This window comes from Acinetobacter sp. FY731 (genome assembly GCF_059515905.1).
In genome coordinates, this window is the sequence record NZ_JCAKNB010000001.1 from 114,397 (window position 1) to 172,067 (window position 57,671).

A 57,671-nucleotide genomic window follows, 5' to 3' on the forward strand; every position below is an offset into this window, starting at 1 on the left:
GTTAGCATCATCACGAGCCATGACACGTTCCGCTTCAATTTCAATTGCTGTTTCTAAATACAGTACAAAGAAATAAACACCTTCAATTTTCATTTCACCGTCTTCATCTTCTAAGTAATCACTCAAAATTTGATATTGTGCATTTTCCAAATCAAATGGAACATCTATATATATATCGCCTAAATAGCTATCAATTAAGCCTTCTTCTTCAAACCCCATACACGGAGTATATTCAATATTATTTTGCTCTAACCAATTGAGTACATTTTGACGCTGTGAATCTAGATTTTGATCATTTTCTTCATAATTTTCAAAATGTACAAAAAGTACATCACGATTTTTTTCGCGTGCAATCGCATCAATATGTTGCATCAATTGCGGCATGATGTATTCCATTTCAAAATAAAGATGTATCTATTATAGAGCGTGACAAGCATTTAATGTCAGATCAATTTTATTTAAACGTCAAAGCTTGTCGTAAATCGATACTTTTTCATGCGAAACACTTGGTTTTAAACCCTATTCACCGCTATGCTGTTCAATAATTTCGAACAATAATTTTCTTCATTATGGCAAAAGCGAAAAGTGTTTATCGTTGTGAGCAATGTGGTACAGATCATCCTAAATGGGCGGGTCAATGTTCAGACTGTGGAGAATGGAATTGCTTAACTGAAGTAAGCATTGCACCTGCTGTTACGCATCGAGCTCAAGCTAAAATGGGTGGCGGTTATGCTGGTCAGGCAGCAAATGTTACTACATTAAATCAAATTACGGTTTCTCATGAATCACGTTTAGCCACAGGTATTAGCGAATTTGACCGAGTATTAGGTGGTGGTTTAGTCACAGGCTCTGTCGTTTTGATTGGTGGTGACCCTGGTATTGGTAAATCGACCATTCTTTTACAAACTGCAACCTATATGGCAGCAGCAAAAAATTCAGCTTTATATGTCACAGGTGAAGAATCTTTATCTCAAGTCGCTTTACGTGCAAATCGTTTAGACTTACCAACAGATAGACTTCGCGTTATGGCTGAAACCTGTGTTGAACGTATTTGTGATGTTTTAGCACATGAACGCCCTGCTGTTGCCATTCTAGATTCTATTCAAACACTATATACAGAAACCTTACAATCTGCTCCAGGCGGTGTATCTCAAATTCGTGAGTCTGCGGCAATTTTAACGCGCTTTGCAAAAAACAGTGGTACAGCCTTATTTATTGTGGGTCATGTAACCAAAGAAGGCTCACTTGCAGGACCTCGTGTTTTGGAACACATGGTCGATTGCGTTTTATATTTTGAAGGTCAGTCGGATTCTCGTTACCGTATGATTCGTGCTGTGAAAAACCGTTTTGGAGCCGTAAACGAACTTGGTGTTTTTGGCATGACAGACAAAGGGCTTAAAGAGGTTGCAAATCCTTCTGCTATTTTCTTAAGTCGTTATGATGAAGCCATTCCAGGGTCTATTGTCATGATTAGCCGTGAAGGTACTCGCCCTCTTTTGGTTGAAGTTCAAGCCTTAGTTGATGATGCTCACGGTCAACCAAGACGAGTTGCCCTCGGTCTAGAACAAAACCGTCTTAATATGCTACTTGCAGTGATGCACCGCCATGGCGGTGTGCAAACCTCAGGACAAGATGTTTATGTAAACGTGGTTGGTGGTTTAAAAATTACCGAAACAGGCTCGGACTTAGCCGTTTTATTGGCATGTGCATCAAGCTTGCGAGGAAAAGCACTACCTCAACAACTGGCTGTATTTGGTGAAGTTGGATTATCGGGTGAAATCAGACCCGTACCAAATGGACAAGAGCGCTTAAAAGAAGCAGTAAAACATGGCTTCAAATATATTATTTTACCAAGAGGTAATGCACCACAAAAACCAATTCCCGGTGTACAAGTTATCTCGGTTGCACGCTTACATGAAGCACTTACCGAAGCGATCAATTTAAACGATGAGTAAAACCCACATTGATTAAATTACAAACAATCTAAAAATTATTCGATTTTAGTTGTTGAAAAACATCTAAAATGACTGCATAAATAGAGATGTATTACTTATTATTTTATTAGGAAACTTTAATGGAAGTTCGACAGCGTGGTTTGATTGCTGGTTTTTTAACAGCAGCTTTATTGGTAGCACCTTTAGCAGCAGAAGCAAAACGTGCAGGTGGCGGTAAAAGTCATGGCATGAGCCGCCAAGCAGCACCTTCTCAGTCTTACCAACAACCTCGTCAAGCGACTCCTGCTCAACAGCCTGCTGCTCCAGCGACTGCTCCTGCTAAATCAGGCCCAGGTGTTGGTGGCATGGTTGCAGCGGGTGTTGCTGGTGCTGCAATTGGTGCAGTTGCTGCAAATGCTTTAGCAGATGATAAAGCACCTGCTGCCTCTGAAGCTCAAGTAGCTCCTCAACAAGAAGAGGAAAAAGGTGGCATTCCAAGTTGGATTTGGATCCTACTTGCTGCAGCTGCTGCCTTCTTCGTTTTCCGTAAGATGGGCGCAAAAAAAAAATTAACAACTAACAACCCGTATGCACCAAATAGCGGTGCAAACAACGCACCGTTTGGTCAAGCACCATCTACTGGTCGTCCATCAAATGACAACAGCAATATTTTTGGTCAAAACGTAGGTGGTTCTGCGCCAACAAATAATGCTCCATTTGGGTCAGCGCCTGTAAACAATGCTCCATTTGGTGCTGCGTATACAAATAGTGGTAGTCAATTGCCTGATGGTACAGAACCTGCAACATTCTTACGTGTTGCTCGTCAGCGTTTTAACCATATTCAGTCAATGAATACAGCAAGCAATATCGCAGAAATTCAACGCTACTTAACACCTGATCTTTACCAGTCTATGTATAACGACATTATGGCAAACCAAGATCAAGATGTAGCTGAGTTCTCTAACTTAAATGCAATGGTGGCAGATTCTGCAACTGAAAATGGACAACATGTTGTAAGTGTTCGTTTTACAGGTACTGTAAGCGAAGATTTAAATAGCTTGCCACAACCATTTGCTGAAGTTTGGCATTTTGTAAAACCTGCTGGTTCAACTGAAGAATGGTTGGTTGCAGGCATTCAACAAGAAAGTTAATTAATAAAATTAACTTCTGAAAAGCGAGCTTTAGGGCTCGCTTTTTTATTTACTATTTATCATGAAATCTACTATTGTATTGACATGTATTTCTGTTGAATCAAAAAGAGGTACAGATACATCATCGTTTGACAACAACATGCCAATTTCAGTACAACCTAAAACAACACCCTGCACCCCATCTTCAATAAAGTCATTAATAATTGAAATATATTGTTGTTTCGATTCTTCCAATATTCGACCTAGACATAACTCATCATAAATAATTGAATGTACTATTTCTTGCTGATGTAAATGAGGTACGACAACATCAATCCCCTTTAAGCTCAGCATATTTTTATAAAAATCTTTTTGCATTGTAAATTTAGTACCAAGCAATAAAACCTTATTTTTACCCACACTATTAATTTGATCTGCTACAGCATCGGCAATATGTAAAAATGGAATAGAAATATTATTCGATATTTCACTGGCAACCAAATGCATTGTATTTGTACATAAAGCAATTGCATCCACATCTATATATTCTAATTTTTGAGCAATTTTCTTTAAGTAATCTCCCGCTTTCTCCCATTGATCTTGTGATTGCATACATTCAATTTCTTGAAAATTCACACTATATAAAATTAAGTGTGTCGAATTTAAACCACCTAACCGATCATTCACCAATCTGTTTATTTTTTGACAATACAAGTCTGATGATTCCCAACTCATACCACCAATCAATCCAATTTTTCGCATTACCTAATCCTTCTTATTTTGTTCTGCACTTTTAATAAAAAAGCTCCCTTAGGAGCTTTTTAAAAATTCAAATATAGAGATTTAAAACATTTACTGTTTTGGAAGTGGAATAAACTGCTTATCTTTACTATTTTGTGATTTACGCTCACCAATCACGACAGATAAAGTTATATTTTCCCCTCCACGTTGCACAACTACTGAAACCGTACTAGCTGGATCTTGAAGAGCAACATAATTAATTAAATGCGAAGGTGTTGTTATTGCTTCATCATTCACACTCATAATGATATCACCACGTTTTAATCCAGCTCTCGCCGCCGGTCCATCTCTTAAAACATCGGCAACAACAACACCTTTTTGCTCAGAGACCAAAATATCGTCTGGCTGAGATGGTAGTAAACTAATACCCAACCAACCACGAACCACACGACCATCTTTTAGAATTGAGTTTAAAATTTGTTGGCAAATTTTCGCGGGAATAGAAAAACCAATCCCCATAGAACCACCAGATTGCGAAAAAATTGCAGTATTTACACCAATTAAATTACCCGCCACATCAATTAAAGCACCACCTGAATTACCAGGGTTAATTGCTGCATCGGTTTGAATAAAATCTTCATAAGTATTAATACCCAAATCTGAACGACCTGTCGCAGAAATAATACCTTGGGTCACGGTTTGCCCTACACCAAACGGATTACCAATAGCGAGAACAACATCGCCCACTTCGTTACCACTTAATTTAAATGGCAATACAGGTAAATCATCTAGTTCAATTTTAATGACTGCTAAATCTGTTTCAGGATCTGTTCCAATGACTTTAGCAATTGCACGGCGACCATCATGTAATGCAACAACTATTTGATCAGCCTGAGATATCACATGATTATTCGTTAAAATATAACCATCTTTACGAACAATAACGCCCGATCCTAAACTGTTTTCATTAGAACCTTCTTTAAGTTGATCGGGTAATTCATTACCAAAAAATTCACGAAATGCAGGATCATCTAATAATGGATGATTGATCTGTTTCACTTTCTGTGTTGTAAAAATATTTACAACTGCAGGTGCAGCAACTTTCACTGCCGCATTATATGAAACCACACCACCCGTACGTGTTGTATTAATCAGTGGTTCTACTTTTTCTGCCGGCATTTTTACCCCATCAGCAGCGACAGGTGCTTTTGGTTTTTGCATAATCTGCCAACCCAAAAAGCCCAAAATGACAACAACAAGTAACACCCATGGTAACCAAGTAAAGGTACGGCGCACGATTTTGTCCTCTTAAATATTTTAATTCGTTGATGACTAAAGTAATTTATGCCCTATTGTAAGACGAAACACAATTAGATACATAAAAAAGCCCAATAGTTTTGTCTTGCTTTAGTTACAATTTAAAATGTATGTTGAACATTATGTATTTTTAAGGCGTTATAAACTTATGGCAAAGCTGAATGACATTATTGAGTGGTGCAATAACACCTTAAAATCTTCTGAGTTTAAAGATTACGCACCAAACGGCCTTCAAATTGAAGGAGCTCAAGAAGTAAAGAAAATTTTATGTGCAGTAACTGCATCTCAAGATGCAATTGATGCTGCAATTGCTCAAAAAGCCGATTTGCTTTTAGTACATCATGGCTATTTTTGGAAAGGTGAAGCTTATCCAATTACAGGAATGCGCGGCAATCGTATTCGTAGTTTAATTAAAAATGATATTTCTTTAGTTGGCTATCATCTACCTTTAGATTCACACCCGACTTTAGGAAATAATGCAGCTATTGCAGAAATTCTTGAACTAGAAAATATTGAACAACTTGATCCTAGCGAACGCCATCCTATAGGTAATATTGGCTACTTACAGCAAGCAATGACACCTGAAGGCTTTAAAAACTTTTTAACAGAGCGTTTAGGGTTCGATACTATTCATCTAAATGCGGAACGAAATACCATCCAAAAAGTGAGTTTCTGTACAGGTGCTGCACAAGACTATATTACTAAAGCTTATGAACAAGGCTGCGATGCATTCATTTCTGGTGAAGTGAGTGAGCGTACTTTTTATGAAGCAAAAGAGTTAAATGTCCATTACTATGCTTGCGGACATCACGCTACAGAGCGCTATGGTGTTCAACGTTTAGGAAAGGCAATTTCAGATCAATTTGATATCGAATTTAGCTATTTTGAATTGAATAACCCAATTTAGTAAGCACGATTATCAAATAATTTTACAAGCCCCCGATCCTTATTCAAATATATTTATGCTTTATTCGCTATTGTTATTAGTACTCAATGCGCAATTTTAGCTAAGAATCTATTACAATAAGACCACTAACTGTCAAAACCCAGCAAAATGCAAGGAATTGAAAAATGACTACGATTACTTTACCAGCATTACCTTATGGTTACGAAGATCTTGCTCCTCATATCAGCAAAGAAACTTTAGAATTCCATCATGACAAACACCACAATACTTATGTTGTTAACTTAAACAACTTAGTTAAAGGTACTGACCTTGAAGGTAAGTCTTTAGAAGAAATCATCACTGCTACTGCTGGCGATGCTTCTAAAGCAGGTGTTTTCAACAATGCTGCTCAAGTTTGGAACCACACGTTCTACTGGAACTGTATGGCTAAAAATGGCGGTGGTGCTGCAACTGGCGCTTTAGCTGCTAAAATTGATGAAGCTTTCGGTTCATACGAAAAATTTGCTGAAGAGTTTACTGCTGCTGCAACAACTCAATTCGGTTCAGGTTGGGCTTGGTTAGTTGCTGACGAAGTAAACGGCAACCTTTCTATTCTTAAAACTTCAAATGCGGATACTCCACTTGCTCACGGTAAAGTTGCTGTATTAACAATTGACGTTTGGGAACATGCTTACTACATCGATTTTCGTAACGCACGTCCTGTTTACATCAAAACTTTCTTAGAAAGCCTTGTAAACTGGGATTATGCAAACGCTAAATATGCAGGTCTTGCTGCTGGCGTTGAAAAATAAGATTTAAATATTTCTTATTTTTAGTATAAAAAATCACCCAATTTGGGTGATTTTTTATTTTTTAAGCAATAAACGAATACTTATAAAGCAAACAATTCATTTCTTTACATTATCAGGTTGACGACTTGTCATTTCATCTCTAAAATCCGCATCAGATTCTCCAATAGCTCAGTCGGTAGAGCGACGGACTGTTAATCCGCAGGTCCCTGGTTCGAGCCCAGGTTGGAGAGCCATCTATTCTTCCATAGCTCAGTCGGTAGAGCGACGGACTGTTAATCCGCAGGTCCCTGGTTCGAGCCCAGGTGGAAGAGCCAAGATTCTAAAAAGCCCAAGCATGATGACTTGGGCTTTTTTTATATCTCTATATTTAGGTACTTTTCTCACAACAACTCTGTATATTGTTCATTTCATGTTTTTTCGCTATCTTAAAAATAATGAATAAAATGAATGATTAAAATTTATGGACACACCTTGGTTAAAATCTCTTATTTTATGGTCAATTGTAATTACGGTTATTTTTGCAATTTTTCAATGCTCTCAAAAAACTGAAAATAATAAGCAAGCCTCTGCCCTAATGTATGAACGCCTTTACCAATGCACACGTGATTTAAAAACTGAGCATAAAGTGCTACTAACTTCTATTCAGCAAAAATTAACATCGAATTTAAACCAACAAGACATGGTAAAACTCATTAATGAATGTAGAACAGTAAATCCAACCAAACCACGCGAGTATTACATTCAGGCTATTAAATCGAGTTAAAATTTCTCAGATATATGAAACATGGATAATAAAAAAGTACGATCGGAAATGCTTTGGATTTTTAATACACAATAACTTTATGATTTATACAAAAATACAAAAGCATTTCGTCTAACGTCTATTATGTTGATTTTAGGAAAATTAAATAATTCAGAGTATTCTAATGACTAGAAATGAACTTATTAAATGACTAGAACATCCAGGAATTCATCACAGCAGTTACTTTTTTGATGAAATTAAGAAATCTGAATGTTTTAGTATTTTAAAACATAAAACTGATTGGTGTATTTATTACACCGCAAGGGATAAACCGAAACTAATATTTTCTTCGAAAAAAGAAAGTGATGCTTATGATTTCATAGCTAATGAGTTTAAAAGATGGGGTTCATAGCAACCTATTTGACATAATGGCAATTAAACAACCCTAATTATCCAAATAAAACAAAAATTATTTTCCATATTGAGTCTCCTCTCAAATAAGAATTCGCACTCACATATCTACAATATGCCTATTTTTAAAACATTCAATTGAAAAACAGCATGTTTTTTATAATTCATGCTTGACCTAATAGCATTTGCCCCATAGAATTCGTTTCAGATTCTCCAATAGCTCAGTCGGTAGAGCGACGGACTGTTAATCCGCAGGTCCCTGGTTCGAGCCCAGGTTGGAGAGCCAAATTCTAAAAACCCACTCATTACGAAGTGGGTTTTTTATTGCGTAAAGATCCTGCCGTGTTCGAATCAATTCAATTTACTTTCTTCCTTATAGGATGTATCGCCTCTTTGGCTTTATTTATCCTCATTGTTCAGCGTTATGTAAAACCAACGCAAAAGTATTACCCTCGCCCAGTCATTACCAACTTTGAAAGTAAGATGTTTAATCGACTCAATCAAAGCTTTCCTGAATATCATATTCTTGCACAAGTCGCATTTAGTGCGCTAATCACCCATCAAAATATAAAAGTTCGTGCCAAGTTCAATCGAAAAGTAACCGACTTTGTAATTTTAGATAAGAAAATGCAAGTCATTGCAATTATTGAACTAGATGACCCAACACATATAGGTAAAGAAAAAGAAGATGCTGAACGCGATGAAATGCTGTTACAAGCAGGTTATCAAGTATATCGCTATACAGATATTCCAAGCCCACAAAGCTTAAGACGTGATATTTTAAATCACACTTAATATTTAAAAATAAAAAAGCGACATATATGTCACTTTTTAAATATAAATCTACATTTTATAAAATTAAGGATTTGTCTTTGTTGCTAAAGCTTCAGAAGCTGCACGCTCTCTAGCTTCCCTTTCTTGCACTTTTTTCATAATTTCTTCACGTTGCTGTTTATACTTTTCTTGATTCTTTGCATCACTATTAGCCGCAAGAAATGCCATTGAAACTAAAAATATAGGAATAATTAATCCTAAACTTGCTAAAAATAAAATTTTTTTAGAAATTGGCTTCTTTGTAGATTGCGTCATTTAAAATCCAGTATGCAAGGAACAAAAGGTCATTCAATATACTTGAAACAAAATAGGATTCAATAAAAAAGCACCCTGTTTAGAATGCTTTTATTTTAAAAATGGTACTTATACAATGCTTACAGTAAAGTGATAGCAATACCAATAAAGATTATCAACCCGACCCATCTATTATGTCTAAATGCCCAAAAGCAGAGTTGTGGATTTCTATCTTTAGTTTTAGACCATTGGTAAATAAAATCGGCAGCTACGCATAGTAAAGCAATCAGACCAAATGGAATAAGTAAGTTTTCAATATATAAAGCTGCGCCAATTAAAACAATGCTGAGTAACTGAAGCAGTGAAATAATTTCAATATCGTATTTACCAAATAAAATTGCGGTAGATTTCACCCCAATTTTTAAATCGTATTCACGGTCTGTAATGGCATATTGCGTGTCATAAGCCACTGTCCAAGCTAAATTACCAAAATAAAGCAACCAACAGGTTAAACCTAATTCAGCCCCTACAGCCGTATATGCCATAGGAATAGACCACGAAAATGCAGCCCCTAAAAAGACTTGTGGCAAATGTGTATAGCGCTTCATAAATGGATAAATAAAGGCTAAGAACAATGCGCCAAATGAGCAATAGAATGTTTCTATAGGCAAGAAAAACAACATACATGCACTTGCAGCAACCAAAAACAAGAACACATAAATTGCTTCTTTTGCGCTAATAATACCTGTTGCCAATGGACGTGTTTTTGTTCGTTCTACATGAGCATCAACTTTTCGGTCAGCAAAATCGTTAATAGCACATCCTGCTGCACGCATAAAAATAGTGCCCAAAATCATTGGAATTAAAATACCAATACTTGGCATTCCTTGATTGGCTATCCATAAAGCCCACATGGTGGGCCAAAACACCAATTCTGTACCAATTGGTTTATCAAAACGGCACAAATAATAATAGGCTTCTAAGCGCTCACGCCAAATGATCTGTTGCGCGACAGACATAAATATCCCTTAACCTTGCTTTATATACTGCTCAAAGGCAGGTAAAAAAGTTTCTTGAACTATAAATTTACAATCATGCCAAGTATAACAACTTTGACGCGTCCATCCTTCATCTAACAAAATAACTCGTCTTTCACATTTAGGATTTGTTCGATCAAATAAAAACATTCCGATTGGTTTACGACCAATATGTTGAAAAATTCGCGCTTTCTTTTGTAGGCTTAAAATAGGAAAGATACTTTTTGCTTTTACCCATGGTTGTTCTTCTGAGCCAAATAATAGGCTTTCACGCACCCATGATGTATGTTGATGTGGCATATCCATCCACTTTGCATCCAAACGTGTCATACGTACAAAACTTTCTTGTGTTGGTTCTACACGAAACTGACCATTTGCTAAATCGGTGAGCTGCTGGGTCAGTGAACCCGATGCATACAACCATTTTTTTAACTCAGGATTAGTTTTTGAATCCTGTATATTAAATTCATGATTGTTTCGCATATTTCCACTGCCTTCTTATATTAAAACCCATCTAAAAAATCATTATATGATTCTATTGATATACATAGTAGAACATATTCTGTCTTTCAAAAGATAAGACTACTTTTTTACACGCTTTTCATCTATTCAAATGCGATATGATCAATAAAATATCTTAGATAGCTTGATATGCGCTTATTACCTTGTGCTTTTCTATTTTTACTTTCAATTGCAAGTGTACCTAGCAGGTAAAAAACGCATTGCGCACAAGAAATATCAAGGGTATTTAATTGGAAAGCACAGCAACGCTTAAATAAAATCAAAAACCTAAAAAGATTTAATCTTGAAGAATAAATCCTTATGATTAAATCTTAGTTTTAAAAGCCACATTTAAGCATTATCTGACTTAGCAATAACTTCATATTGACCATTCTGACCTTTTTGCAGAATAAATCCCTCTGCACTCAAATAGAATGTTTCAGGGTAATTGTATGCAAGTGCTAATTTTGGATTTCTAAGCTCAACAAATTGCGCTTGCTTATATCCCTCTACGGTTCTACCCACTTCCAAATAAGTCACTTCAGAAAAATTTAATTTAAAACCTTGCTCATGATCTTTAGGATCGTTCCAAGGAAAAAAACCTGTATGCTTTTTACGTGGCTTCGCCATAACAATAACTCAATTCTCTTTTGCTTATATTAACTCAATATAGAAAAAACCCGCGACAAGCGCGGGTTTTTTTACAGTGAAATTCGAGAACGAATTACAAGCTGTAGTACATATCAAATTCAACTGGGTGAGTAGTCGTGTTCAAACGACGAACTTCTTCAGTCTTAAGTTCGATATATGCATCAAGCATTTCTTTAGTGAATACGCCACCTTTAAGAAGGTAATCGTGATCCGCTTGAAGTGCTTCAAGTGCCATATCAAGGCTGTGTGCAACTGTAGGGATTTTCGCTTCTTCTTCAGGAGGAAGATCGTACAAGTTTTTGTCAGCAGCTTCACCTGGGTGAATCTTGTTTTGAATACCGTCAAGACCAGCCATTAACAATGCAGCAAAACCTAAGTACGGGTTCATCATTGGATCTGGGAAACGAGCTTCAATACGTTTGCCTTTAGGGCTAGAAACGTAAGGAATACGGATAGAAGCAGAACGGTTACGTGCTGAGTAAGCAAGCATAATTGGTGCTTCATAATGCGGAACTAAACGCTTGTACGAGTTTGTAGAAGGGTTAGTAATTGCATTCAATGAACGAGCGTGTTTAATCACACCACCAATGAAGTACAACGCCATTTCTGACAAGCCTGCATATTCATCACCAGCAAACAAGTTCTTGCCATCTTTAGAGATAGACATGTGAACATGCATACCAGAACCGTTATCGCCAACCATTGGTTTAGGCATAAACGTAGCTGTTTTAGCGTATTGGTGTGCAACGTTCCAAACAGCATATTTAAACTGTTGAACTTCGTCCGCTTTACGAACCATAGTGTTGAAGCTCACACCAATTTCTAATTGGCAAGATGCAACTTCATGGTGATGCACTTCTACACGACCAGGACCCATGATGTCTTCAATTTTTGCACACATATCTGCACGCATGTCATGTGAAGAATCTACTGGAGGAACTGGGAAGTAACCACCTTTAACACGTGGACGGTGACCAGAGTTACCAGCTTCATAGTCTTTACCTGTAGACCAAGCAGCTTCTTCAGCGATTAATGTATGGCGCGCGCCAGACATATCAATATCCCATTTCACTTCGTCAAATACGAAGAATTCTGGTTCTGGACCAAAGAATGCAGTATCACCAATACCTGTAGATTTTAAATATTCTTCTGCACGGCGAGCAATCGAACGTGGATCACGGTCATAACCTTGACCAGTTGAAGGCTCAATTACATCACAAGTCACAACTACTGTTGGCTCTGCGAAGAATGGATCGATAAAACATGTTTCAGCGTCTGGACGTAAAATCATGTCTGATGCTTCGATACCTTTCCAACCAGCAATTGAAGAGCCGTCAAACATTTTGCCGTCTTCAAATGTGTCTTCGTCAATTGTATCTGCTGGGTAAGTTACGTGTTGCTCTTTACCCTTAGTATCAGTAAAGCGAAAATCGACCCATTTTGCGCCACTTTCTTGGATGAGTTGAAGGACCTTGTTCGCCATGCTCATTTTGCTCCGATGTTTTTTGTTGCACTTCTGAAGTGCGTGTTAGTAGTTGACTAGTATTAAGCAATTACCGTACCAACTTTTAAAACCAATGCCAAAATCCAGAATTCCTTAGCAGAAAACATGCAATATGGGCTTGGCTTAGCGCCTATTATACTGTCTGAAAATGGAAATGCACCATATTCACCCACACTTCATCACATTTGTTTGAAAAGATTTTTTGATAGCACTGATTTGGTGCGCTGATTGCTTTAATTTCACAATAACTGATGGATTTTTGAGTATTTTTTATATTTTCATCTAAAACACTTAAGGTAAATTAAAAAATCTTACTTGCCTATCAACGAATAATTAAACACTTATCGAAATATTTTATTGCATCATTTTGGGTCGTTTTCTTTATTTTGAAAGTACCTCCACCTCCCTTAAATTGCACTCACTATTTAGTCAATTCAAATCATAAGCTTTAACAAAGATTGTTATATAAATAAGTCAGCAGGAAATGATTATTTTTTGCTATGATGTTCGGCACTTTCTCTGCTAAATCAAAAATTTGTTATTTAAAGTTTTTTACAAATTACCATTATGCATAGAAAGGTATTTTCCGAATATAAAAGCACAAAATGTGCGTTAATTTCAATAGGTTAAGCTCATGCTCTTAATGATCGACAACTATGACTCTTTTACTTACAACATCGTTCAATATTTTGGCGAATTGAATCAAGAAGTAAAAGTAGTACGTAATGATGCCGTGACATTGGAGGATATTGAGCGATGGCAACCCAAATACTTAGTTATTGGTCCTGGTCCTTGCTCACCATCTGAAGCAGGTATTTCAATTCCTGCGATACAGCATTTTGCTGGCAAAATTCCATTACTTGGTGTGTGTTTAGGACATCAAAGTATTGGACAAGCTTTCGGTGGTGATGTTGTACGTGCAAAACGTGTTATGCATGGTCGTTTATCTGACATGTATCACAGCGATACAGGCATTTTTAGCAACTTACCCTCTCCTTTTTCTGCAACGCGCTATCACTCACTTGTGATTGATCAAGCAACATTGCCAGACTGTTTGGAAGTAACTTGCTGGACCAATGAAGAAGATGGTTCTATGGAAGAAATTATGGGTGTTAAACATAAGACACTACCTGTTGAAGGTGTGCAGTTCCATCCTGAATCTATTCTGAGTGAACATGGTCATCAAATCTTTAAAAACTTCTTAGAAATTTATGCATAATTGAGTTTTATATACATGGATATTCAACAAGCTTTAAGCCATATCACAAAAAACATTCACCTCACTCAACCGCAAATGGAAGATGTGATGCGCACTATCATGAATGGTGAGGCTTCAGATGCACAAATTGGTGCTTTAATGATGGGCTTACGTCTAAAAGGCGAAAGCATTGACGAAATGACAGCTGCTGCACGTGTAATGCGTGAGTTTGCGACTAAAATTGATGTCAGCGACCTGCCTTACCTTGTCGACATTGTGGGTACAGGTGGTGACGGTCAAAACTTATTTAACGTTTCAACTGCATCTGCATTTGTTGTTGCGGCAGCAGGTGCAAATATTGCAAAACATGGCGGTCGTGGTGTTTCAGGTAAATCAGGTTCTTCTGACTTACTCGAGCAAGCAGGAATTAGCCTTGCCCTAAACATGGAACAAACTGAACGCTGTATCCGCGATATTGGTGTTGGCTTCTTATTTGCCCCAAACCATCATAAAGCAATGAAATATGCGGCAGCTCCTCGTAAGGAACTTGGTTTCCGCTCTATTTTTAACTTACTCGGTCCGCTTACGAATCCGGCTGGTGTAAAACGCTTTGTGATTGGCGTATTTTCAAATGAACTTTGCCGCCCAATGGCTGAAGTTTTAAAGCAACTTGGTGCTGAACATGTCATGGTTGTTCACTCTAAAGATGGTTTAGATGAAATTAGCCTAGCATCTCAAACTTATGTTGCAGAACTTAAAGATGGCGAAGTTACCGAATGGATGATTACTCCTGAAGAAGTTGACATTGAATCTCAAACATTAACAGGCTTAACAATTGATAGTCCTGCTGAAAGCTTAGCTTTAATTAAAGCAGCTTTAAGTAAAAAGAAAACTGAAATTGGTGACAAAGCTGCCAATATGATTGCTTTAAATGCTGGGGCTGGTATTTATGTTTCGGGTTTAACAAGCTCTTATAAACAAGGTGTCGCATTAGCACATGACATTATTTATGGTGGGCAAGCACTCGAAAAAATGGAAATCTTGTCAGAATTTACTAAAACGCTCAAACAATACGAAGCTTAAGACGGGAGATAAATCATCATGGTTGATATTGCAAATACCATCTTAGGAAAAATTGTTGATCGCAAAAAAGAAGAATTTGCCTTACGCCTTAAACAGCATAGCTATAAAGATGTTGAAGAGCTGGCACAAGCCGCAACACCTGTCCGTGGCTTTGCTCAATCTTTACTAAGTAAACACCCAGGTGTCATTGCTGAAATTAAAAAAGCATCGCCATCTAAAGGGATTATTCGTGAAAACTTCAATCCTGCTGAAATTGCACAACAATATGAAGATGCAGGCGCTGCATGTTTATCTGTACTAACCGATGTAGACTTTTTCCAAGGTGCAGATGAAAACATTCAAATTGCACGCTCAAATTGCGCTTTACCCGCACTACGTAAAGATTTTTTAATTGACCCTTACGGTGTGATTGAAGCACGTGCTTTACATGCAGATTGTATTTTGTTGATTGTGGCATGCTTGTCCGATCAACAGCTTGAAGAAATGTCTAAAACTGCATTTGAATACAATTTAGATGTTCTAGTAGAAGTACATGATGAACATGAACTTGAACGTGCTTTACGCCTGTCAAATCGTTGTTTATTAGGTGTAAATAACCGCAACCTTAAAACATTTGATGTCGATTTAAATACATCTTTACGTTTAAAAGCTTTACTTGAACCATCACGTTTATTGGTCACTGAAAGTGGTATCGCAACCCCTACTGACGTTGCAATGATGCAAGAAAATGACATTCACGCCTTCTTAGTTGGTGAAAGTTTTATGAAGCAAGCTCGTCCTGATCATGCTTTTAAAGAGTTGTTTGGTATACCGACTTCTATATAAAACAAAAAGCTCGGAATGTTAGCATTCCGAGCTTGCATTATTTTTAAACATTTCTAATAAATCTCTCTGCGTTACATTTAAAGATATATACATTTTTTAACAAAATATTCCATAAAAACAAGATAATTTATTTAAAAATATGGACATTAATAATAGATATCACCATGGTAAATCAACATAACCCTGCATGGGCTCTTTATATTCCTTGGCTAAGTTTAGCTGTACTTGCTTTAAGTTTAGTTTCGCCTCAATTTTTCGGTATTGTTGCCCTACTTTCTATTGGTCTAATCGCAAGTGTTATTTGTGCAGTACATCATGCTGAAGTGATTGCACATAAAGTCGGAGAGCCTTTTGGCACACTCGTTCTTGCTTTATCTGTCACTATTATTGAAGTAGCGCTCATTGTTTCTATGATGCTATCAGGCGGTGAAGAAGCAATGGGGCTAGCTCGCGATACCATTTTTGCCGCAGTTATGATCATTCTTAATGGCATTATTGGTTTAAGCTTAATTGTGGGTGGTCGAAAACATTTAGTTCAAGGTTTTAATCTTGAAGGTGTTACAGCTGCAATTGGCACAATGACTGTCATTATCGTATTTTCTTTAATTTTACCCAACTATGTGACTAGCACAGGTATTGAGGGTATTTACACCCACAAGCAGTTACTCTTTGTCTCTTTCATTACTTTAGCTCTCTTTACCGCATTTACATTGTTTCAAACTATTGGGCATCGCGAATATTTTTTACCTGTTATTGATCCCTCTAAGCCAGAACCAATCACAAAAGATAATAGTCATAAACCAAGTTTAAAAGCGACATATATCAGCTTATTCTCACTCATTGTTTCTTTAATTGCGGTTGTACTTAGTGCAAAAGCAATTTCACCTTCTTTAGAGGCCTTCTTAGGGAAAGCGGGTGCCCCTCTTGCAACTTTAGGTATTCTCATTGCTGCAATTGTTCTTTTACCTGAATTTGGTGCAGCTATGCGTGCTGCAAAAGCCAATCGATTACAATCGAGTTTAAATCTTGCAATCGGTTCAGCTATTGCAAGTATTGGTTTAACTATTCCTGCTGTTGCTATTTTGGCTGTTTATATGGATTGGCCAATTGAACTTGGTTTGGATGCAAAATCTATTGTTCTACTTATACTTTCATTATTTGTTGTTTCGAATTCTTTACGCACAGGAAGCACGACAATATTGCCAGGTATTATTCATGTATTAATCTTTATTACTTATTTATTTATGAGCTTTGTGCCGTAGAAAATTAAAAAAAGATAACTCGTAGCTCAGGATGTAAGCATCCTGACGAGTAAATTATTACCTTATTTTTTACTAGATATCACAAAAATCATAATTCTCTAGCGCATCTGCCCAAATTTTATATTTATTCAATGTTATAAGTTTTAACACAAAATATTTAATTTTTTCCTGATCTAATACGTCTTTTGTCATTTCTTCAACAAATTTAGCTGAAAGATTTTCATCTAAAGAATTACCACTATCAAGGTTACAACAACCATAAGAATCAAATGAAATCCTAGTTAAAAATACTCTTTTATTTATTAAGTCAAAATCTAGAAAAACACAACTATCTATACAACCCAAATAAAAATCAGCTTTTCTTGATGTTGGCATTGATGCTTTAAAAAAATTAAATTTATTATCCATATTTACCCTTGCCTATTACACATTCAATTCTTATTAAATCAAATTATACTTAACCCTTATAATCCCAATTTTATAAAAATACTAATATTAATAAGCAAAATTATCTTTAGTTCAAATCCCTACAAATAACGACTATAATCTTCTAACTTTCGGCTAATCTGCTTATTTCCTAATACTATGAGTAAAAATGATTCCTCCCTTTCTAAAGACCAATTCAACCTACTGAAAGCCTTTAAAAAGCAAATCACCAATCCTCATTCAACAGCAATTAAAAAAGCTGCTGAGGAAAAAGCGCAAGTTCAACCCGAGCCTGAAGACGATATCGAATTATTTCGCAAACAAATGCAAGGTGTCCAAAAAATGGATACGAGCAATATTGCGAAAATTGAAAAATCAAAAACAAAAAAGCCAAACGCTCAAATACTTGCAAAACGTGCTGCTGCTGAAGGCGGTTTAGAAACTAACGACGCTGAACTTTCAGATACTCATGCCATGCTCAACCCAGTTGCTAGCCAAGCAACACTGAGCTATCGCATTGCAACATTACAACATAAAGTTTTTGAAGATTTAAAAGCTGGCAATATACGTTGGTTTGAAGCAGTCGACTTACATGGTTGTACCATTGAAGAAGCACGTATTGCTGTTCTGCAAATTATTCAAATTGCAAAAGATGAAAACCAAAATGTGATTAAAATTGTTCATGGTAAAGGTCCTGAAGCAATTTTGAAAAGTCATGTAAATAGTTGGCTCCGTCAACACAGAGATGTTCTTGCTTTTGTGAGTGCACCTGAAAAACAAGGGGGGACAGGCGCTGTTTTAGTTTTGCTTAAACGTGCTGAAAAGAACCCAAAGTTTAAACAATAATCTGATTTTCCCCTAAAATAAGGCATTGCTATAGTTTTCTGCTACAATGCCGACCTTGTTCAACATCATGTCAAAGTGAACACGTTTATGACTATGCAGCAAAACTACGCAAATATCCTAACCTCTATTGGCGAAGACTTAGATCGCCCCGGTCTAAAAGATACGCCTGCGCGTGCTGCTAAAGCTTTTTCATACTTAACATCTGGCTATCAAAAAACTCTAGAAGAAGTAACCAATAATGCGGTTTTTCCATCAGATAACCGTGACATGGTGCTTGTAAAAAATATCGAATTCTATTCTTTATGTGAACATCACTTATTACCATTTCATGGTCGTGTTCATATTGCCTATTTACCTGAAGGTAATGTTTTAGGCTTATCTAAGTTTGCACGTATTACAGAAATGTTCGCACGCCGCTTACAAATTCAAGAAAACCTAACACAACAAATTGCTGAAGCAGTTCAAGAAGTTACTGGTGCACGTGGTGTTGCCGTTGTTATTGACTCTGCTCACATGTGTATGATGATGCGCGGTGTAGGCAAACAAGAATCTACAACTCGTACGGTTTCTTTCTTAGGTGATTTCAAAACCAATAAAGAAGATCGCCGCGAATTCTTAAGTGCTGTACCTGAAAGTTATTAAGATTTAAATGCCTCACATGTTGAGGCATTTTTTTTGCTAAAATTTTACGATCACTCAATGAATGATCTAAGGATCAAATGCAATGCCTTCAATATTCTTAGCAGGACAAGGTTTAACTCAAAATGAAATCACGGTTGACTATCCACGTCCCGACCGTCTTGTTCAAGGCAACCCTAAACGCTTAACCACTGAATTATACAATCATCCAAATATGAACTGTGGAATTTGGGAATGTGAAGTAGGTGCTTGGAATATCGTATTTTCAGCAAACAAACAAGAGTTCTTTCAAATCATTAAAGGCGTTGTTCGTTTGCATGATGCTGAAACGGGTCAATATGTAGAAATTACCGTTGGCGATGCTGGAGTTATTCCACCATCGTTCAAAGGTATTTTTGAAGTCGTTGAAAAAGTTAAAAAGTACTATGTGGTGGTTGAGGCATAAGTCCCAACATTAACAAAGCTCGTTAAGTTCAACCTGCGATACAAAAACTCGATTACGACCTAAGTTTTTCGCTGCATACAGACTATGGTCTGCAGCATCTAAAAATTTCTGATAATCTAAATGTCCTGCATAAGGCTGTATCCCGATACTGACAGTGAAGGTAAAGGGCACATTATCTGCTGCATATAAAACAGATGCTTCAATACTTTGGCGAATACTTTCCGCAATTACCTTAGAGCGCGTTATATCTGTATCTACAAGTAATACTAAAAACTCCTCTCCGCCAACTCTAAATGCGTAATCACTTCCTTTACTGTATTTCATTAATGTGTCGGCAATATATTTCAGGGCGGTATCACCTGCTGTATGACCAAAGCGATCATTCACCAATTTGAAATAATCAGCATCAATTGCCAACAAACATAATGGAGTATGGTTTTTACGCGCAAGCTCAATTTCTCGAGAAACAACGGTATCTAAATAGCGACGATTCAACAACTTCGTCAATGAATCATTACCCATTTCAATATAATCAGAAACTTGAAAAAGCTGATCTAACAAATGCTGAATTTCTCGGTTTTTTTGACGAATATCTTGAATATATTGATAAATACTGGCTTTATCTTCAGAGTTTCTAATATCTTCAACCAACTCATCAATCTCACTAATAATATTGATGATGACTTTAACTTGCTCTGAACCTGTAAAGGCATAAGATGCTTTATGAACAAACCACAAACCAAATTCAGATTTTGACAAAAGCGAATGAAAGATATTTTCAGGCAGTGAAAATGCTTTAAAAATTAACTCATTTTCCCAATCCAACAAGCTACTACGTTGCTTATCCTTCTGAACAGAAACATCTTGCATGGCAGAAAATAACCGATAACTATGCTTAGCCTCCTGATGAACTTCTGTTTTTTCTTCATAAGAGCGACACATAATTTCTGTTGAAAAGCTCAATAGCTCCACAATATAACCAATCAATGATAAAGCATTATCTTTGGTATATTGTTTTGAAGCTATTTCAAAAATTTTCTTTTCAATTTCACGCACACCACGAATAATCAACCAAGATGGAATACCCACACGTGCATGTACATGCCCAACAAGCTTCTGCTTTTCAACAGCTTCTTTATAGTTTTGATTGATTGCAACACCAAAGCTTTCCAATAACCATTGGTGCAAAGTGTTTTGTAATCGTTGCTGAATTAAATCATCAGAAAAAAATTCTGCCGATTCTTTTTCATCCAGCATTTTTTTATAAAACTCATAAACTAAGGTTGAAGCATGCTGTTGTATAAAATGAAATGCGTCTAATACATCTGATGCATCATAGCTTTTACATAAACTTTTCCACTGTACAGTCAAGTCATTTAAAATTTCGCTATTCATTGACCGTTACCCCAGATCAAAAAAATTAATAAATACGGCGAATTATTCGCTCAACTTTAGAATATCTTTTGCTTTTCATTACCCCATGAAAAACAAAAAAATAATAAATTTTCTTTACTTTCAGATCTTAATTTAACTTCCATAAACCATTTGGTTTACGTTGCCCCAAAATTCCCAACACAAGTACCAAACTTAATAGAAGTAATAAATACCAAGAACCCAATTTACCCCATCCAACCATATGCCAAGCATCAACCTGACTTGGATACAGCCAAATTTTATAAAAAGTACTAATATTTTCAGCAATCCAAATAACAAATGCTAAAAGTACTAATACTGGAAGCATTGGCAGTTTAAATTGGCGATTTTGAAGCATAAAACCCACTTTTGTATTCCAAAAAATTACGATGCTCCATACAAATAAGAAATATCTAATATCAGGAATAAAGAATTTGGTCATGAAGTTTGCATAAGACAAAATAGCCAGCGCCATCATATTCGAAAAACTAGGTAAATACTGAAAATGTACTTGATATAAGCGCAAAGAACGTGCAAAGAAACTGCCTACAGCGGAATACATGAATCCTGCAAACAAAGGAACAGTAAGTATTTTAAAAACAGCGGGTTGTGGATATTGCCATGATGCAATATAAGGACTGGTTAGAAAAATCTCCATCACCATTGCCAAAACATGAAATAAGGCAATCACTTTAGCTTCTGCCCAAGACTCAAGTTTTAAATACAACAAACACACCTGAATGATTAAGGCATAAAACAACAAATAATCGTATCTAAAATATCCAAAATATTCGTGGCTTCCCATACTGGCTGTTAAAGCAAAAGCAACCAATAATAAGATACCAAATAAGGCAGCCGAAGCTGCCTTACATGAAAATTGGATCAACAAACCCAAATTTTGAATCACAGAAAATCCTTATAAATATTTCGCGCTGTATTCATGTACCGTATCAATAAACACTTTTGGTTTTTCAGGATCAACCCATTGCGTAATTCCATGACCTAAGTTTGCGATATAACCCGTTTTTTCACCATTTGCATAAGCATCATCAAGCATTGCTTTCGTTGCTTTTGCGATATTTTCAGGTGTGCCATATAGCGTTGCAGGGTCTAAATTACCTTGTAATGCTGCACGACCATTTACAGTTTGACGCGCCACATTTAACGGCGTTGTCCAATCTAGACCAAATGCATCTGCACCTGTTGCAATCATTGGCTCTAACCACTGCCCGCCACCTTTAGTAAACAAAATGACAGGAATTTTGCGACCATCTTTTTCACGTTGTAAGCCTGCAACAATTTTTTGCATGTATTTCAATGAAAATTCAAGATATTCACGATGTGCTAATGCACCGCCCCAACTATCAAAAATTTGTACAGCTTGTGCACCTGCATCAATTTGAGCATTTAAATAGTCAATAACCGCATCTGCTAAACGATCTAACAAAGCATGTAAAACTTCAGGCTGTGCATACATCATATTTTTAGTAAAACGGAAATCCTTACTTGAACCACCTTCTACCATATATGTTGCAAGTGTCCACGGACTACCTGAAAAGCCAATAAGTGGAACTTGTCCACCTAACGCAGAACGAATAGTAGACACTGCATTCATCACATAATCTAAATCAGATTTTGCATTGAATTTTGGAAGATTCGCAACATCTTGTTCTGTACGTACTGTTTTATGAAACTTAGGGCCTTCACCTGCCTCAAAGTACAAACCCAAACCTAAAGCATCAGGTACAGTTAAAATATCTGAAAATAAAATTGCCGCATCAAGTTCATAGCGACGCAAAGGCTGAAGCGTAACTTCGCAAGCAAACTCTGTGTTTTTACATAAAGAAAGGAAATCACCTGCCTTAGCACGTGTTTCACGATATTCTGGTAAATAACGGCCCGCTTGTCGCATCATCCATACTGGTGTTGTATCTACAGGTTCACGCAATAAAGCACGTAGAAAACGATCATTTTTTAAGGTCGTCATTTACTTTCCTAATTGATTTTTAATCTTCCAAGCATCATAACAAAAAGGTCTAAGATTTAATAATCTGTCTGTATGTTAAAATTCGATTGTTATAAATGATAAAACTGATATTTAGTCAAAACATTTACTGCAACACCTGTTTTTTTCTGTAATACTTGTGTTGTTTTTTCACAATGTTAATGAATTATTCTTAAGGTTGAATTACATGTTCGTTCGCTCAATACTTGCAATGAGTTTAAGCTGCATATTTGCTGGTTCTGCAATTGCGGCATCAACTGCTGAACAAGCATTAAATCCTCAAAAGATTAAAGATATTGCTATTGAAGATCCTATCGATCCTTTAGCAATAAGCAAGTCAGCAGAGCAAGCATCTTCGGAAGCAAAAATAACCCCACAAGAACAACAAGATTTAAATCAAGCCTCTGAAACACTTGATAATCTTCAAAACACTGAAGACGATTCAGCTGCTATCGGCACTGCACCATCTTCACCAACAAAGTCTGTTCCTGCTAGCACAACATATAAAGGTCCTTGGTCTTTAGACAGCCTAAATAATGCTAAATGGGAAGACTTAGGCCGTGGTCAATTCCCAATGTACGCACGTGCACATGTCATGTTAAACAATGCACATGCTTCACCTGGCGCAATTGATGGCTCAAGTGGTAAAAATACTCTAAAAGCAATTGCTTCTTTCCAACAAATGAATGGTTTGAAAGCAACAGGAATTCTGACTCAAGAAACTTGGGATGCTTTAGTTAAAAATCAAGGTTCTAAACCTACATACGTGGAATACACCATTACTGCTGCTGACCTTAAAGGGCCATACGCAAAATCTATTCCGAGTGACTATGCACTTCAAGCAAAAATGCCTGGTTTGTACTACACACGCGTAACAGAAATGTTAGGTGAAAAATTCCATATGGATGAAGAATTCTTGAAAAAGATCAATCCAAATGCGAATTTTAATAAAGTTGGCGAAAAAATTATTGTTTCAAGTGTACGTAATCAATTACCTGAAGATATTCATTTAATTGTTGCGCATAAAGGTGCAAAACAACTTTATTTATTCAACAGCAAAAATAAGATGATTGCATCTTTCCCTGCAACCATTGGTAGCTCAGATACACCTTCTCCAACAGGCACGTATAAAGTAACTGGCGTAGCACCAAACCCTTGGTATAGCTACTCACCAAGTAACTTTGTACAAGGTAAAAACTTAAAACCACTTTCTTTACCACCTGGTCCTAATGGTCCTGTAGGTAATATTTGGATTGGTTTAAGCAAAAAATCATTTGGTATTCATGGAACACCAAATCCTTCTGCTATCTCTAAAACAGCTTCACATGGTTGCATTCGCTTAACCAACTGGGATGCTAACGACTTAGGCAAAAAAGTTCGCTCAGGCGTAACAGTAAAGTTCTTAGAATAATGAAATAGTGATATAAAAAAGCCTGCTCTTATGCAGGCTTTTTTATATTCATACACTATCATTCTAGAAATAGAACAATATGTCGCTTTTTATCAATATAAAAGAACAATCTAAAGCCTTAAAATAACTTCAAGTTCAAATAATAATGGGGTATTCACATGAATGCTTATTTACATCGTAGTGAAGATCGTGGGCATGTCAAAATGGCTTGGTTAGACACCAAGCACAGTTTTTCATTTGGTAGTTGGCACAACCCTAAATATATGGGTGTAAGTGCATTACGTGTCATTAATGATGACACTATTGATGCCCATCGAGGTTTTGGCACGCACCCCCATGACAATATGGAAATTTTAACTTGTGTCTTAGACGGTACAATTTCGCATAAAGACAGCATGGGCAATGCTGGAGGAATTTCCGCAGGCGAATGGCAATTAATGAGTGCTGGCACAGGTGTTCAGCATAGTGAAATGAATGATGGTGATCATCCTGTTCATCTACTCCAAATTTGGATTCATCCAGATGTTCGTAACGCTGAGCCTACCTATCAACAAATTAAATTAGATCCTAAAGATCAGCCGAACCAATGGCATTTAATTGTTGGACCAAACGACAATGCGCCTATGCATATTCGTCAGCAAGCCGAAGTTAAAACGGCTGTGCTAGAACAAGGCTTATCTTTAGAAATAAAGGCAACTCAAGTTTTGAATTATATTCATGTGATTCGTGGTGAAGTTCAAATTGAAGAGCATATTGTAAAAGCTGGTGATGCTTTACTTTTCCGAGATAATGCAAAAATTACAGCAAACGAAGAAAGTCAGTTTATTTGGTTTGATTTACCAGAAAAATAAAATCTCTAAAGATTTTAAAAGGCTCCTAGGAGCCTTTTTTACATTCCACATTGGAATGCAAATATACAATTTAAACATCCACGTTAAGTTAGCTTTCACACTATTATCTTTGTATTTATCTGAAATTAATCCGCTATATCCTAATGAAGCAGATACATTATTTTTTAATTTAATTTCTTAAATTAAAAATTGCACCATTAGGTGAAAACGGCACAGCATTTACCTCAAAAGAATTCCCTCCACTAAAGAATGCTAAATTCGCATCATTATTTCAATTTCCATAATAGTGTTGCCAACCCAATATTCCTTTTACTATCATTGTATTTGTATCACCAAGTTTTATTTGACTAGCGAAATGAATCCCTAGCGTAGACGTACTCAAATCTGTATTTTGTTTTTTATTTCTAACGCTGCCGCCCCACCACTCGCTCTTGCTCTTTTGGAATCAAAGTTCACATAACTTAAGTTAATAAATAGCTCAATTAATCCTAAACAAAATCTTATGATTACAACACATGGCTTTCGCTCTACATTCAGAGATTGATCTTCTGATATAACAGATTACCTTCATGAAATATGTGAACACGCCTTAGCTCATAAACCACCTGATGATGTTGAAGCTGCTTATTTACGTGGTGCATATCTCTTTAAAAGTGTAAAAACCTGATAGCAGATTAAGCTAACTAAATATTGTAGCTAATATTATGTTAACCCCTTTTAGGTAGATAAGCCGAGTTTTGAATCATTATTTTTCATTAGATCCTATTTACTTTGCAACACAGTGGTTTGAAAGACAAATTGTTCCTCATTAAACCGCTGAACACCACCTATTTTAAATTCTTCAGGATATCGTTTGCTACTGCTCATAAACACCTCTTCAATTAGCTATTTTATCTAACTAAAGAGTGTCTACAAAATCGAAGGCTATTCAGTTTGGACTTGGATTCCACTCTGTCGTCGCACACGTTAAGTTGTTGCTTATGTGTAGTCAGCGCAACATAAAACATGTACAGATTTACGCTGTCGAATTCCTTCAAACTATTTTAATTTAGCAACATGTAGTGATTATTAGTCAAGTTATGTGAGGTATTTGCCCCTACTACCCACTGCTCTATTGGTAAACATACAAGCTTAACCAACCATATTGAGCGATTCAATTCGACATTAAGAAGTTGTTTAGGACGTTTTATCAGGAAAAATTTAAGCTCTTCGAAGAAGAAAGAAAATCATGAGTCTGTATTGCATATATTTTTATTGAAATACTATCCAGACATAAAAGATAAGTGGGTAGCACGTCAGACTTGAGAACTACCAACAAATTTATTGACTTAGGTCGACCTTACACTAGAAACTTCACTTAAATTTTAAATATTTAGAATAAATCTATCTAAAAGACTATATACAATAAAGTTCCTTTCAAACCATTGCATGCAATCAAGTCACATCACCCTTGCTGTTTGCAATATTCAAATAACGCCAACGCATTGGGCTATAACCCGTCCAACTTTTAAATGCACGATTAAATGAAGTTTGCTCCTTGTATCCTAAAAAAGTAGAAATTTCTATAATAGAGGTGTCTTTTTTAATCAAATATTGTTTTGCTAATGTTAAACGCACTTTGTTTAATAAGTCTTGAAAACTCATCCCTTGATCTTTTAAAGCCATCTGAAAAGTACGTGTACTCATATTTAAATATCCAGCAACAACACTAACTTTAGGATCTTGAGCATTAATAGACTTTATAATTGCCTTATTTACATTTTCTAGAAGATTTGTGTCATTAGTCATTTTATTATACATTTGGGTTGCTGTTTTTTCCAAAAAATATAACAACACGGGATCTTCCGTAGTTAATGGAATATCACACAGATTCAATGGTATTTTTAACAATGTCCGATCGGCATCAAAACTTACTGGGCAATTAAAATAATTCTCATATAATTTAGTGTTTTTAGGTTTTGAAATAGCTAACTCAACTTTCTTTAAAAGTTGATAATTAGAGCCTAAAAGAGCTAGCAATAGTTGATAGATTGTTGCAACTTGTAATTCTTCTGAAATAGCTGTTTCCCTAAGATATAAACCAGCACTGTAATATGCAGGTTTTTCCCAAGAAATAAGAACCTCATTATCAACAATCCTTATATCCTTCTGTGTATAGTCACACCATGCGAAAAAATACTGTAATGGCATTCCCATGTAACTTCTTAAGTTTTTGCAAGACAAAGCGATATAAAAAGAAATACCTAAATGACTAGGAGCTACTATTTTTGCAATTTCTATACCTAAACCTTCTTTATCATATTGCTGATCTATATATTTAAGCTTCTGTAACCAATGAATAAAGATTACTCTATCATCAAAGTCATAAATACGATGCACAGGTGTTTTTAAAGAATATTTATCACAGAAAGTGTCCAGTAATCTAACCATTCCACTATAAACACTTCTTTTTTTTAAAAATGATTTCATCTAACCTTCGTCTCAATCTATTTTTCTATTTTCTGCAACTTAAGAACATGCCGAACACGGAAGTTACTAAAACTATAGAGGGGCTTATCAATTTGAAATTAAATTACTAAATAAGCCCTTAAAAACTGATTTGCGTAACAAAATCATTCCCTATACTTATGTCATCAGTTAATTATTCACTGGTTTCTACATTAATAGAATTTTGAGAAATACCTACCTAACACCACTAAAGATTAATATCTAAAATGCAGTAAAAACTTCAATATGACTGAAAAATAACTACTAGTGATACTAAAAAATCAGTATTAGTACTAATGAAAAAGTTTTCTGCACATACATTAATTCAATGTAGAAAACATAAAAAACACCGATATTTTGCTTTTATTATTTTTATTTTTCTTGTCCCTTTTTTCTAAAATAATTAGCAAATTACGAAAATATATCACTCTATTTTTATTCACCTATTCAAATAAATAAGTGAGCTTCTGCTCCCATCTACCCACGACTTGCCAACTTGTTTTCAATCCACTGATAGATTCCTAAGCTGACCAACCAATACATGATTCACTTAATCCTATTGCTTTCGGAAAACTAGGATCATAGTATTTCGATTTTTTCAGCACACATCACGACTGATCAAAGCACAAGTGTATAATGGCCAGTTTGTTGTACGATACATTTTAGGTGTAGGTTTATTCATCTAATAGTTATATTACTGAATAAGCCTTGATAGATAGGTTTATGTAACAAAGTCGACTAAAACTAAAGTAAAAAAAAGACCCTTAATAAATTAAGGGTCTTTTTGAATTTGGCGGAAGCGGTGAGATTCGAACTCACGGAGGGGGTAAACCCTCGTCGGTTTTCAAGACCGGTGCATTAAACCGCTCTGCCACGCTTCCAATGGCGGCTATCATATAAATAAAATTCAATCTTGGCAAACACTTTTCTATATTTTTTAACTCGTATGCTCAAAATAAAAACAAAAAATGAAAATTCGTTTATTTATTCGCTTTTTTCATAGCAAATTGAATTTACGTACCACAACTTTTTACCTAAAGGTGTATGTACTTCAACTTCGTCATCAACTTGTTTAGACAACAATGCTCGTGCCATGGGTGAATCAATGGAAATATGTTGTGGATGATGATCATAAATTTCATCTACCCCGACTATTCTAAGCGTTTTTTGCTCACCTTCTTCATTTTCAATATCGACCCATGCACCAAAAAAAACTTTACCATCTTGCTCTGGTGAGTAATCAATAATTTTGAGCTCTTCTAACCGTTTTCCAAGATAACGAACACGTCGATCAATCTTACGTAGAATTTGTTTATTGTACTGATAATCGGCATTTTCACTCCGATCTCCAAGGCTTGCCGCCCAGTTCACTTTCTTAGTGATTTCGGGACGTTCTTCATGCCAAAGATGCTTTAATTCAGCGACAAGAAGGTCGTGTCCTGTACGAGTAATTAAGTTTGATTTCATGATTTTCTAAGCAATTTTTTACTCTTGTACAGGATTTAATATACCAAATTTATACTAAAACTTATAAAAAGCAAAAAAATAAAAAAATAAAACCCACATTTTCAAATAGTTATAATATATTTTTTTATTTTTTTAAGTACAAAATTTGACATCTCGAATTTCCCCCTTTAATATTCGCTCAACTTTTAGCTTAGGTTGTTTTTTAAACAATGTAGTTTTTCTACATTTTCCATCCTTAATCTCATGTCATTTTGAATGACGTCATGACTGCCCACCCCCTTATTGAATTTATCAAACTTTAAAAAGATGGAAGCTTTTTTAGCTTTACTTTTTGGGCATAAATTACTTGTAGCGGAGACAACATGCACAGTAGTTCAACACCTGGGTCGAGGCTTAGCCTTAACTCAAATAAACTCTCTCTCTCTTTAAAAGCACTTGCATTAACTAGCCTTATTTTTCCGTTTCACGCAATTAATGCAAGTAAAGCAACATATCAGTTCGACAACGTTGTTAATCAAAATAAATTAACAGTTGTTTCTGTTGCTAATCCATCTGCCGTATTTGAAGATGGTGATTATTTTCACGGTTTCGGCTACGACTTAGTCCGTAACTATGCAGATAACCTAAATGTACAATTAGAGTTCCAAACAGTTGAAGATAATGCAACTGCTTTGAAAATGGTTGCAACTGGTAAAGCAAATTTTGCAATGACCACTGCAAACACTCAATTAATTGAAACTAAAAAACTGACATCTCTCCCTGCATCATGTGGTGATTTGAATAGTTTAGAAAAGAATGGTTTAAATACTGAATTAAATTGGGTGTTTAAACATGCAGATGATCCACTTACTCAAACTGCAAGTGGCTTTATTTGTAAAAGTAAACAAAATGGATCTCTAAACCAACTTGCTTCTTTTTATAACCGTAATGTGGTGAAAGAAGAATATTGGGATGGCATTCAAAGCGATCTAAGTAAACGTATGCCTATATATAAGGCTAGTTTCAAAAAGACTGCTCAAGAATATGATTTAGATTGGCATTTACTTGCTGCTATTGGTTATCAAGAATCTTATTTAAAGCCAACATCTGTTTCTCCCACAGGTGTTCGTGGTTTAATGATGCTCACCAACAGCACAGCAAAAGCAATGGGTGTAAGTGATCGTACTAACCCTGCCCAAAGCATTCAAGGTGGTGCAAAGTACTACGACTTAATGTTAAGTCGTTATGAAGACATCCCTTTCCCAGATCGTAATTGGTATGCACTTGCTGCGTACAATATGGGACCAGGCACAGTCAATCAGATTCAAAAACGTATTAAAGCTCAAGGTAAAGATCCAGACAATTGGGTCAACTTTTATGCTTATTTAGATCGTAACAAAGCAAGTAATGGTCAATATAGACAAGCTGTGCAATACGTAACGCGTATTCGTGCTTATCTTGAGCATATCAAAACAACGCCTCAACTTGTAAATATCTAAACTTATTGAAATATTTATATTTTGACAGCAATAAAAAAAGCTTACCAAAAGGTAAGCTTTTTTTATTTAATATTTTAAGCTGTTAGCTCTAACACTTTTTTGAACAAATCTTTTTGTTCTTGGCTAGGTCTTGCAGTTTGTAATGCCATAAGCTGTGACATATCGCCTTGAACTTTTATTTTACCCGTCATGAATGCTTGCATAGCAGCAGCCATATCAAACTCAAGGAAAACTTTACGTAAAGTTTCACCATCCATGTTTAATGTTGTTTTTGCATTCGAAGATAGACCTTTTTTAATTGCCCCACCATCCAAAGACAATTCAGTATTACCTGAAGCATCAGCAACCACTAAGTTAATTGCAAGGTTTGCAAGCGCAGGTGGTAAATTTAAATCGCCAGCTTGTGCTGTAAGCGTTTCTACAGTTGAAAACCAATCATCAGTTAAAAAAGCAGGCATGATCTTTCCTCTATATATTTATACATTTTGCTATTTATCCAAACAGCATAATTCTAAAGCAAATTTTGCTTGTCAGTTGTTATAGCACGTAATTTTAAAATAAGGATAAGAAAATATGTACGAAGCGTTCAATTTTTGATGTTTTAGTTTTTTTATTATTTATAAATACATATTTGGATCTAGACACTACTTCCGAAGAAATAGTGTCTAAATGTAAATTATTCTGCTGCGAAACCTAAGTTCACCATATTAATTTTTTTACTTGCCCCAGGTGTTTCATCTACTGTGCAACTTCCAGTGAAATCGATTTCACGTTCACTATCTAAAGCTTCGAAATCGAATAATTCACGGTCTGCAAGTTGCGATGGAGAAACATTTTGTAAAGCACCAAAAATACTATGTAAACGTTTTGGATATTCTTTATCCCAAGTACGCAACATGTCATTTAAAATTGCACGTTGTAAGTTCTCTTGAGAACCACACAAGTTACAAGGGATAATTGGGAATTTACGCATTTCTGCATATTTGATAATGTCTTTTTCTTCAACATAAGCCAAAGGACGAATCAAAATATTCTTTTTATCTGATGACAATAGTTTAGGCGGCATTGCCTTTAAACTACCACCATGGAATAAGTTCAAGAAGAATGTTGCCAAAATATCATCACGGTGGTGACCTAATGCCACTTTAGTTGCGCCAATCTCTTGAGCAAAACCGTACAATGAACCACGGCGTAAACGAGAACACACTGCGCAATAAGTTTTACCTTCTGGCGTTAAACGTTTCGTAATACTGTATGTGTCTTTTTCAAGAATATAATACGGAATATTATTTTCTTCTAAATAGCGTGGTAAAACATCTTCAGGAAAGCCTGGTTGTTTCTGGTCTAGGTTAACCGCAATAACATCAAAATTAATTGGTGCAATGCGCTTAAACTGCAACAAAATATCCAACAAGGTATAACTGTCTTTACCACCAGAAATACACACCATGACTTTGTCACCATCTTCGATCATTTTAAAATCACGAATAGCATGACCAACTTGACGGCGGAGTTTTTTCAACAACCGATAATATGCCGAACTAGTAGGCAATTCAGGCTTGAAATTAAATCCTTGTTCGGATTCAACTGGTGAGAACATAGACGAAATTAACCATAATAAAAATACTGCGCAATTTTAGCCGAAATGGTGCCAAATCGCACCAAAAGAATGTAATAAAAAAATAATTGCTTTTGTCATAAAAATTTCTTAAAAAAATTGTAATTTTGAACGTTAGAGTTCACTTTTTAGCCAAGATGCTTATCTTTTGGACTTTTCCACAGTTTTCCACAAAAGCTGTGGATAACTTTGTGGATTTAAAAGTACTTGACAAGGTTATGCACCCTGAATTTAAGGCTTCTATTTAAATTGGTTATTTTTTGATCAATTTATTTTGTATTTATTTTCAATGACTTAACCCTGTCAAGCAATGCTCATTAAAAAAAAATAAATATTTTTTTTGATTACTGAATCAACAAATTGACTTGATTTTTGTGAATACGTAATCCAAAAAAAATGCTTTAGTGCTTCTATTTATATTTTTATTTGTTAAAATCGATTGTATTAATGTTGCCGTATATAAATGCTCATACTGCTAATGATTAAAAATTTAAGATTTATTTCACTTTTTTTATTGGGATCTACTACTGCTATTTCTTTCATGGCATTGCCTACGCATGCGGGGCAAGTTTACATGTATAAAGATAGTAAAGGCAGTACACTACTTACGAATAAGAAAAGCTCAGATCAATCTTTACAACGTATCAAAATCACTTATTACGCAGATAGCAACATACATAACTATTCGAACTGGGGCTCATCTGAATCTTCAGTTCTGCCAAGCTATAGTAAAAATAAAAATGCTTTTGATCATATCATTCGACAAGCAGCCTCTACACACGGCGTATCTGAAGGCTTAATTAAAGCCGTTATGCATACAGAGTCTGGTTTTAACACCAATGCTCGCTCTCCTGTTGGTGCTCAAGGTCTTATGCAACTTATGCCTGCAACTGCACGCCGATTTAATGTTTCAAATGCCTATGATCCGCATCAAAATATTATGGCGGGTGCAAAATATTTAGCATGGTTATTAGAACGCTTCAATGGAAATACATCTTTAGCACTCGCAGGCTATAATGCTGGTGAAGGAAATGTGAGTAAATATGGTGGCATTCCACCTTTTAGAGAAACTCAAGATTATGTACGTCGAGTAAATAGTCGTTTTCAAAACCTCTATTCAAGTGGTGTAGGATTTTCAGCAAGCTCTACCACATCAGAACAATCTGCTTCTGAAGTCACTGCTACTACAAAACCAACTCAAGCTAAAACTGCATCTAATATCAATTTGACACATTCATCACCTAAGCCACAAAGAAAAATTATTCAAACGAGTGATGGCACATTTACATATGCCAACGCAACTCCACGCTAATTAAATGACCTACACTCTTCAATAAAGCGATTATTTTTTAAAATTTATTCTTGAATTTTTGCAATAGACACCGCATATTTAAGAATAGATTTATTTTTATAAATCTTACCTATTTAATTTTTAAGAGGATTCTCTCAATGATGCGGATTGGTTTGTTCTTGCTTACCAACCTCGCGGTACTGGTTGTAGCTGGCATAATTTTGTCACTCTTCGGTGTCGGTAGTTACCATGGCGCGGGTGGCTTAAATCTAGGCAACCTTTTAGTGATCTGTTTTGTCTTTGGTATGGTTGGCTCTTTAATTTCACTATTCATGTCTAAGTGGATGGCGAAAAAAACAACTGGTACTGAACTCATAGACCCTAATGCCCCTCGCAACCAAGCAGAAGCATGGTTATTACAAGAAGTTGCTCAACTATCGCAACGTGCCGGTATTAACATGCCTGAAGTGGGTATTTTCCCATCTTATCAATCAAATGCTTTCGCAACAGGTTGGAATAAAAACGACTCTCTCGTTGCTGTTTCTACTGGCTTACTTGAGCGTATGAATAAAGATGAATTGCGTGCAGTACTTGCTCACGAAATTGGACACGTAGCCAATGGTGACATGGTTACTCTTGCCCTTATTCAAGGTGTTGTGAACGCATTTGTTATGTTCTTTGCTCGTGTTGTTGGTGACTTCATTGACCGTAATGTTTTCGGTCGACAAGATGGCGAAGCCCCTGGTCTTGGCTATTTTGCAATTACAATTGTACTTGATATCGTATTTGGTATTTTAGCGTCTTCAATTGTAATGTGGTTCTCTCGTCAACGTGAATACCGCGCAGATGAAGCAGGTGCTCGTCTTGCTGGCAAACAAGCCATGATTTCTGCGTTATTACGTTTACAAGCAGAATCTGAATTACCAGATGCTATGCCAAAAGAGATGAAAGCTTTTGCTATTTCGGCAGGTAAAGAAGAAGGCTTTAGCTTAGCTGCCCTATTCCAAACTCACCCATCTATTGAACAGCGTGTTGCTGCATTACAGCAACTTAATGTGCCTTAATTTAACTTGTTAAATTAAGCATTAAAAAAGCCTCCAATTGGAGGCTTTTTTATTATGTTACATCGACTATAAAAAACTCTGTAACCACTGAATGGCCAAGCTACCACCAACCCATAAAGCATAAAAGAATATTGCAAGAAACAATAACCCTAAAATATCTGGAATATGTAACCATAACCAAGCTACAACAGAATTACGCCAAAAAGCAGAGTTACGTTGTTTCTTTTCCAATTTTTCATGTAGAAACGGATGTACAACATGATGGTCAGAATGAATCTGATATTCGAGGCGAATATGTTCATGTACAACATCTAAAGCTTTTCGACTGGGTCGAATGAAAATATCAAATATTGTACCTGCGATAGGAATAACACCAACCACAGCATCAACCACAGCCATTTTCATTACAGGTGTTAACTTATGCTTGGGCACACCAATTTGCTTTGCTTTATAAATGGCATAGCATGTAAGTACAAAACCTGCAGCATTACCTGCCACGGGAATTGTACTCAGTGCTGCATCTGCACCTACGCCCTGCTTAGTAAATGGAATACGAACTATCGAATCCATCATATTGGCGTATTTTGCAAGATCACGCTCTAACTTTATAACTTCTTGCTGACTTAATTTTTTTTGTTTTCCCATACCAATCTATCATTGAAGCAATATTTAATTAAGATTGAGCATATACGCATTTATCTTCGTTTTATATCAATATTACAACGCACTAAAATAAAATAATGGAAGCAATAGATAAATACACTAAAACACCAGTCGCATCACAAATAGAGGTGACCAAAGGTGCTGATGCACTTGCAGGGTCAAAACCAAACTTGTTTAAAATAAATGGTAAGCTCATGCCAATTAAACAGCCTAGTAAAACAATTCCGACCATACTAATCGCAAGGACTAAAGCAACATATTCATCGCCACGGTAAAAACCTAAGAATGAAACTGCCAAAGCCATAGTTAAGCCTAAACAAAGAGCAACCAAACTTTCACGTCCTAATAAAAGGAACCAATCTTTAAATTGAACATCACCCGTTGCTAAAGCACGCACCATTAATGTAGATGACTGTGATCCTGCATTACCACCACTTCCCACAAGTAAAGGTAAGAAAAATACTAAAACAATATTTTGTGCAATAATATCTTCAAAGTGAGCAATTCCGATACCCGAAAGCAAACTACCAAATACTAAAAATACAAGCCAGAAAACACGGTTTTTATAAAGTTGAAGAATAGGCGTAGACTTTAAACTTAGACTTGATGTTGCATTGACCGCACCAGCCTTTAAGAAATCTTCTGTTGCTTCTTCACGTGCAACATCCATGGCATCATCATGCGTGACTATACCAACCATAACACCTTGCTCATCAACAATTGGCAATGCTAATAAGTCATAACGTGCAATGATTTTTGCCACTTCATCTTGATCTGAATCTACTTTTGCAAAAAGAACATTGGTCACCATCAACTCATTAATATTCTGTTGTTCTTGTGCCAAAATAAGTTGTTTTAATGAAATCACGCCTAACAGTTTTCGTGCTTCATCCAAAACATAAGCAAAATAAATTGTTTCAGTATCTGGTGCTTCAGCACGTAACATTTTAATTGCATTTGCTACGGTCATATTCGGATATAACGTTGCGTATTCGGAGCTCATAATAGCTCCCGCAGTTCCTTCAACATAAGATGAAAGCAAACGAATATCTTCACGCTCTGCTTGAGCTAAAGCAGGTAATAATGCATTTTGTTGATTTTCATCTAAGCGTTTAAATACATCTGCTCGCTTATCTGAAGACATTTCACCAATAATGTCCGCTAGAACCTGACGTGGCAAAACCTTAGCAAGCTCAGCTTGAATATCGGGAGATAAGTAAGAAAAAACATAGGAACGGTCGGGCAAATTCAGAATTAAGGTCTGACTATTCTCAATAGGTAATTGAGCGATAATATCTGCAATATCTGCAGCACGGAATGTTTTTAATGACTCGAGAGCAAGCTCGATATGATTATTTTTAAGTGCGTCATTAATTAAATACAAAAAATTGTTGTAGCTCATGTTAGTCCCTCATTACTCTCACGCAGTAATAAAGGCAACATGGCAAATTAGTTCATTGCCAACAAAATACCTTCATCCTGTATGAGGTGAATATAATGTTTTGAAATGTAAGATAAATGACAACTATGCCTGTCCATTTAGGAACGTGATCCTCTATATACCGTTTATACGGCGTGCAAATACTACAAACAAGTTATGTATTACTCAACCCATGCAACAAAAAATCTACAATTCAAATGATTATAAATGAATTTTAGTTCTATTAATGATCAAACTGACATCTTAATACTTAACTTTCGATATTTTGTTGCTTCACTTTAAAAATATTACGAATAAGCACATACATAAATGGAATAAATATAAGTACAAGTACAGTACCAAACACCACCCCACCCAAAACACTTACTCCAATTTCTTGACGACTTGCCGCGCCAGCACCAAAGGCAAAAACAAGAGGTAAAACGCCAGCACCAAAGGCAATAGACGTCATTAAAATGGGGCGTAAACGTAATCTTGCGGCACTTAAAGCCGCATCAATAGCTGATTTTCCTTGTTGCTGTGCCATAGAAGCAAACTCAACAATTAAAATTGCATTTTTACATGACAGACCAATAGTCGTTAACAATGCAATTTGGAAGTAAATATCATTTGGGAAACCTGCAAAGTAGCTAAATAGAATATTACCACCAATACCTAATGGAATAGCGGTCATAACCGCTGCAGGAATAGACCAACTTTCATATAGTGCGGCTAAACATAAGAAAATAAACCCTATAGAAACCAAATAAAGTAAGAGTGCCTGATTACTCGACTTATTTTCCTCATAAGACATACCACTCCAAGCTAAATCGACACCAGGGATCTGATCTACTAAATTCTGTAAATCTTTCATTGCCTGCCCACTACTTACATTTGCTGTTTTATCTGCTTCTAATTCAAGAGCCGCATAACCATTAAAGCGATTCACAATTTCAGGACCACCTGACCAGTATGTTTCAGAAAAGCTAGGGAATGGCACCATTTCATTTTTATTATTTCGTACCGACCAAAATTGCAAATCGTCTGGTTTCGCTCTAAATAATGCTTCACTTTGCATCATGACTTTCTTAATACGCCCTCGATCAATAAAGTCATTGATGTACTTACCCCCTAAAGCAGCAGACAGAGTGCTATTAATATCTGTAGGTGACAAACCTGCTGCCATTGCAGCTTTTTGATTAATGTGAACAACAAGCTTCGCACGATCTGGTATTGCTTTTTTATCTAGGTTTTCAAAAGTTTTATAATAAGGTGCATCAGTCTTTAACTCTTGAAACTTTTCATTTAAAACAGTACGCCCTTGTCCTTCAATATCGCGCAGCCAAAGGTTAACACCATTGGTATCGCCCAAACCATTTACGACTGGTGGCATCATAACCATAATATTGGCATTTTTATTGGCTTTGAAATATTTCATGGCACGCTCTTTCACCGCATTTGCGCTGTTTTCTTTACCACTACGATCATCCCAATGTTTTAACTTCACAAAACCTTGCGCTAAATTTTGCCCTGTACCACCTCGACTTCGACCATAACGCAGCATGACTAAATCTACATTAGCTGTTTCATGCTCTAAGAAATAACGACGTACATTTTCACCCACTTCAATGGTTTTAGACATTGGTGCATTATCTTGTAATGCGATCTGAAGCATTAAGGCACCTTGATCTTCATTAGGCAAAAAGCTTGTAGGCAATACTCGATAAAACAATGCAAATGTAAGAGTTAATGCACATGCAATAACAATAGTAACTAATCGATTTTGTAGTGTTCTAAAAGTGAGTGAGATATATTTAGCTTTTACATTTTCTAAAAAATGATTGAAGCGATTTGCCCATGCATAAGGTTTATGATTGGGCTTTAAAATGATCGCACATAAAGCAGGTGTTAACACCAATGCAACAGCCAAAGAAATTGCCATTGCTGTCACAAGCGTAATAGAAAACTGACGATAAATAACGCCTGTTGATCCACCAAAAAATGCCATTGGAATAAAAACGGCACTTAAAACTAGTGTAATTCCCACTAAAGCACCACTAATTTCCTGCATAGATTCAATGGATGCTTGCTTTGCACTTAAGCTTTTTTCATGCATTAAGCGTTCAACATTTTCCACCACAACAATCGCATCATCAACCAATAAACCAATTGCTAAGACCAAAGCAAATAGGGTTAATGTGTTAATACTCATCCCTGTAGCAAATAAAACCGCCATTGTTCCCAATACCACAACAGGAACTGTAATCGCTGGAATAAGTGTTGCGCGCCAGTTCTGTAAAAATAAGAAAATAACAATAACCACTAACAAAATGGCTTCGAAAAGCGTTTTCACAACTTCATTAATAGACTCTTGAACAAAAGGTGTGTTATCTCTTGGATAAACTAACTTATACCCTTGTGGCAATTTTTTCGAAATATTGGCTACAGCTTCATCAATCAATCTTGATGTTTCAATTGCATTTGCACCTGAAGCCAATGAAATAGCCATTCCTGCCGATGGATAGCCATTAATGGTATTGTACGCTTGGTAATTTTCCGCACCAATTTCAACACGAGCTACGTCTTTTAAATAAATATAACTACCATCTTGAGTGGCTTTAATAATGATATTGTTAAATTCTTCAACCGTTTTAAAACGTGATCCTGCTGTTACTTTTGCATTTAAATACTGTTCTTGTGCTACAGGTAATTCACCTATTCCCCCTGCGGCAACTTGCGTATTTTGTGCTTCAACTGCTTTTTGAATATCGCTTGGTATAAGTTTGTAATCTTTTAATTTATTGGGATTCAACCAAATACGCATCGCAAACTGAGAGCCAAATACATCGACTTCACCCACACCATCAACACGAGCAATTTCAGACTCTAAATGTGTTTGTAAATAATCTGATAATGCGATGTTATTACTTTGACGCGATTCATCATACAAGCCAATAATTAAATGTGTATCGCCCAAAGACTTTACAACATTCACCCCTTGGCGTTGTACCTCTTCAGGTAATCGATTTAAAGCCCCATTAATAGCATTTTGCACCTGAACCTGTGCAGTATCTGGATCAGTTCCATTTTCAAAACTAACTTGAATACGACTTCTTCCTGTGGAATCACTATTTGAACTAAAATATAAAAGATGATCTAAGCCTTTAATTTGTTCTTCTAAAATTTGGGTAACACTTTCTTCTACTGTTTCAGCATCTGCACCAGAGTATGTGGTATTTATTGAAATTTTTGGAGGAGCAATATCTGGATACCGTTCTACTGGTAAGTTTAATATTGAGAACAACCCTAAAGCCATAATAAAAATGGCTAAAACACCTGCAAAAATTGGACGTTCAATAAAATACTTCGACATCATTGTCTTTTTACGCTTCCGATGTAGAGCTAATTTCACCACAAACGTGTGACATTAACGTGAAAATTTGGGTTGTGATAGTCTACCCATCACTCTCAGAATACAAGAATAGATTACAGAAAAAATCCTTATTTTTTTAATTATGTAGAAACTATGTAGAGCTTTTTTTTCATTCTCTTTTATTCTTTACAAGTTTATATAAATACTAGTGGTATACACTAACCATACTCAGTACATTTTTATTAAATTAAGCGATTTAGTATAAAATAAATAATATTTTTTTAAGGTACGTATATTATTCTGCCTGAAATTTTTGGAATTTTTAAATTATGACTCAAAATTCTCCATTTAAAGGAAAAACAGGTATTAAACGCATTTTCAATGCCACTCAATATTCTCTAGATGGTTTTAAATCTGCTTTTAAAAAAGAAGCTGCTTTTAGACAGATTATTCTTATTAATATTATTCTAATACCCACCACATTTTTTTTAAACGTAAGTGCTGCCGAACAAGCCATTATGATTATCGTGTGTTTACTTTCAATTATTGTAGAGCTATTCAATTCTGCAATTGAAGCTGTTGTAGACCGAATTTCCTTAGATAAACATGAACTTTCTAAAGATGCGAAAGATATGGGAAGTGCAGCACAATTTATTTCTTTAGCCATTATTTTTGTCAGTTGGGCAATCATTTTATTAAAATAACTTTCCATAAATCTTAAAGGGCAAATTTCTGCCCTTTTCTTTTGCGTAGACTTTTGTAAATTGTCATATAGATGTCTACCTTACGCCCAATACTAATTTGCATCGAAATTTAAAGATACTCAAGAATTATGCAAAAAACATGGATTACACTTTTGAGCCTTGCGTCACTTACCGCTTGTAGCCAACTCCCTAAATCAGAACAAAACGTACAAACCATCGTTCAGTCACCATATAAATATCAGGAGCCTAAACTCCTTATTATTGGGCATCGCGGAGCAAGTGCATTACGCCCTGAACATACTTTAGCGTCTTATCAAAAAGCCATAGATGATGGTGCCGATTTTATTGAGCCAGATCTAGTGCCAACTAAAGATAATTATTTAGTTGCCCGTCATGAAAATGACATTACCACCACTACAAATGTAAGTGAACTTTCACAATTTAAAGATCGTAAAACGACAAAAATCATCGATGGTGAAAGCCACACGGGCTGGTTTACTGAAGACTTCACTCTAAGTGAGTTAAAACAACTCAAAGCACGTGAAAGAATTCCTGAAATTCGCGCTCAAAATACCCAATTTAACGATCAATACGAAATTCCAACGTTAGAAGAAATTATTGCTTTAGCGCAAAAACATTATGAAAAAACAGGTAAATTAATCGGTTTATATATTGAAACGAAACATCCAACCTATTTTCAAAAAATTAATCATCCTTTAGAAGACCAATTACTCAAAACATTAGCTTCACATGAATTCACACGTGATAAAGCACCTATTTATTTACAATCTTTTGAAGTGAATAATTTACAGTATATAAAAGCACAACTACCTCAATATAAAGGCTTAAAACAAGTTCAATTAATACAACTTTATAGCGATATTAATGAATCTCCCGCAGACTTTATTGCTCAAGGTATTCACAAAACTTATGGTGATTTAGCAACAACAGAAGGCTTAAAAAATGTTGCTAAATATGCTCAAGGTATTGGACCTAGTAAAAACTATATTGTAGATCAATCGGGCAACCTCACTCATTTTGTGCAAGAAGCACATGCACAAAATTTAAAAGTTCATCCTTATAGTTTACGCCCTGAAAATAAATTTTTAATTAAAAGCTTAAGATGTAATAACGTTGAAAAAGAGCGCTGTGAATCAGGTGCATTAAAAGAATATCAGTTATTTTTTGAAGCAGGTGTAGATGGACTATTTACCGATGATCCTAATTTAGGACGTAAAGCTGTAAATGCCTTCATGAAAAATAATAAATAAATCTCCCAATAAAAAAAGGTCGCTATAAATAGCGACCTTTTTACATAGGGTAATGATGAATTACATCATACCGCCCATGCCACCCATACCGCCCATATCAGGCATAGCTGGTTTATCTTCTGGAATATCAGTAATCATACATTCAGTTGTTAACATTAAACCTGCAACAGATGCTGCATGCTCAAGTGCTGAACGCGTTACTTTAGCAGGGTCAAGAATACCCATTTCTAACATATCGCCATATTCAGAAGTTGCAGCGTTATAACCGAAGTTACCTTCACCATTCTTCACAGCGTTAATCACTACAGATGGTTCGTCACCCGAGTTAGCAACGATTTGACGTAGTGGAGCTTCAATTGCACGACGTAAAATATTGATACCAACATTTTGATCATCATTTACACCAGCAACACCGTCAAGTGCTTTAGCTGCACGTACAAGCGCAACACCACCACCTGCAACAACACCTTCTTCAACCGCAGCACGAGTTGCATGAAGAGCATCATCTACACGATCTTTCTTCTCTTTCATTTCAACTTCAGTTGCAGCACCAATTTTGATTACAGCAACACCGCCTGCCAATTTAGCAACACGTTCTTGAAGTTTTTCTTTGTCATATTCTGACGTAGATTCTTCAATTTGAGCACGAATTTGAGTTACACGCTCAGCGATTTGAGCAGCAACACCAGCGCCATCAACAATTACTGTGTTTTCTTTAGAAACAGTTACTTTATGCGCTGTACCTAAATGCTCAAGTGTAGTTTGATCTAAAGACATACCAATTTCTTCAGAAACTACAGTACCGCCAGTTAAAATTGCGATATCTTGAAGCATTGCTTTACGACGGTCACCAAAGCCAGGTGCTTTAACCGCACATACTTTAATAATACCACGCATGTTGTTTACAACAAGAGTTGCAAGCGCTTCGCCTTCAACATCTTCAGCAATAATAAGAAGTGGTTTACCTGTTTTAGCAACAGCTTCTAATACTGCAATCAATTCACGAATGTTGCTGATTTTTTTATCAACAAGAAGAATGAATGGATTTTCAAGTTCCGCAGTTAAAGTATCTTGTTTGTTTGCAAAGTACGGGCTGATGTAACCACGGTCAAACTGCATACCCTCTACAACATCTAGAGAATCTTCAAAGCCTGAACCTTCTTCTACAGTAATTACGCCTTCTTTACCTACTTTTTCCATTGCTTGAGCAATCAATTTACCAACAGTAGTGTCAGAGTTAGCAGAAATAGAACCAACTTGTTCAATTGCTTTAGAATCAGATGCAGGTTTTGCTGTATTTTTAATTTCAGTAACAACAGCTTTAACCGCTAAGTCGATACCACGTTTCAAGTCCATTGGGTTCATGCCCGCAGTAACTGATTTGATACCTTCATTTAAAATTGCTTGAGCTAAAACTGTAGCAGTTGTTGTACCGTCACCAGCGATGTCGTTTGTTTTTGAAGAAACTTCGCGAACAAGTTGAGCACCCATGTTTTCAAACTTGTCTTTTAAGGTAATTTCTTTTGCAACAGTTACACCATCTTTAGTGATGTGCGGCGCACCAAAAGAACGGTCAATAACAACATTACGACCTTTAGGGCCTAAAGTCACTTTTACTGCATCTGCAAGTACGTTTACACCTGCGATCATTTTAGCGCGAGCTGAATCACCAAATTTTACGTCTTTAGCTGACATAACTAACTCCTAATTTTTTTTAAATTTTTACAAAATCTGATTAAAAAATTTGACACTGGATTTAAGGATTAACCTTCTAATACCGCTAAAATGTCAGACTCTTTCATAATAAGAAGCTCTTCACCATCAACTTTTACTTTTGTACCAGCATAAGTACCAAACAATACAGTGTCGCCTACTTTAACATCTAAAGCACGAACGCCATTATCCGTTACTTTACCGTTGCCCACTGCAATGATTTCACCTTGCGCTGGTTGTTCAGCTGCTGAAGTACTTAAAATAAGACCACCAGCAGTTTTTGTTTCCTTTTCTACGCGGCGAATAACAACGTTATCGTGTAAAGGACGAATATTGCTCATAGTAAACTCCATCAGACTTAGTCTTTTTTGGTAATAGATAATGACTTTCTTTTTCCATAGGTCATTATCCAATTAAATCATTTTCGATGACTCTGTTTTGGGGATGGAAAAATATGCTTCAAGGGCTAAGGTTAAAAAAAATTAGCTTTTTTGTATGTTTTTCACCCAAAATCATTATTTAACATTCTATTTCTGAATTTTGATAATCAAAAGCTTATTTATACGTACTATTTCATCAATGCTCAAAATTAAATATTTCCAATATTTGATCTTTTCATATTTTATTAACCAAGCCCCAACATTCTTCAAATAAATAATAAAAAACAAACTTCGCATAATTACTCATAAAATATAAAAATTAACAATAAAAAGACCCGCTATTCCTGAATTAACACTTTTTATATCTTTCTTTATTATTTATTCTGATTTCAATAGCTTATATATTAATCTTTTTTTGCATTATGTGAATTTACTATCACGACCATTCATCAAATCGATAAAGAAAACTCAAAATCAACAAATCACAAATCATTGATTTTATTAACTATAATTAAAATAAATACCACGCATTAAAGTATAGAATAAACAAGTAACCCTCTTTGAAAATTGATAACATATTGTTTTATATAAATAATATAAGAAATACTCATCAATATCACCCAATTTCCACCTTATGCTTAAGTCTTATTTTTTTTATCATTTTATGCTTTAATAACGCCACTTTTTTAGATTTCATCTTTGTAATGTATTTCATTACATCGATTTATACTTGTACAGCTTGTACACATTTGAGATAGGCCTCATCATGACCCAAGTGAACGCACCAGAATTCGTTCGTCACCCTAAGCTTATTGCTTGGGTGGAAGAAATTGCAAAATTAACCAAACCAGCAAAAATCGAATGGTGTGACGGTAGCGCAGAAGAATATCAACGTTATATCGACTTGATGATCGCTAACGGCACAATGCAAGAACTTAACAAAGAAACTCATCCTGGTTCTTACCTTGCAAATTCTGACCCTTCTGACGTTGCTCGTGTTGAAGGTCGTACTTACATCTGTTCAGAAAACAAAGAAGATGCTGGCGCGACAAACAACTGGGAAGCTCCAGCTGAAATGCGTACTCGTCTTAACGGTTTATTTGACGGTTCTATGAAAGGTCGTACGTTGTACGTTGTTCCTTTCTCTATGGGTCCTTTAGGTTCTCATATTGCTCATATCGGTATTGAACTTACTGATTCTCCTTACGTTGCTGTAAGCATGTCTAAAATGGCACGTATGGGTAAAGCAGTTTATGACGTTCTTGGTACTGACGGTGACTACGTTCCTTGCGTACACACTGTAGGTGCTCCGCTTGCGGAAGGCGAAAAAGACGTTGCTTGGCCTTGTAATCCAGACAAATGGATCGTTCATTATCCAGAAACTCGTGAAATCTGGTCTTACGGTTCTGGTTACGGTGGCAACGCTTTACTTGGTAAAAAATGCCTAGCTTTACGTATTGCTTCTTATATGGGTCGTCAACAAGGTTGGTTAGCTGAACACATGCTAATCCTTGGCGTGACAAATCCACAAGGTGAAAAACACTACATCGCAGCTGCATTCCCATCTGCATGTGGTAAAACAAACTTCGCTATGTTGATTCCACCAGCGGGCTACGAAGGTTGGAAAATTGAAACTGTAGGTGACGATATTGCTTGGATCAAACCAGGTGAAGATGGTCGTTTATATGCAATCAACCCTGAAGCAGGTTTCTTCGGTGTAGCTCCTGGTACAAATACGAAGACTAACCCGAACTGTATGGCAACTCTTCATAAAGATGTTATCTATACAAACGTTGCTGTTTCTGAAAATGGCGAAGTTTGGTGGGAAGGTCTTTCTAAAGAAGCACCAGCTAACCTTACAAACTGGAAAGGTCAACCACACACTGGCGAAGAAAAAGCAGCTCATCCAAATGCTCGTTTCACAGTTTCAGCTGGTCAATGCCCTTCTATTGACGCTGACTGGGAAAATCCAGCAGGTGTTCCAATTTCTGCGTTCATCTTCGGTGGTCGTCGTGCAGACACAGTGCCTCTAATTTCAGAAGCATTTGACTGGGTTGATGGTGTTTACAAAGCTGCGACTATGGGCTCTGAAACAACTGCTGCTGCTGTTGGTCAACAAGGTGTTGTTCGTCGCGATCCATTTGCGATGCTTCCATTTGCTGGCTACAACATGGCTGACTACTTCACGCATTGGTTAGAAATGGGCGAACAAGTTGGCGAGAAAGCTGCTGCTGCTGGCAACAAACTTCCAGGCATCTACAATGTAAACTGGTTCCGTCGTGATGCTGAAGGCAACTTCGTATGGCCTGGTTTCGGTCAAAACATGCGTGTTCTTGAGTGGATCATTGATCGCTGTGAAGGTCGTGCAACTGCTGTTGAAACTCCAATCGGCTTAGTTCCAACTTACGAACAGTTGAACTGGACTGGTTCAGACTTTACGAAAGAACAGTTTGATTTAGTAACTTCTCAAGATAAAGATCAATGGATCAAAGAGCTTGAAAGCCACACTGAATTGTTCGAAAAATTAGGTGATCGTATGCCTGCTGCGTTGAAAGCGCGTCAAGCTGAATTGATTGCTGCTGTTAAATCTGCTTAATGTAGATTTAATGAAAAAAGGTCGCGTAAGCGGCCTTTTTTTACAATAAAATATCACTTTATTTTTATTACTCTTACAAACAGAGAAAGAAATATGAACAAAACTATTATCGCAAGCTTCAGCCTTTTTGTTATGGTATCTGCACATGCAGAATTATCCACAACAGTTACACCAGCTGAAATAAAACCTACAACCAATATTGAAGTTACACTCCCTAATAACAACGAAAAAATGATTTGTCTTATTGCAGGCACACCCTCAAATGTAAATTACAAAGTCATTAAACGCGTTAAAGCTGGTAAAGGTACTTATGGTTCTGTTACCGATGTTTATCCAAAAATTAAGCACCTCGCAAATCACTATAAAGCAGATGCAATCATTAATTATAATGCTAGCCAGCGCTTTGGGTTTTGGCCTTGGCGTATTGTACGCCCAGTTATTACTGGTGTAGCAGTGAAATTTGAATCACCCATGGATTGCACAGCCTTAAATGGAAAGTTAATTTAGAATATAAAATAAAAAGGTCATTAAATATGACCTTTTTATATTTAAAATACGCTTAACTGAATTCACGATTCTCCATACCTCCTCTCCTCATTTAACCAAAAAATATAATACTTTTCGACTAAAGTCGAATGCATAATAACCAGCAACCCTGTATAAACAACTCAATAAATACCTCCATTTTTATAATTAAGGTCTAATTTTTGCTTGCATTTTGTAGTAAAAAATAATTTCAATCTTCTTTGGAGAATAGTGTGTCAAATTCACCTACCCAAGATATTTCACAGCCTATTGATCGTAAAACACGGTTCAAATCTATTATTGGTGGTTCAGCTGGTAACCTCGTTGAATGGTATGATTGGTATGTTTATGCCGCATTTACCCTATATTTTGCACCAAAATTTTTCCCTGAGGGTGACAGCACTGTAAAACTATTACAAGCTGCTGCAGTATTCGCACTCGGTTTCCTTATGCGCCCTATTGGTGCATGGGTTATGGGTGTTTATGCCGATCGAAAAGGTCGTAAAGCAGGCTTATCTTTATCCGTATCACTCATGTGTGTTGGCTCACTTATTATTGCCTGTACACCAACCTATGAAAGTATCGGTATGCTTGCCCCTGCCATGCTATTGCTTGCCCGCTTATTACAAGGCTTGAGCGTAGGTGGTGAATATGGTTCAAGTGCAACTTACTTAAGTGAAATGGCGGGTAAAAACCACCGTGGATTCTTCTCTAGTTTCCAATATGTAACGCTTATTTCAGGTCAGCTTTTAGCACTGTGTACACTCATTATTTTACAACGCACGATGACTGAAGAGGCACTTGGTGAATGGGGATGGCGTATTCCGTTCTTTATTGGTGCAATTTTAGCTATTGTTGTATTCTGGATCCGTCGTGGACTTGTGGAAAGTGAATCTTCAAAACAAGCTCAAAAAATGGCGAAAGAAGGTGGTCCAAAATCTGGATTTATTGAACTTTTCACCAAACACCCTAAAGCAGCATTCACAGTCATTATGCTAACTGCTGGTGGTACATTAGCATTCAATACATTTACAACCTATTTGCAGAAATACCTTGTAAACACTTCAGGCTTTGAAAAAACGACAGCAACTGAAATTACCACTGCCGCTATTTTCATTTTCATGTTAATTCAGCCTGCAATTGGTGCACTTTCAGATAAAATTGGTCGTAAGCCAATTATGATTGCTTTTGGTGTTTTAGGTGTTATTTTCACAATTCCTATTTTCAACCATATTGGTTCAACCAACAATGCAATGACTGCTTTCATGCTTTGTATGAGCGGTATGATTATTGTTTCTGGTTATACAGCAATTAATGCTGTAGTAAAAGCTGAACTATTCCCTGCACATATTCGTGCATTAGGTGTAGCTTTACCTTATGCCATTGCCAATACATTATTTGGTGGTACTGCAGAATTAGTTGCCCTTAGCTTTAAAAATGCAGGCTATGAACACTACTTCTTCTACTACATTACATTCATGATTGGCTTGTCTTTAATCACATATATCTTCATGAAAGATACTAAGAAAAATAGTTTAATTACTGATGATTAATATCAAGCTATTCAAATAATTTCCAATAAGACCTTCAATATGAGGGTCTTATTTATTTTACATCTTAAAACCTAAAGTTTAATTTGATTTACAGTTAACTATTCACCATATTTTCAGACTAAAGTCGAATGAAGGATTAAGACAAAAGGCGTATAAATAACTTATTCCATATTATCTCCCTCAAATAGACAAAATATATTTTTTTAAGTTTTTCCTAAAGAATTTAAAAGGATGCATTTTGCCCACATTCCTTGGAGAATGCTGTGTCAAACTCATCATCACAAGTTGCAACCGTGCAACTTGATAGAAAAACTCGCGTCAAATCTATCCTAGGTGGATCTGCTGGTAACCTTGTCGAATGGTACGACTGGTATGTTTATGCTGCATTTACCTTATATTTTGCAAATCAATTTTTCCCCGATGGTGATAGCACCGTCAAACTTCTTCAAGCTGCTGCTGTTTTTGCATTAGGTTTCTTAATGCGTCCAATTGGCGCGTGGATTATGGGTATTTATGCCGACCGTAAAGGGCGTAAAGCAGGTTTAACACTTTCCGTTTCATTAATGTGCGTAGGTTCATTAATGATTGCATGCGCACCAACTTATGATTCTGTAGGCATGCTTGCACCAGCAATTTTACTATTTGCTCGCTTGATTCAAGGCTTAAGCGTTGGTGGTGAATACGGTTCAAGTGCAACATATTTAACCGAAATGGCAGGTAAAAACCATCGAGGCTTTTTCTCAAGCTTCCAATATGTAACGCTTATCTCAGGTCAGCTTTTAGCACTTTGCGTACTCATTGTTTTACAACGTAACATGTCTGAAAGTCAGTTGACTGAATGGGGCTGGCGTATTCCTTTTGCGATTGGCGCCCTACTTGCTATTGTTGTTTTCTGGATTCGTCGTGGTTTAGTGGAAACAGAATCTTCGAAGCAAGCGCAAGAACAAGCAAAAAATGGTGGTGAAAAATCAGGAGCATTGGCCTTATTTACCAAATATCCAAAACAAGCATTTACTGTGATTATGCTAACTGCTGGCGGTACATTAGCATTCAATACATTTACAACCTATTTACAGAAATATTTAGTCAATACTTCAGGCTTCGAAAAGACAACAGCAACTGAAATTACCACTGCCGCTATTTTCATTTTCATGTTAATTCAGCCTGCAGTTGGTGCTCTTTCAGATAAAATTGGACGCAAACCCATTATGATTGCCTTTGGTGTTTTAGGTGTTCTATTTACGATTCCAATTTTCAATGGTCTTGGTAATACCACAAACCCAACAACTGCTTTCATTTTATGTATGAGTGGGATGGTTATTGTGACTGGTTATACTGCCATTAATGCTGTAGTAAAAGCCGAGCTCTTCCCTGCACACATTCGGGCATTAGGTGTAGCTCTTCCTTATGCTATTGCCAATACATTATTTGGTGGTACTGCAGAATTAGTTGCCCTTAGCTTTAAAAATGCAGGACACGAAAATTACTTTTTCTACTACATCACCTTTATGATTGGTCTATCTCTCATCACTTATATTTTCATGAAAGATACCAAGAAAAATAGCTTAATTACCGATCATTAATAACGCATATTGAGCCCATTAGAGTAAGCAGATATAAATGCGATTCAAATCAATTTTGAATCGCATTTTTTATTTTTATTTTCTACACATTTCCTTCATTCTATTTATCGAGTATTCATCTTTCTTATGGCATACTAAATCACATAAAAATGTTGGGAACTTTAAAGATGAATAACACTTATAAACTCTTAGGATTAGGTTTTATTGCCTTAGCACTTTCAGCTTGTCAAAGCACACCGCGTCAATTCAATGGCACTGTCGGCTACCAAGTTGAATCAAAAACCGCCGATTCAGCAACACTTGCCTACACGCTAGCTGGTCGCCAAAACCAACAATTAGATGAAACAAAACTACAACGTGCTTGTCAAAAAGTATTAGGTACAACTAACACATATAAGTTAAATATTTTAAGCATAAATGAAATTGCAAACCCTCAAAAAGATGTTGAGTTTGGTCGCCAAATTGGACATAGCAGAACAAGTGTTGGTCTATCAAACACCCCTGGTCTATATAGCGATCAAGACTATGCAACTCTTCAGGCTCTAGATGCTCGCCCAGCAACACTACGTGTTGTTCGTTATACTTGCTCTTAATTTTCTCACATAAAAAAAAGGACATAAAATATGTCCTTTTTTTATACCCAATAAAACCTACAAAGTTCTATAAAAACTTACATTTCTAAATTCAGGAGATTCATCTAAATCTGGCCAAGTAGTTGCACTACGTTCATCTAATTTTTCATATTTTGGATGACTAAAATTTTTAACACGACTGTCTGCCACCCATACTTTTGGTGCAAACTTTAAAAACTCATCTAAGAAGAAACGATTACATTGGTCATAAAGTACATCTGCTGCAAGTAAAATATCAACTTGCTCAGCTTGATACAAATCATCCAAATATTCTAATTCCACACCGTTTAATTCAGCATTTGCACGACAAGCATCTAAACTAACTTCATCAATATCACAACAAATCACACGTTTCGCACCTGCCATTTTTGCGGCAATAGCAACAACGCCTGAACCAGCACCAAAATCCAAAACAACTTTACCTTTTACATGATGTGGCTCCGCTAGCAACCACTGTGCCATTGCCAAACCCGATGCCCAACAAAAAATCCAATACGGCGTATCATTCCAAATACGACGAATGACTTCATCATCAAGCTTATCGGTTGGAAACACAGGTGGAATGAGCCATAAAGAAATAGGCGTTTCAGGCAATTGCTGAGCATGTAATTCACAATGTGGAATCACATCATGCAAGGCTTGAATTAAATGTTGGGGGACTTTGGGAAATTGGAATGTGCAGCTCATTGGAATTCTTTTAATTGATATATTTTTGAAGAATCTCCCCTAACCCCTCTTTAGAAAAGAGGGAAACTTCCATCTAGAAATAGTAGGTAGAGTTCCCTCCTTTGAAAAAGGAGGGTTAGGGAGGATTAAATTAACCCAACGCTTTTTCAGCAGCTTCAACTGTTTGACGAATTAATGTTGTAATTGTCATTGGACCTACGCCACCTGGAACAGGTGTATACGCAGAAGCAACTTCTTCAATGCCAACAAGTTGGATATCGCCTACACCACCGCCATCACGTGGATGGAAACCAGCATCAACAACAACAGCACCTTGCTTAATCCAATCTTTTTGAATTAATTCAGCTTTACCTACTGCACCTACAATAATATCCGCTTGCTTAACAAAACTTGCTAAATCTTGAGTACGTGAATGGCAAATAGTAACAGTTGCATTTGCCTCAAGAAGCATTGCAGCCATTGGTTTACCTAAAATTGCAGAACGACCAACAACAACTGCATGTTTACCTGCAATTTCAATGTTGTTTTCTTTAAGAATAGTCATAATGCCTGCAGGTGTCGCAGAGCCATAAGCTGCTTCGCCCATTGCCATACGACCATAACCAAGGCAAGTTACGCCATCTACATCTTTAGCAAGAGAGATTGCGTCAAAACAAGCACGCTCATCAATTTGAGCTGGTACTGGGTGTTGTAATAAAATTCCGTGAACATCAGGATTTGCATTTAATTTTTCAATTTCAGCAAGAAGTTGCTCAGTTGTTGTTTCTTTACCAAGTTCAACTTTCAAAGAATCCATACCTACACGACGACAAGCATTCCCTTTCATACGCACATAAGTTGCAGATGCACCATCATCACCTACCAAAATAGTCGCTAAAATTGGTGTACGACCTGTTTTCTCTTTTAGCGCTTCTACGCGAGTCAACAAGTCTGCTTCAATTTGCTTTGCTAATGCACGACCATCTAAAACTAATGCCACGGCACTTCTCCCAAGTGTTGATATGAATCAATTTTGCACATTCTACATCATTATTTTAATTATTTTTGTCGATATGATGTTTTTATGCACATACAGCACCACTCTGCTATTGTTTTTTTTTCAGAGCTTGCTAATATACGCATCAACAAGACATGGCGGGGTGGCAGAGTGGTCATGCAGCGGACTGCAACTCCGTGTACGCCGGTTCGATTCCGACCTCCGCCTCCATCTTGTTAAAATGCCCGAGTGGTGAAATCGGTAGACACAGGGGATTTAAAATCCCCCGCCCACAAAGCGTGCCAGTTCGAGTCTGGCCTCGGGCACCATTCTTCTACTTCGAAGATGGTGCAATAAAATTTCCAGCTATATGCTGGTTTTTTTATGTCTAAAATTTATAAATATCTGATTATCTTTTTTTAATATCGTTTCAAAACTATCTTTTTATTAAAAATCAACAAACTTTCCTTTATATCTGCCTACATAACAGTATACTAAAATCAACAAGTACTATTGCACAATCCCGCATATTTCGAGTATCTCGTATGGAATTAGACTGGACCAATTTATTACAAAATTATGGGTACTTAGCCATACTGATAGGCACGTTTTTAGAAGGTGAAACTGTACTTTTATTAGGTTCTTTTGCTGCACATCATAATATTCTAAATATTTGGTTGCTTCTTTTAACTGCAACTCTCGGTGCTTTTATTGGCGATCAATTCTATTACCACCTTGGTTCAAAAGTTGGTCATAACATTTTTCATAAAAATCCAAAACTGAAAGAAAAGTTTAATAAAACAAGTTCTTTTATTGAAAAATATCCAACCATCACTATTTTATGTATGCGTTTTGCATGGGGGTTAAGAACTGTAATTCCTATTAGTTTTGGTATTAAGAAATTTAATTATGTACACTATTTTATTGTCAATCTATTAGCATCATTGATTTGGGCAGCGGTTATTATCTTTATTGGTGTACAAATAACTGAATGGATTCATTTGGTCTGGGATTCTTTATTCCATACACATTTTAATACCATAATCGTGGGTTCTCTTGTTATAGCTTCTCTTATCATTATTTATAAAGTGTATGTTTTAAAAAACCAAGCCAAGTGATCTACACTTGGCTTTCCTTGGTCACCACATGGAATTAACCATTTTGTTTGCTGTGTAGTGCATTATCATAAGCACGTTGTTGTTCATATTGAACAGGGTTATACGAACAAGCTGATACTAATACCGTAAAAAGCACAACAGAAATTACTTTAGTCATAACATTTATCCAAATCAATTTAGGGAGATAAACCACCCATTCACAATATGCAGTGGTCTTAATTTGTGTGATAAATATACTAAAGCTACCTATATAGACAAAACAGTTTATTTTCCTAACAGTGATTTGTTTTTTAGATCGATAAGGAAATAAAAAAGCCCAAACATCGTTTAGGCTTTTTTATCTCTTTAAATTATTTAGATTTTTGCAATCTTAAAGCATTAATAACAACAGACAATGAACTTAATGACATTGCTACAGCTGCTAGCATTGGCGTAAGTAACAAACCTGTAAGTGGATAAAACACCCCTGCTGCTACAGGCACACCCAAGCCATTATAGACAAATGAGAATGCTAAGTTCTGCTTCATGTTTTTAACACCCAGTTTCGCCATGTGAATTGCATCTGCTACACCACGAATATCACCTTTAACCAGCGTAATTTGTGCTGTTTGTTTGGCAATATCAGTGCCATTTCCCATTGCAATTCCCACATGAGCTTGTGCTAATGCAGGTGCATCATTAATCCCATCTCCTGCCATAGCTACAATACGACCTTGCGCTTGTAGTTTTTTCACAATATCGAGTTTTTCTTGTGGCGTACAATTTCCATAAACTTGCTTAATTCCCAGCTCATTTGCCACAATTTGTGCATTCTTTTCATGATCACCTGTTGCCATCACTACCTCAACACCATCTGCAATAAGTTGATCAATGACTTGGCGAGCATTGTGCTTTAAAGCATCATGAATCGAGATATATGCCAACAAAGCAGAGTCTGTTGCTAAAAAGCTAATGACCTGCCCTTGTTCACGCAAAATATCTAACTCATTTTGTAGTGATAAGGAAACAGAAATACCTAATTGTTCAATGAGTTTTTGGCTACCAATATAAACCGCAAAACCATCAATCTCACCCTTTACACCAAAACCTGTCACATCTTCATAGTTTCTAACTTGAACATAAGATGATGTCGGCACAATTTTCGATAAAGTATGTGCAATAGGATGTGTTGAGAATTGCTCAATAGATGCAATCCACGTTTCAATTTGCTGCTGATCTAACTCAGGCACCAATAATTTAATTTCTTTCAGGCTTGGCTTACCCTCTGTAAGCGTACCCGTTTTATCCACAACCAAAGTCGTGACTTTGCTGAGTGCTTCAATGGCTTCTGCATCTTTAAACAATACGCCCTTTTGTGCTGCACGTCCTGTTGTTGCCATCACAGACATTGGTGTTGCTAAACCTAATGCACAAGGACAAGCAATAATTAAAACAGCTACGGCGCACATTAATGCTAAATCAAATTGAGCTTTACCAAAGACCATCCATGCAATAAATGTAAGCACGCTAACCGCCAATACGGTGACTACAAAATATTTAGCAACAACATCAGCTAAACGCTGTAATGGCGCTTTTGAACGCTGCGCTTCGGCAACTGTTTGAATCATTTTAGCGAGAGTTGTATTTGCACCAACAGCGGTCGTTTCAATACGAATACTACCTTGTTGATTGACCGTTCCACCAATGACCTGATCACCTAATTCCTTTTTCACTGGAACAGGTTCACCCGTCATCATCGATTCATCTATATAGGTTTTACCATCTATCACAACACCATCAAGAGGCACTTGCTCACCTGATGCAATTTGTAAGATATCACCTTGTTGAATCATTGAAATATCAACTTCTACAAGTTCACCATTTTGTACCAATGTTGCTGTATTGGCTTGTAAACGTAATAGAGATTTTAAAGCATCGGCAGTTTTAGCTCGTGCTTTTAATTCCATGATTTGACCAAGCAAACTCAGTGAAACAATCATACATGCCGCTTCAAAATACACAGCAACGCCATGCCCTGTTTTTGCAGCCATTGGAATTAAAGATGGGAAAATAGTTGCCACCACACTATAAATAAATGCAGCGATCACACCTACACCAATCAAACTCCACATGTTCAAATTACGTGTTTTATAAGATGAAAGACATCGTTCTAAAATTGGCTTACCTGCCCAAAGCACCACAGGTATTGACAGTACGAATTCAATCCATGGCTGAATATGCTGAGGAATTACGGCATGAATATGCGAACCCATTGCCAACACAAAAACAAGTAAAGTTAAAGGTAATGTTTTCCAGAAACGATTGCTAAAATCGACCAATTCAGGATTTGGTCCATCATCTAACGTGGGCTGCATAGGCTCTAAAGCCATACCACAAATAGGACAAGTCCCTGGTCCTTTTTGCACAATTTCAGGATCCATTGGACAGGTATAATCCATATCCGCAGCGCCTTCAGGTACAGGACGTTCATCAAAAGGAATTAAGTAAAATGCAGGATCTGCTTTAAATTTTTCTACGCAAGATGGGTTACAAAAATAGTAAGTCTTGTCTTGATAGTCCGTTTTTAAATCGGTTGATGTATCTACCGACATACCACACACCAAATCTATTTCGGTATTGGCATTTGAGCTTGGTTTTGAACCACTGCAACAACTTGATTTTTTAGGTTCAACTGCTTGTTCTTTCTTTTCAGAACCACAACATGAACTTGTTTTTTCAACAACTTCTGTCTTATCTTTTGTACCACAGCATGATGCTTTTTTAGGTTCAACTTGTTCTTTTTCTGTTCCACCACAACACGATTTTTTTACAGGCATCGCCATTTCTACAGCATCTGTTTTCTTAGTGCTGCAACATGAAGATTTCGTAGAAGATAAATCTTTTGCCTTTAAGTATTGTTCAGGATTTTCAGCAAACTTTGTTCTGCATCCATCACAACAAAATAAATAGCGCTTTGCTTCAAAATCGAAATATCGCTCAGAATCCTCTGCGACAGTCATACCACAAATCGGATCTGTCGTAACAATTTCTAGCTTTGCTTTAGACTGAGAACAACATGCCGTTTTTTTAGCTTGTTCCATCTTAGACACTCTCGCATTTTTATGTTTATATTAGAATAAAGTCTGTACCTAGGTACAGAGTCAAGTCTTTTAGAAGGGAAATGATATGTTTACTATTGGTAAGCTTGCTAAAATGACGCATTCATCTGTTGAAACTATTCGCTATTATCAACGTATTGGCTTAATGCGTATTCCTGAAGCACAAGGAAACTATCGCTTTTATTCGCAACAAGATATTGAAACTTTAAGCTTTATACAAAAAGGGAAAGATGCTGGCTTACAGCTCAGTGAAATTCATGAGTTATTAAAATTACAAATGAATGATCGAGCCCAAGTGCGAAAAGTCATTGAGCAACGCTTAGAAAAAATTGATCTACGCATTAAAGAATTAAAGGCATTAAAAAAACGCTTAAATACGTGGGTCGATGAATGTAAATCTACAGATGAACATTGCTGTCCTATTTTAAAAGAGCTAAAGCAATAAAAAAAACCGTGCTACACTCTTTTAGCATCTATCAATCAAGCCTATGATTCATTATATATTTCGATAAAATTTACTTTATATTTAAATTATGAATGTGCTCAGATCTCAATTTAGAAAACAACGTCGTCAAATTTCCGTTTTTCAACAGCGCCAATCTGAGCAAAACTGTTTAAATCAACTTCGTCATTTTCATGGCTTTCAACATGCAAAAAAAATTGGTATTTATTTAGATGCTTTTGGTGAAATCTATACCAACAAAATAATTGAATATGCTTTATCAAAAGGCAAAGACGTTTATTTACCCAAAGTAACATCCACACGCCAAGCTTTAGTTTGGGTAAAAATTTCAAAGCATCAATATCGTAATAAACGCTTTGTACCTCATACTTTA

55 protein-coding genes, 6 tRNA genes and 2 pseudogenes (2 of these 63 only partly in view) are annotated in these 57,671 nt (G+C 36.3%); 35 read left to right on the forward strand and 28 right to left on the reverse strand.

Annotated features, from left to right (window positions below; genetic code table 11):
- Positions 1 to 384, reverse strand: partial view of a hypothetical protein gene (locus AC5YC8_RS00590; RefSeq protein ID WP_496163219.1) — the 5' portion only. The gene continues 36 nt to the left of window position 1, outside the view; only the first 384 of its 420 coding nucleotides appear in the window; the start codon lies at positions 382 to 384; its stop codon lies off the left edge, out of view.
- Positions 385 to 569: 185 nt separating this feature from the next.
- On the opposite strand from AC5YC8_RS00590, the gene radA reads away from it, so the two are divergent.
- Entirely contained in the window at positions 570 to 1,955 is a 1,386-nt protein-coding gene (gene radA / locus AC5YC8_RS00595; RefSeq protein WP_496116633.1) for a DNA repair protein RadA, read from the forward strand.
- A 119-nt stretch (positions 1,956 to 2,074) separates the two neighbouring features.
- Complete coding sequence (locus tag AC5YC8_RS00600; protein ID WP_496163220.1) at positions 2,075 to 3,085, forward strand: Tim44 domain-containing protein; 1,011 nt, start codon at positions 2,075 to 2,077, stop codon at positions 3,083 to 3,085.
- 45 nt (positions 3,086 to 3,130) lie between these two features.
- Here the strand turns inward: AC5YC8_RS00600 and AC5YC8_RS00605 are convergent, their stop codons facing one another.
- Positions 3,131 to 3,826 (reverse strand): aspartate/glutamate racemase family protein, encoded by a 696-nt coding sequence (locus AC5YC8_RS00605; RefSeq protein WP_496163221.1) that lies wholly within the window; start codon positions 3,824 to 3,826, stop codon positions 3,131 to 3,133.
- A gap of 90 nt (positions 3,827 to 3,916) precedes the next feature.
- Positions 3,917 to 5,101, reverse strand: coding sequence for a S1C family serine protease (locus AC5YC8_RS00610; RefSeq protein WP_496116631.1), 1,185 nt, complete (start codon positions 5,099 to 5,101; stop codon positions 3,917 to 3,919).
- Positions 5,102 to 5,270: 169 nt separating this feature from the next.
- On the opposite strand from AC5YC8_RS00610, the gene AC5YC8_RS00615 reads away from it, so the two are divergent.
- From AC5YC8_RS00615 to AC5YC8_RS00645, 7 genes are all read left to right on the forward strand, one after another.
- The gene (locus tag AC5YC8_RS00615) at positions 5,271 to 6,029 is read left to right on the forward strand and encodes a Nif3-like dinuclear metal center hexameric protein (RefSeq protein ID WP_496163222.1); all 759 of its coding nucleotides are present in this window, start codon (positions 5,271 to 5,273) and stop codon (positions 6,027 to 6,029) included.
- Between the two features lie 164 nt (positions 6,030 to 6,193).
- Positions 6,194 to 6,820 (forward strand): superoxide dismutase SodB, encoded by a 627-nt coding sequence (gene sodB, locus AC5YC8_RS00620; RefSeq protein ID WP_496163223.1) that lies wholly within the window; start codon positions 6,194 to 6,196, stop codon positions 6,818 to 6,820.
- 157 nt (positions 6,821 to 6,977) lie between these two features.
- Positions 6,978 to 7,053, forward strand: a tRNA-Asn gene (locus AC5YC8_RS00625).
- Positions 7,054 to 7,058: 5 nt separating this feature from the next.
- Positions 7,059 to 7,134, forward strand: a tRNA-Asn gene (locus AC5YC8_RS00630).
- A 146-nt stretch (positions 7,135 to 7,280) separates the two neighbouring features.
- Complete coding sequence (locus AC5YC8_RS00635; RefSeq protein WP_496163224.1) at positions 7,281 to 7,583, forward strand: hypothetical protein; 303 nt, start codon at positions 7,281 to 7,283, stop codon at positions 7,581 to 7,583.
- Between the two features lie 600 nt (positions 7,584 to 8,183).
- Positions 8,184 to 8,259 (forward strand) — tRNA-Asn (locus tag AC5YC8_RS00640).
- Positions 8,260 to 8,315: 56 nt separating this feature from the next.
- The gene (locus AC5YC8_RS00645; RefSeq protein WP_496116627.1) at positions 8,316 to 8,768 is read left to right on the forward strand and encodes a DUF2726 domain-containing protein; all 453 of its coding nucleotides are present in this window, start codon (positions 8,316 to 8,318) and stop codon (positions 8,766 to 8,768) included.
- Between the two features lie 63 nt (positions 8,769 to 8,831).
- On the opposite strand, the gene AC5YC8_RS00650 is transcribed toward AC5YC8_RS00645, so the two are convergent.
- The 6 genes from AC5YC8_RS00650 to AC5YC8_RS00675 form a co-directional block, all read right to left on the reverse strand.
- Positions 8,832 to 9,062: a hypothetical protein gene (locus AC5YC8_RS00650; protein WP_496116626.1), complete on the reverse strand. Its 231-nt coding sequence runs from the start codon at positions 9,060 to 9,062 to the stop codon at positions 8,832 to 8,834.
- 119 nt (positions 9,063 to 9,181) lie between these two features.
- On the reverse strand, positions 9,182 to 10,060 hold the full coding sequence (gene ubiA, locus AC5YC8_RS00655) for a 4-hydroxybenzoate octaprenyltransferase (RefSeq protein WP_496163225.1): 879 nt from the start codon (positions 10,058 to 10,060) through the stop codon (positions 9,182 to 9,184).
- Positions 10,061 to 10,069: 9 nt separating this feature from the next.
- Positions 10,070 to 10,561, reverse strand: coding sequence for a chorismate--pyruvate lyase family protein (locus AC5YC8_RS00660; RefSeq protein ID WP_496116624.1), 492 nt, complete (start codon positions 10,559 to 10,561; stop codon positions 10,070 to 10,072).
- 369 nt (positions 10,562 to 10,930) lie between these two features.
- On the reverse strand, positions 10,931 to 11,209 hold the full coding sequence (locus AC5YC8_RS00665) for a hypothetical protein (protein WP_496163226.1): 279 nt from the start codon (positions 11,207 to 11,209) through the stop codon (positions 10,931 to 10,933).
- Between the two features lie 94 nt (positions 11,210 to 11,303).
- Entirely contained in the window at positions 11,304 to 12,719 is a 1,416-nt protein-coding gene (glnA, locus tag AC5YC8_RS00670) for a type I glutamate--ammonia ligase (protein WP_496116621.1), read from the reverse strand.
- Between the two features lie 56 nt (positions 12,720 to 12,775).
- On the reverse strand, positions 12,776 to 12,907 hold the full coding sequence (locus AC5YC8_RS00675; protein WP_496116620.1) for a hypothetical protein: 132 nt from the start codon (positions 12,905 to 12,907) through the stop codon (positions 12,776 to 12,778).
- Between the two features lie 461 nt (positions 12,908 to 13,368).
- On the opposite strand from AC5YC8_RS00675, the gene AC5YC8_RS00680 reads away from it, so the two are divergent.
- The 4 genes from AC5YC8_RS00680 (at position 13,369) to AC5YC8_RS00695 (ending at position 17,102) form a co-directional block, all read left to right on the forward strand.
- A complete protein-coding gene (locus tag AC5YC8_RS00680; RefSeq protein WP_496116619.1) occupies positions 13,369 to 13,953 on the forward strand; it encodes an anthranilate synthase component II in 585 nt (194 codons plus the stop codon).
- Between the two features lie 15 nt (positions 13,954 to 13,968).
- Positions 13,969 to 15,015, forward strand: coding sequence for an anthranilate phosphoribosyltransferase (gene trpD, locus AC5YC8_RS00685; protein ID WP_496163227.1), 1,047 nt, complete (start codon positions 13,969 to 13,971; stop codon positions 15,013 to 15,015).
- 18 nt (positions 15,016 to 15,033) lie between these two features.
- The gene (trpC, locus tag AC5YC8_RS00690) at positions 15,034 to 15,840 is read left to right on the forward strand and encodes an indole-3-glycerol phosphate synthase TrpC (RefSeq protein WP_496163228.1); all 807 of its coding nucleotides are present in this window, start codon (positions 15,034 to 15,036) and stop codon (positions 15,838 to 15,840) included.
- 164 nt (positions 15,841 to 16,004) lie between these two features.
- On the forward strand, positions 16,005 to 17,102 hold the full coding sequence (locus AC5YC8_RS00695) for a calcium:cation antiporter (RefSeq protein ID WP_496163229.1): 1,098 nt from the start codon (positions 16,005 to 16,007) through the stop codon (positions 17,100 to 17,102).
- Positions 17,103 to 17,174: 72 nt separating this feature from the next.
- On the opposite strand, the gene AC5YC8_RS00700 is transcribed toward AC5YC8_RS00695, so the two are convergent.
- Entirely contained in the window at positions 17,175 to 17,510 is a 336-nt protein-coding gene (locus tag AC5YC8_RS00700) for a hypothetical protein (RefSeq protein WP_496163230.1), read from the reverse strand.
- 177 nt (positions 17,511 to 17,687) lie between these two features.
- Here AC5YC8_RS00700 and AC5YC8_RS00705 point away from each other — a divergent pair, with 177 nt between their 5' ends.
- The 3 genes from AC5YC8_RS00705 to AC5YC8_RS00715 all read left to right on the forward strand — a co-directional run bounded on the left by AC5YC8_RS00705 (position 17,688) and on the right by AC5YC8_RS00715 (position 19,458).
- Positions 17,688 to 18,374, forward strand: coding sequence for a Smr/MutS family protein (locus AC5YC8_RS00705; RefSeq protein WP_496163231.1), 687 nt, complete (start codon positions 17,688 to 17,690; stop codon positions 18,372 to 18,374).
- A gap of 93 nt (positions 18,375 to 18,467) precedes the next feature.
- Positions 18,468 to 19,016, forward strand: a complete 549-nt coding sequence (gene folE, locus AC5YC8_RS00710) for a GTP cyclohydrolase I FolE (RefSeq protein WP_496116786.1) — start codon at positions 18,468 to 18,470, stop codon at positions 19,014 to 19,016.
- A gap of 82 nt (positions 19,017 to 19,098) precedes the next feature.
- The gene (locus AC5YC8_RS00715) at positions 19,099 to 19,458 is read left to right on the forward strand and encodes a cupin domain-containing protein (RefSeq protein WP_496163232.1); all 360 of its coding nucleotides are present in this window, start codon (positions 19,099 to 19,101) and stop codon (positions 19,456 to 19,458) included.
- Positions 19,459 to 19,467: 9 nt separating this feature from the next.
- On the opposite strand, the gene AC5YC8_RS00720 is transcribed toward AC5YC8_RS00715, so the two are convergent.
- The 3 genes from AC5YC8_RS00720 to hemE form a co-directional block, all read right to left on the reverse strand.
- Complete coding sequence (locus tag AC5YC8_RS00720) at positions 19,468 to 20,853, reverse strand: diguanylate cyclase (RefSeq protein ID WP_496116611.1); 1,386 nt, start codon at positions 20,851 to 20,853, stop codon at positions 19,468 to 19,470.
- Positions 20,854 to 20,980: 127 nt separating this feature from the next.
- Positions 20,981 to 21,775, reverse strand: a complete 795-nt coding sequence (locus AC5YC8_RS00725; RefSeq protein ID WP_496116785.1) for a DUF817 family protein — start codon at positions 21,773 to 21,775, stop codon at positions 20,981 to 20,983.
- 12 nt (positions 21,776 to 21,787) lie between these two features.
- Positions 21,788 to 22,858 (reverse strand): uroporphyrinogen decarboxylase, encoded by a 1,071-nt coding sequence (gene hemE / locus AC5YC8_RS00730; RefSeq protein ID WP_496116610.1) that lies wholly within the window; start codon positions 22,856 to 22,858, stop codon positions 21,788 to 21,790.
- A gap of 205 nt (positions 22,859 to 23,063) precedes the next feature.
- Between hemE and AC5YC8_RS00735 the strand changes: the two genes are divergently transcribed.
- The 4 genes and pseudogenes from AC5YC8_RS00735 to AC5YC8_RS00750 all read left to right on the forward strand — a co-directional run bounded on the left by AC5YC8_RS00735 (position 23,064) and on the right by AC5YC8_RS00750 (position 26,443).
- Positions 23,064 to 24,287 carry a L,D-transpeptidase family protein gene (locus AC5YC8_RS00735; protein WP_496116608.1) on the forward strand — a complete coding sequence of 408 codons (1,224 nt, stop codon included), beginning with the start codon at positions 23,064 to 23,066 and terminating at the stop codon, positions 24,285 to 24,287.
- A gap of 158 nt (positions 24,288 to 24,445) precedes the next feature.
- Entirely contained in the window at positions 24,446 to 25,138 is a 693-nt protein-coding gene (locus tag AC5YC8_RS00740; RefSeq protein ID WP_496116607.1) for a pirin family protein, read from the forward strand.
- Between the two features lie 481 nt (positions 25,139 to 25,619).
- Positions 25,620 to 25,805, forward strand: a pseudogene (locus tag AC5YC8_RS00745) (tyrosine-type recombinase/integrase); the annotation flags it as partial.
- A gap of 521 nt (positions 25,806 to 26,326) precedes the next feature.
- Positions 26,327 to 26,443 carry a hypothetical protein gene (locus AC5YC8_RS00750; protein WP_496163378.1) on the forward strand — a complete coding sequence of 39 codons (117 nt, stop codon included), beginning with the start codon at positions 26,327 to 26,329 and terminating at the stop codon, positions 26,441 to 26,443.
- Positions 26,444 to 26,572: 129 nt separating this feature from the next.
- On the opposite strand, the gene AC5YC8_RS00755 is transcribed toward AC5YC8_RS00750, so the two are convergent.
- The 4 genes and pseudogenes from AC5YC8_RS00755 to greB form a co-directional block, all read right to left on the reverse strand.
- Positions 26,573 to 27,607, reverse strand: a complete 1,035-nt coding sequence (locus AC5YC8_RS00755) for an AraC family transcriptional regulator (protein WP_496163233.1) — start codon at positions 27,605 to 27,607, stop codon at positions 26,573 to 26,575.
- Positions 27,608 to 28,102: 495 nt separating this feature from the next.
- Positions 28,103 to 28,224 (reverse strand): annotated as a pseudogene (locus tag AC5YC8_RS00760) (AlpA family phage regulatory protein); the annotation flags it as partial.
- Between the two features lie 192 nt (positions 28,225 to 28,416).
- Positions 28,417 to 28,506 (reverse strand) — tRNA-Ser (locus AC5YC8_RS00765).
- A gap of 103 nt (positions 28,507 to 28,609) precedes the next feature.
- Positions 28,610 to 29,092, reverse strand: coding sequence for a transcription elongation factor GreB (greB, locus tag AC5YC8_RS00770; protein ID WP_496163234.1), 483 nt, complete (start codon positions 29,090 to 29,092; stop codon positions 28,610 to 28,612).
- Positions 29,093 to 29,454: 362 nt separating this feature from the next.
- On the opposite strand from greB, the gene AC5YC8_RS00775 reads away from it, so the two are divergent.
- Entirely contained in the window at positions 29,455 to 30,570 is a 1,116-nt protein-coding gene (locus AC5YC8_RS00775) for an MltF family protein (protein ID WP_496119802.1), read from the forward strand.
- 74 nt (positions 30,571 to 30,644) lie between these two features.
- Here AC5YC8_RS00775 and AC5YC8_RS00780 read toward each other — a convergent pair whose 3' ends face one another.
- On the reverse strand, positions 30,645 to 31,028 hold the full coding sequence (locus tag AC5YC8_RS00780) for an SCP2 sterol-binding domain-containing protein (protein WP_496119801.1): 384 nt from the start codon (positions 31,026 to 31,028) through the stop codon (positions 30,645 to 30,647).
- Between the two features lie 218 nt (positions 31,029 to 31,246).
- The gene (ttcA, locus tag AC5YC8_RS00785) at positions 31,247 to 32,170 is read right to left on the reverse strand and encodes a tRNA 2-thiocytidine(32) synthetase TtcA (RefSeq protein ID WP_496119800.1); all 924 of its coding nucleotides are present in this window, start codon (positions 32,168 to 32,170) and stop codon (positions 31,247 to 31,249) included.
- A gap of 496 nt (positions 32,171 to 32,666) precedes the next feature.
- Here ttcA and AC5YC8_RS00790 point away from each other — a divergent pair, with 496 nt between their 5' ends.
- Positions 32,667 to 33,500 carry a lytic transglycosylase domain-containing protein gene (locus tag AC5YC8_RS00790; RefSeq protein WP_496163379.1) on the forward strand — a complete coding sequence of 278 codons (834 nt, stop codon included), beginning with the start codon at positions 32,667 to 32,669 and terminating at the stop codon, positions 33,498 to 33,500.
- 137 nt (positions 33,501 to 33,637) lie between these two features.
- Positions 33,638 to 34,543: a protease HtpX gene (gene htpX / locus AC5YC8_RS00795; RefSeq protein ID WP_496119798.1), complete on the forward strand. Its 906-nt coding sequence runs from the start codon at positions 33,638 to 33,640 to the stop codon at positions 34,541 to 34,543.
- Between the two features lie 66 nt (positions 34,544 to 34,609).
- On the opposite strand, the gene AC5YC8_RS00800 is transcribed toward htpX, so the two are convergent.
- From AC5YC8_RS00800 to AC5YC8_RS00810, 3 genes are all read right to left on the reverse strand, one after another.
- Complete coding sequence (locus AC5YC8_RS00800; RefSeq protein WP_496163235.1) at positions 34,610 to 35,188, reverse strand: DUF4112 domain-containing protein; 579 nt, start codon at positions 35,186 to 35,188, stop codon at positions 34,610 to 34,612.
- 82 nt (positions 35,189 to 35,270) lie between these two features.
- A complete protein-coding gene (gene mgtE, locus AC5YC8_RS00805) occupies positions 35,271 to 36,608 on the reverse strand; it encodes a magnesium transporter (protein WP_496119795.1) in 1,338 nt (445 codons plus the stop codon).
- Between the two features lie 289 nt (positions 36,609 to 36,897).
- Positions 36,898 to 40,002 carry a multidrug efflux RND transporter permease subunit gene (locus AC5YC8_RS00810; RefSeq protein ID WP_496163236.1) on the reverse strand — a complete coding sequence of 1,035 codons (3,105 nt, stop codon included), beginning with the start codon at positions 40,000 to 40,002 and terminating at the stop codon, positions 36,898 to 36,900.
- Positions 40,003 to 40,328: 326 nt separating this feature from the next.
- Here AC5YC8_RS00810 and AC5YC8_RS00815 point away from each other — a divergent pair, with 326 nt between their 5' ends.
- Both AC5YC8_RS00815 and AC5YC8_RS00820 read left to right on the forward strand, forming a co-directional pair.
- Positions 40,329 to 40,703, forward strand: coding sequence for a diacylglycerol kinase (locus AC5YC8_RS00815; RefSeq protein WP_496119792.1), 375 nt, complete (start codon positions 40,329 to 40,331; stop codon positions 40,701 to 40,703).
- A gap of 128 nt (positions 40,704 to 40,831) precedes the next feature.
- On the forward strand, positions 40,832 to 41,974 hold the full coding sequence (locus tag AC5YC8_RS00820; RefSeq protein ID WP_496163237.1) for a glycerophosphodiester phosphodiesterase: 1,143 nt from the start codon (positions 40,832 to 40,834) through the stop codon (positions 41,972 to 41,974).
- Between the two features lie 60 nt (positions 41,975 to 42,034).
- On the opposite strand, the gene groL is transcribed toward AC5YC8_RS00820, so the two are convergent.
- Both groL and AC5YC8_RS00830 read right to left on the reverse strand, forming a co-directional pair.
- Positions 42,035 to 43,669 (reverse strand): chaperonin GroEL, encoded by a 1,635-nt coding sequence (gene groL, locus AC5YC8_RS00825; protein ID WP_496119790.1) that lies wholly within the window; start codon positions 43,667 to 43,669, stop codon positions 42,035 to 42,037.
- 68 nt (positions 43,670 to 43,737) lie between these two features.
- Positions 43,738 to 44,028: a co-chaperone GroES gene (locus tag AC5YC8_RS00830; RefSeq protein ID WP_496119789.1), complete on the reverse strand. Its 291-nt coding sequence runs from the start codon at positions 44,026 to 44,028 to the stop codon at positions 43,738 to 43,740.
- A gap of 805 nt (positions 44,029 to 44,833) precedes the next feature.
- Here AC5YC8_RS00830 and AC5YC8_RS00835 point away from each other — a divergent pair.
- The 5 genes from AC5YC8_RS00835 to AC5YC8_RS00855 all read left to right on the forward strand — a co-directional run bounded on the left by AC5YC8_RS00835 (position 44,834) and on the right by AC5YC8_RS00855 (position 50,917).
- The gene (locus AC5YC8_RS00835; protein WP_496163238.1) at positions 44,834 to 46,663 is read left to right on the forward strand and encodes a phosphoenolpyruvate carboxykinase (GTP); all 1,830 of its coding nucleotides are present in this window, start codon (positions 44,834 to 44,836) and stop codon (positions 46,661 to 46,663) included.
- 93 nt (positions 46,664 to 46,756) lie between these two features.
- Positions 46,757 to 47,170, forward strand: coding sequence for a hypothetical protein (locus AC5YC8_RS00840; protein ID WP_496119786.1), 414 nt, complete (start codon positions 46,757 to 46,759; stop codon positions 47,168 to 47,170).
- 251 nt (positions 47,171 to 47,421) lie between these two features.
- The gene (locus tag AC5YC8_RS00845) at positions 47,422 to 48,741 is read left to right on the forward strand and encodes an MFS transporter (RefSeq protein WP_496119784.1); all 1,320 of its coding nucleotides are present in this window, start codon (positions 47,422 to 47,424) and stop codon (positions 48,739 to 48,741) included.
- A gap of 263 nt (positions 48,742 to 49,004) precedes the next feature.
- Positions 49,005 to 50,324 carry an MFS transporter gene (locus AC5YC8_RS00850; RefSeq protein WP_496119782.1) on the forward strand — a complete coding sequence of 440 codons (1,320 nt, stop codon included), beginning with the start codon at positions 49,005 to 49,007 and terminating at the stop codon, positions 50,322 to 50,324.
- Positions 50,325 to 50,491: 167 nt separating this feature from the next.
- Positions 50,492 to 50,917 (forward strand): hypothetical protein, encoded by a 426-nt coding sequence (locus tag AC5YC8_RS00855; protein WP_496163239.1) that lies wholly within the window; start codon positions 50,492 to 50,494, stop codon positions 50,915 to 50,917.
- A gap of 57 nt (positions 50,918 to 50,974) precedes the next feature.
- Here AC5YC8_RS00855 and AC5YC8_RS00860 read toward each other — a convergent pair whose 3' ends face one another.
- Both AC5YC8_RS00860 and folD read right to left on the reverse strand, forming a co-directional pair.
- Positions 50,975 to 51,643 carry a class I SAM-dependent methyltransferase gene (locus AC5YC8_RS00860; RefSeq protein ID WP_496163240.1) on the reverse strand — a complete coding sequence of 223 codons (669 nt, stop codon included), beginning with the start codon at positions 51,641 to 51,643 and terminating at the stop codon, positions 50,975 to 50,977.
- 130 nt (positions 51,644 to 51,773) lie between these two features.
- Entirely contained in the window at positions 51,774 to 52,622 is an 849-nt protein-coding gene (folD, locus tag AC5YC8_RS00865; protein ID WP_496163241.1) for a bifunctional methylenetetrahydrofolate dehydrogenase/methenyltetrahydrofolate cyclohydrolase FolD, read from the reverse strand.
- Between the two features lie 154 nt (positions 52,623 to 52,776).
- On the opposite strand from folD, the gene AC5YC8_RS00870 reads away from it, so the two are divergent.
- The 3 genes from AC5YC8_RS00870 to AC5YC8_RS00880 all read left to right on the forward strand — a co-directional run bounded on the left by AC5YC8_RS00870 (position 52,777) and on the right by AC5YC8_RS00880 (position 53,737).
- Positions 52,777 to 52,850, forward strand: a tRNA-Cys gene (locus AC5YC8_RS00870).
- 12 nt (positions 52,851 to 52,862) lie between these two features.
- Positions 52,863 to 52,948 (forward strand) — tRNA-Leu (locus AC5YC8_RS00875).
- 216 nt (positions 52,949 to 53,164) lie between these two features.
- Positions 53,165 to 53,737: a DedA family protein gene (locus AC5YC8_RS00880; RefSeq protein ID WP_496163242.1), complete on the forward strand. Its 573-nt coding sequence runs from the start codon at positions 53,165 to 53,167 to the stop codon at positions 53,735 to 53,737.
- A gap of 34 nt (positions 53,738 to 53,771) precedes the next feature.
- Here AC5YC8_RS00880 and AC5YC8_RS00885 read toward each other — a convergent pair whose 3' ends face one another.
- On the reverse strand, positions 53,772 to 53,894 hold the full coding sequence (locus tag AC5YC8_RS00885) for a hypothetical protein (protein WP_496119775.1): 123 nt from the start codon (positions 53,892 to 53,894) through the stop codon (positions 53,772 to 53,774).
- Positions 53,895 to 54,087: 193 nt separating this feature from the next.
- Complete coding sequence (locus tag AC5YC8_RS00890) at positions 54,088 to 56,817, reverse strand: heavy metal translocating P-type ATPase (RefSeq protein WP_496163243.1); 2,730 nt, start codon at positions 56,815 to 56,817, stop codon at positions 54,088 to 54,090.
- 85 nt (positions 56,818 to 56,902) lie between these two features.
- Between AC5YC8_RS00890 and AC5YC8_RS00895 the strand changes: the two genes are divergently transcribed.
- Together AC5YC8_RS00895 and AC5YC8_RS00900 are read left to right on the forward strand one after the other, a co-directional pair.
- Positions 56,903 to 57,280, forward strand: a complete 378-nt coding sequence (locus AC5YC8_RS00895; protein ID WP_496163244.1) for a MerR family transcriptional regulator — start codon at positions 56,903 to 56,905, stop codon at positions 57,278 to 57,280.
- A gap of 88 nt (positions 57,281 to 57,368) precedes the next feature.
- Positions 57,369 to 57,671, forward strand: partial view of a 5-formyltetrahydrofolate cyclo-ligase gene (locus AC5YC8_RS00900; RefSeq protein WP_496163245.1) — the 5' portion only. It continues 273 nt past the right edge of the window; only the first 303 of its 576 coding nucleotides appear in the window; the start codon lies at positions 57,369 to 57,371; its stop codon lies beyond the right edge, outside the window.

Bases quoted from the DNA above. Each gene is read 5' to 3' on its own strand.
- radA (WP_496116633.1), top strand. From the start codon at position 570: ATGGCAAAAGCGAAAAGTGTTTATCGTTGTGAGCAATGTGGTACAGAT.
- trpD (WP_496163227.1), top strand. From the start codon at position 13,969: ATGGATATTCAACAAGCTTTAAGCCATATCACAAAAAACATTCACCTC.
- htpX (WP_496119798.1), top strand. From the start codon at position 33,638: ATGATGCGGATTGGTTTGTTCTTGCTTACCAACCTCGCGGTACTGGTT.
- AC5YC8_RS00800 (WP_496163235.1), bottom strand. From the start codon at position 35,188: ATGGGAAAACAAAAAAAATTAAGTCAGCAAGAAGTTATAAAGTTAGAG.
- AC5YC8_RS00740 (WP_496116607.1), top strand. From the start codon at position 24,446: ATGAATGCTTATTTACATCGTAGTGAAGATCGTGGGCATGTCAAAATG.
- AC5YC8_RS00885 (WP_496119775.1), bottom strand. From the start codon at position 53,894: ATGACTAAAGTAATTTCTGTTGTGCTTTTTACGGTATTAGTATCAGCT.
- AC5YC8_RS00775 (WP_496119802.1), top strand. From the start codon at position 29,455: ATGCACAGTAGTTCAACACCTGGGTCGAGGCTTAGCCTTAACTCAAAT.
- AC5YC8_RS00615 (WP_496163222.1), top strand. From the start codon at position 5,271: ATGGCAAAGCTGAATGACATTATTGAGTGGTGCAATAACACCTTAAAA.
- ttcA (WP_496119800.1), bottom strand. From the start codon at position 32,170: ATGTTCTCACCAGTTGAATCCGAACAAGGATTTAATTTCAAGCCTGAA.
- hemE (WP_496116610.1), bottom strand. From the start codon at position 22,858: ATGACGACCTTAAAAAATGATCGTTTTCTACGTGCTTTATTGCGTGAA.
- AC5YC8_RS00600 (WP_496163220.1), top strand. From the start codon at position 2,075: ATGGAAGTTCGACAGCGTGGTTTGATTGCTGGTTTTTTAACAGCAGCT.
- AC5YC8_RS00660 (WP_496116624.1), bottom strand. From the start codon at position 10,561: ATGCGAAACAATCATGAATTTAATATACAGGATTCAAAAACTAATCCT.
- AC5YC8_RS00650 (WP_496116626.1), bottom strand. From the start codon at position 9,062: ATGACGCAATCTACAAAGAAGCCAATTTCTAAAAAAATTTTATTTTTA.
- AC5YC8_RS00790 (WP_496163379.1), top strand. From the start codon at position 32,667: ATGATTAAAAATTTAAGATTTATTTCACTTTTTTTATTGGGATCTACT.
- glnA (WP_496116621.1), bottom strand. From the start codon at position 12,719: ATGAGCATGGCGAACAAGGTCCTTCAACTCATCCAAGAAAGTGGCGCA.
- AC5YC8_RS00835 (WP_496163238.1), top strand. From the start codon at position 44,834: ATGACCCAAGTGAACGCACCAGAATTCGTTCGTCACCCTAAGCTTATT.
- AC5YC8_RS00780 (WP_496119801.1), bottom strand. From the start codon at position 31,028: ATGCCTGCTTTTTTAACTGATGATTGGTTTTCAACTGTAGAAACGCTT.
- AC5YC8_RS00860 (WP_496163240.1), bottom strand. From the start codon at position 51,643: ATGAGCTGCACATTCCAATTTCCCAAAGTCCCCCAACATTTAATTCAA.
- AC5YC8_RS00635 (WP_496163224.1), top strand. From the start codon at position 7,281: ATGGACACACCTTGGTTAAAATCTCTTATTTTATGGTCAATTGTAATT.
- AC5YC8_RS00695 (WP_496163229.1), top strand. From the start codon at position 16,005: ATGGTAAATCAACATAACCCTGCATGGGCTCTTTATATTCCTTGGCTA.
- AC5YC8_RS00830 (WP_496119789.1), bottom strand. From the start codon at position 44,028: ATGAGCAATATTCGTCCTTTACACGATAACGTTGTTATTCGCCGCGTA.
- AC5YC8_RS00720 (WP_496116611.1), bottom strand. From the start codon at position 20,853: ATGAATAGCGAAATTTTAAATGACTTGACTGTACAGTGGAAAAGTTTA.
- greB (WP_496163234.1), bottom strand. From the start codon at position 29,092: ATGAAATCAAACTTAATTACTCGTACAGGACACGACCTTCTTGTCGCT.
- AC5YC8_RS00820 (WP_496163237.1), top strand. From the start codon at position 40,832: ATGCAAAAAACATGGATTACACTTTTGAGCCTTGCGTCACTTACCGCT.
- AC5YC8_RS00855 (WP_496163239.1), top strand. From the start codon at position 50,492: ATGAATAACACTTATAAACTCTTAGGATTAGGTTTTATTGCCTTAGCA.
- AC5YC8_RS00665 (WP_496163226.1), bottom strand. From the start codon at position 11,209: ATGGCGAAGCCACGTAAAAAGCATACAGGTTTTTTTCCTTGGAACGAT.
- AC5YC8_RS00880 (WP_496163242.1), top strand. From the start codon at position 53,165: ATGGAATTAGACTGGACCAATTTATTACAAAATTATGGGTACTTAGCC.
- AC5YC8_RS00840 (WP_496119786.1), top strand. From the start codon at position 46,757: ATGAACAAAACTATTATCGCAAGCTTCAGCCTTTTTGTTATGGTATCT.
- AC5YC8_RS00890 (WP_496163243.1), bottom strand. From the start codon at position 56,817: ATGGAACAAGCTAAAAAAACGGCATGTTGTTCTCAGTCTAAAGCAAAG.
- AC5YC8_RS00735 (WP_496116608.1), top strand. From the start codon at position 23,064: ATGTTCGTTCGCTCAATACTTGCAATGAGTTTAAGCTGCATATTTGCT.
- AC5YC8_RS00755 (WP_496163233.1), bottom strand. From the start codon at position 27,607: ATGAAATCATTTTTAAAAAAAAGAAGTGTTTATAGTGGAATGGTTAGA.
- trpC (WP_496163228.1), top strand. From the start codon at position 15,034: ATGGTTGATATTGCAAATACCATCTTAGGAAAAATTGTTGATCGCAAA.
- folE (WP_496116786.1), top strand. From the start codon at position 18,468: ATGCAGCAAAACTACGCAAATATCCTAACCTCTATTGGCGAAGACTTA.
- sodB (WP_496163223.1), top strand. From the start codon at position 6,194: ATGACTACGATTACTTTACCAGCATTACCTTATGGTTACGAAGATCTT.
- AC5YC8_RS00895 (WP_496163244.1), top strand. From the start codon at position 56,903: ATGTTTACTATTGGTAAGCTTGCTAAAATGACGCATTCATCTGTTGAA.
- groL (WP_496119790.1), bottom strand. From the start codon at position 43,669: ATGTCAGCTAAAGACGTAAAATTTGGTGATTCAGCTCGCGCTAAAATG.
- mgtE (WP_496119795.1), bottom strand. From the start codon at position 36,608: ATGAGCTACAACAATTTTTTGTATTTAATTAATGACGCACTTAAAAAT.
- AC5YC8_RS00705 (WP_496163231.1), top strand. From the start codon at position 17,688: ATGAGTAAAAATGATTCCTCCCTTTCTAAAGACCAATTCAACCTACTG.
- AC5YC8_RS00605 (WP_496163221.1), bottom strand. From the start codon at position 3,826: ATGCGAAAAATTGGATTGATTGGTGGTATGAGTTGGGAATCATCAGAC.
- AC5YC8_RS00810 (WP_496163236.1), bottom strand. From the start codon at position 40,002: ATGATGTCGAAGTATTTTATTGAACGTCCAATTTTTGCAGGTGTTTTA.
- ubiA (WP_496163225.1), bottom strand. From the start codon at position 10,060: ATGTCTGTCGCGCAACAGATCATTTGGCGTGAGCGCTTAGAAGCCTAT.
- AC5YC8_RS00700 (WP_496163230.1), bottom strand. From the start codon at position 17,510: ATGGATAATAAATTTAATTTTTTTAAAGCATCAATGCCAACATCAAGA.
- AC5YC8_RS00715 (WP_496163232.1), top strand. From the start codon at position 19,099: ATGCCTTCAATATTCTTAGCAGGACAAGGTTTAACTCAAAATGAAATC.
- AC5YC8_RS00680 (WP_496116619.1), top strand. From the start codon at position 13,369: ATGCTCTTAATGATCGACAACTATGACTCTTTTACTTACAACATCGTT.
- AC5YC8_RS00815 (WP_496119792.1), top strand. From the start codon at position 40,329: ATGACTCAAAATTCTCCATTTAAAGGAAAAACAGGTATTAAACGCATT.